The following is a 57,371-nucleotide window of genomic DNA, read 5'->3' as shown; positions in this document are numbered from 1 at the left end:
CGAGGCCGGCGAGATCCGCGCGATGTACGAGAACGAGCCGGACGTCAAGAAGGTCATCGACACCGCCAAGGGCGTCGAGGGCCTGGTCCGGCAGATGGGCGTGCACGCCGCCGGCGTGATCATGTCCAGCGAGCCCATCGTCGACCACGCCCCGATCTGGGTGCGGCACACCGACGGCGTCACCATCACGCAGTGGGACTACCCCCAGTGCGAGTCGCTCGGCCTGCTCAAGATGGACTTCCTGGGCCTGCGGAACCTGACCATCATGGACGACGCCGTCAAGATGGTGGAGGCCAACAAGGGCGTCAGACTGGAGCTCCTCGAGGTCCCGCTGGACGACCCCAAGACCTACGAGATGCTCTGCCGCGGCGACACCCTCGGTGTGTTCCAGTTCGACGGCGGGCCGATGCGCTCGCTGCTGCGCCAGATGCAGCCCGACAACTTCGAGGACATCTCCGCCGTCTCGGCCCTGTACCGGCCCGGCCCGATGGGCATGAACTCGCACATCAACTACGCCGAGCGCAAGAACGGGCGCCAGGAGATCACCCCGATCCACCCGGAGCTCGAGGAGCCCCTGAAGGAGACGCTGGGCCTGACCTACGGCCTCATCGTCTACCAGGAGCAGGTGCAGAAGGCCGCCCAGATCATCGCCGGGTACTCGCTCGGCGAGGCCGACATCCTGCGCCGCGTGATGGGCAAGAAGAAGCCCGAGGAGCTGGCGAAGAACTTCACGATCTTCCAGGCCGGCGCCAAGAAGAACGGCTTCTCCGACGAGGCGATCCAGGCCCTGTGGGACGTCCTGGTGCCCTTCGCCGGCTACGCGTTCAACAAGGCGCACTCCTCCGCGTACGGCCTCGTCACGTACTGGACCGCCTTCCTCAAGGCCAACTACCCGGCCGAGTACATGGCGGCCCTGCTGACCTCGGTCAAGGACGACAAGGACAAGTCGGCCGTCTACCTGAACGAGTGCCGGCGCATGGGCATCAAGGTCCTGCCGCCCAACGTGAACGAGTCCGAGCACAACTTCGCCGCCCAGGGCGACGACGTGATCCTCTTCGGGCTCTCCGCCGTCCGCAACGTCGGCACGAACGTGGTCGAGGCGATCATCCGCGGCCGCAAGGCCAAGGGGAAGTACACGTCCTTCCCCGACTACCTCGACAAGGTCGAGGCGGTCGCCTGCAACAAGCGCACCACCGAATCGCTGATCAAGGCGGGCGCGTTCGACACGATGGGGCACACCCGCAAGGGCCTCACCGCACAGTACGAGCCGATGATCGACAACGTGGTGCAGGTCAAGCGCAAGGAGGCCGAGGGCCAGTTCGACCTCTTCGGCGGCATGGGCGACGACGCCGCGGACGAGCCGGGCTTCGGGCTCGACGTCGAGTTCACGACCGACGAGTGGGACAAGACCTATCTCCTCGCGCAGGAGCGGGAGATGCTCGGGCTGTACGTCTCCGACCACCCGCTCTTCGGACTGGAGCACGTCCTGTCCGACAAGGCGGACGCGGGCATCTCCCAGCTCACCGGCGGTGAGCACGCGGACGGCGCGGTCGTCACCATCGGCGGCATCATCTCGGGCCTCCAGCGCAAGATGACCAAGCAGGGCAACGCCTGGGCCATCGCGACGGTGGAGGACCTCGCGGGCTCCATCGAGTGCATGTTCTTCCCGGCGACCTACCAGCTGGTGTCGACCCAACTCGTCGAGGACGCCGTGGTGTTCGTCAAGGGACGCCTCGACAAGCGCGAGGACGTGCCGCGGCTCGTCGCGATGGAGCTGATGGTCCCCGACCTGTCGAACGCGGGCACCAACGCGCCCGTGATCCTGACCATCCCGACCGTGAAGGTCACCCCGCCCATGGTCAGCCGACTCGGGGAGATCCTCAGCCACCACAAGGGCGACAGCGAGGTCCGCATCAGGCTCCAGGGCCCTCGCAAGACGACCGTGCTCCGGCTCGACCGACACCGGGTCAAGCCCGACCCCGCCCTCTTCGGCGACCTGAAGGTCCTGCTCGGACCGGCCTGCCTGGCGGGCTGACCACCGGGAGAGCGACGGAGCCGGGCCCGCGGCGGGCCGGCCGGACGGACGCAGCGAGGGGCGCACCCACCCGCGGGTGCGCCCCTCGCTGCGTGCTCAGGCCTCAACGGCCCTGTCGCCCGCCTCAGTTGTGGCCGAAGCGCTTCTGGTGCTTACGGGCGACATCGGAGGGGCTGCCCTGGACCTGAGCCAGCTGCGCTGCCTCGGTCGCGGTGGAACGCGTGTGCTCCGGGGCCTGGTCCGGCTGCGCGGAACGGTCCTGGGCGGCGCCCTGCTTGCGGTTCTTGTTCTTGGCCATGGTGATCTGCCTCCTGAAGGGGATCTAGGGGCCAGGGCCGGAACCAGATTCACACGGCCCGACAAGCCGCGCATGTCGGATAATTACCGTGCGTGACAAGCACCGTCGGGGAACGATCCGCCGCTGCGCCACGCCGAAGATCGAGTTCGGGCCGTTAACCTTCGCGCCGTCGGGCAGACTCGAACCAAGCCCGAAGCGAACCTCCCGGAAACCGGAAAGAGGGTGGACCCGTGGACCGCTGCATCGTCCTGGTGGACGCCGGGTATCTGCTCGGGGCCGCCGCCAGCCTGCTCGCCGGGGAACCCTCTCGCTCCCGGATCACCGTCGACCACGCCGCCCTCATCCAGGGGTTGCGCGAGCGCGCCGAGTCCGACACGGAACGGCCCCTGCTGCGCATCTACTGGTTCGACGGCGCCCCCGACCGCGTACCCCAGCCCGAGCACCGCAGGCTGCGCGTGATGCCGCGGGTGACGGTGCGCCTGGGCGCGCTGACCCGCAGCGACGGCCGGTGGGCGCAGAAGGGCGTCGACGCCGCCATGCACGCCGAGTTGACCGAGCTGGCGCGCAACCGCGCCTGCTCCGACGTGGTCCTGGTCACCGGCGACGGGGATCTGCTGCCCGGCATGATGGCGGCGAAGGAGCACGGCGTCGCCGTCCACCTCTGGGCCGTGCAGGCCGCCGACGGCGACTACAACCAGTCCGAGGACCTCGTCGCCGAGGCCGACGAGCGCCGCGTGCTCGACCGGATCTGGATCACCAGGGCCGTCCGCGCCAAGGAGACGGGCGCGGTCTGCGCGCCGTCGCCCGTGCCGCGGCCCGAGATCGCCGCCATCCTCTCCGCGCCGCTGCCCGAGTCGGCGCCCTCCGCCGCGGCCGACCGGACCGCGGAGCAGACCGAGCACGTCACGGCGGCCGAGCCCCGCGACGGTACGCAGGAGCGGGTCCCCGCACCCAAGGGCGTCCCCACCCCCAAAGACCTCGCCGCCCTGCGCGGGCCCGGCACCCAGCCCGCCCAGCACCCCACGACCGCGACACTGCGCTGGTCCTCCGACAAGGGCTGGGTCGAGCGCCCGGGCGGCGCCGGGGAATCCGCCGAGGCCGCCTCGCTGCCCACACTCGCCCAGCTCACCTCCGCCGAGCAGCGCTGGGCGGACCGCGAGGAGGACATCACCACCGTCGGCGGCGACCCCTACGAGGTCGGACAGGTGTTCGCGCGCCGCTGGATGGCCCGGCTCACGGACCAGAACCACCTGCAGAAGCTCTCCGCGATGTACCCGCGCGTCCCGCACCGGGTGGACGGGGAGCTGCTGCGGTACGCCGCCCGCTTCGGGCTCCTCGCGCACAAGGACGACCAGATCGACGAGCACGACCGGTACGCGATCCGGGCCGGCTTCTGGCGCGAGATCGACGTGCGCACGGCGGCGGAGCACGCGCCCGCGGGGGAGTGAGCGGCGGCCCCGGGCGCATAACGGGGCATCGGACCCCGTAGTCTCGTCCCTCGTGAGTACGCGCACGGCACAGGCAGTCCGCAGGGGACACGGTGGTGCTGTCGTGTGCGCCGTCCGGGGCCTGACGAAGACCTACCCGGCGGTGCGCGGACGGCGCGGTGCCCCCGCGACACCCGAGGTGCGGGCCAACGACGGGGTGCGCCTCGACATCCGGCGCGGCGAGATCTTCGGACTGCTCGGGCCCAACGGCGCCGGCAAGTCCACCCTCGTACGGCAGCTGACCGGGCTGATGCGGCCCGACGGCGGCAGTGTCGAGATCCTCGGCCACGACATCGTGCGCCACCCGGAGCGGGCGGCGCGCATCCTCGCGTACCTCGGGCAGGAGTCCACCGCCCTCGACGACCTGACCGTGTCGCTCGCCGCGGAGACGACCGGGCGGCTGCGCGGCCTCGAGCTGCGGCAGGCGCGCGCCGAACGGGACGCGGTCCTGGACGAGCTCGGCCTCACGCCGCTCGCCTCCCGCCCGCTGCGGCGGCTGTCCGGCGGACAGCGGCGGCTCGCCTGCTTCGCCGCCGCCCTGGTCGGCGAGCGCCCGCTGCTCGTCCTCGACGAGCCGACGACCGGCATGGACCCCGTCGCCCGCCGGGCCGTGTGGGCCGCGGTCGACCGGCGCCGGGCCGAGCACGGCGCGACCGTCCTGCTGGTCACCCACAACGTCATCGAGGCGGAGACGGTCCTCGACCGGGTCGCCGTCCTCGACCGGGGCCGGGTCATCGCCTGCGACACCCCGGCCGGGCTCAAGGAACGGGTCGCGGGCGAGGTACGGGTCGAACTCGTGTGGCGGCAGAGCGCCCCCCTGCACGTCCCCGAGGTCGCCGCGCTGCGCGCCCGCGCCGTCGAGTCCGGCCGCCGCTGGACGCTGCGGCTCGCGCCCGAGGAGGCCCGCGCGGCCGTCGCCACGGTCACCGGGGGCGCCGCCTTCGCCGCCCTGGACGACTTCACGCTGGCCACCCCGAGCCTGGAGGACGTGTACCTGGCGCTGGGCGGAAATGGCCAGGGGCTGGTGAAATCGTGAGCGCACAGGCCGCGGTGTCCGTACGGGACGCCGGAGGTGCCGCCGGGTGCCGCCCGCGCGGGGTCGCGGGCGCCGGGAACAGGACGGCTGCCGGAGCGAAGAGGAGCAGCTCGACGTGAGTGTCGTACCCGCTGGGGTTCTGCCGGGCGGCGCGCTGCCCGCGGCCGAGGATGCCGGCGACGCCGCGGAACTGGGGCCGCGGGCCCGGCTGTGGCCGTCGCTGGCCGCCGTGTACCGGGCGCAGCTCTCCCGGGCCCGGGTCGCGCGGATCCCGCTGCTGTTCGTGGCCACCTTCCAGTCCGTCGGGATCATGATCCTGATGCGCGGCGTGGTGGACGGCGGCGGCGAGGCGCGTTCCGTGGTGGCCGGGGCTTCGGTCCTGGTGGTGGCCTTCGTCGCCCTCAACCTCCTCGCCCAGTACTTCGGGCAGCTGCGGGCCGGCGGCGGACTCGACCACTACGCGACGCTGCCGGTGCCGCCCGCCGCCGTGGTGCTCGGCGCCGCCGGCGCGTACGCCTCGTTCACCGTGCCGGGGACCTTCGCCACCGCCGTCTTCGGCTCCGTGCTCTTCGGGCTGCCGATGACGCACCTGTGGGTGCTCGCCGCGGTGATCCCGCTCGCGGGCGCCGCGCTCGCCGGGCTCGGGGCCGCGCTCGGGCTGCTCGCGCCGCGGCCCGAACTCGCCACGCTCCTCGGTCAGCTGGGCATGTCGGCGGCGCTGCTGCTCGGGGTGCTCCCGCCGGAGCGGCTGCCGACGGTGGTCCGGTACGCGCGTGACCTGCTGCCGTCCACGTACGGCGTCGAGGCGTTCGCGCGGGCCTTCGACGCCCGTCCCGACTGGGCCCTCGTCGTCGGGGACCTCGCCGTGTGCGCCGGGGTGGGCGTCGCCTCCCTGGCGCTCGCGACCTGGGCGTACCGCCGGGCGGCCGTCCGGTGACGCGGCCCACAGGCGGGCCTGGCACGATGTCAGGGTGACCGCACCGCTGACTCCGCCTCCGCCGCCGCACCAGGGTTCCCCGCACCACGACTGGCAGGCGCCGCCCGCCGACGGCGCCACCGGGCCCTCCCTGTACGAACAGGACGTCCCCGGAATGAAGACCGAGGTGCGGGAGGCCGCCGTCGTCACCGTGGCGGTGGCGCTCGGCGGGGTGCTGCTCGGTCTGCTGTGGTGGTGGCTCGCTCCGCACGTGCCCCTCGTCGGCGGCATCGTCGACAAGAAGTGGGTCGTGTACTTCAAGGACACCGAGGGTGAGCAGGCCATCGGGGTCGACGGAACGTTTACCCTCCTCGCGGTCGCGTTCGGGGCGCTCAGTGCGCTCGGGGTGTTCCTGGTGCGGCGGCGCGGGGGTGTGCCGCTCGTGGTCGGGCTCGCGCTGGGAGGGCTGCTCGGGTCGCTGCTCGCCTGGCGGATCGGCGTGTGGCTCGGGCCCACGTCCAACGTGATCGCCCACGCCAGGGCCGTCGGCAAGGGGGTCACCTTCTCGGCGCCGCTGAAGCTGAACGCCAAGGGGGCGCTGCTCGCGTGGTCGCTGGCCGGGCTGGCCGTGCATCTCGGGCTCACCGCGATGTTCGGGCCCCGGGATCCCGAGCCGTATCCCGGCGGTCACGGGGCCGCGTCGGTGCCTTCCGCGGGGGCGTAGGTCCCCGGGGGCCCGGGGCGGGCGTGGGTGTTCTCGCCCCCTCCGCCCCTTCCCGTCCCGTCCCCGGGGGCTGCGCCCCCGGACCCCCTCGTCGCGCTGCGTGCTCGTCCTCAAGCGCCGGACGGGCTGAAATTTGCCGCCTTGTCGCGCTGCGTGCTCGTCCTCAAGCGCCGGACGGGCTGGATTGGCCGCCTTGGACGGGCTGGATTGGTCGGCCAGTGGTCAGGCGCGGGACACCGGGGCCGTCACCGCTCCGGTCAGGGCGGTCAGGGCGTCCGGGGACAGCTCCACCTCCAGGCCCCGGCGGCCGGCCGAGACGCAGATCGTGGCGTGGTGTGCGGCGGAGGCGTCGAGGACCGTGCGGAGCTTTTTGCGCTGGCCGAGGGGGGAGATGCCGCCGCGGACGTACCCCGTGGTGCGCTCGGCCGCCGCCGGGTCCGCCATCGCGGCGCGTTTGCCGCCGACCGCCGTGGCCAGGGCCTTCAGGTCCAGGGAGCCCGCGACGGGGACGACGGCGACCACGAGGGCGCCGTCGACGTCCGCCACGAGGGTCTTGAACACCCGGTCGGGGGAGACACCCATCGCCTCCGCGGCCTCCTCGCCGTACGAGGGGTGCGCGGGGTCGTGCTCGTAGGCGTGGACCGTGTACGGGACGCCCGCGGCCGTGAGGGCCACCGTGGCCGGGGTGCCGCCGGGCTGCTGCTTCTTCGGCTTCTTCGCCATCGCCTTCTCGGATCCGGGAGACGCGTCGGGAGGGACGTCAGTTCAGACTCGTCGGGCCGCGCGTCAGCTCCGACGCCGGCAACGACGGCAGATTGCGGATGATCGCCGTCTCGGCGCGCAGCAGGGTCAGCTCGTCGCGCAGGCGCGAGGCGGTGTCCGGCGCCTGGAGCAGCCGCTGCTTCACCGGGATGTCGTGCATCATGGCGGCCGCGACGAGATACGAGACGACGGACGGCTCGTCCGGCAGGTCCGCGCCGGTCGTGAGCGAGCGCTCCCGGGCCCCTGCCAGCCGCTTCTGGTACTGCCTGAAGGCTCGCAGCACGCCCTCGGCGAGCGGACCGGCCTCGTCGCCGGGCTCCTCCTCCAGCTCCTCGAGCTCGGCGGTGAGATACGGGCCCGAGGCCTCCACGGACAGCAGCCGCACCCGGGTGGTGCCGGTGGCCAGCACCTCGAAGCTGCCGTCGGCGCGCTCGCGGATGGTCGCCGCGTCCGCGACACAGCCCACCTCGTGGAAGGCCGCGGCGGGCTCGTCGCCGAAACCGGCGGCGGGTCCGCGGTTCAGTACGGCGGTCGGATCCGGCATGCCGGGTGCGGTGGGGGCGACCTCGTGGCCGTCGCGAATGGCGACGACGGCGAACCTGCGCGGTTCGTCCTCGGGGGTCTTCAGGAGTTCGCGCATCATCGCGCGATAGCGCTCCTCGAAAATGTTCAGGGGAAGCACGAGACCCGGGAACAGAACCGAGTTCAGCGGGAAGAGCGGGAGCCGGACGGTGGTCACGACGGCAAAGCCTAATGGTCGCCGGAGGCGGCACGTCCGCGCCGCCCACCCTGTGGATGGCCGGAGCGTCCCGGCGAGCCCAGCGGCAGCCCGGCGGCCACCTCCAGCCGGATCCCGTCCCGCAGCTCCAGGAACTGGCCCAGCGGGTCGTCCGAGACCCGGTCCCAGGGGAACGACGTGGCGTACGGGCCGATCCGCCGCACCTGCTCCAGGGCGTCCTCCCAGCGGCCGAGCGTGACCAGGACGCAGGTCAGAAGGTTGCGGACCTCCGCGGGCCAGGGGTCGGCGGGCGGATGGGCCGCGGACACCCCGATCGCCAGGTCGGCCGCCGCGTCGAGGCGGCGGCGCGGTACCGCGGGCCCGCCGCCCTCGGCCAGGTGGGCGAAGGCGGCCCGCAGCGGCAGCGCCCGCACCAGGGAACCGGGCAGCGCGTCCCGCGCGGCCCGCTCGGCGAAGTCGAAGCACTCGTGGTGGGAGCCGTACCAGGCGGCCGAGAGGTACTGCAGCGCCGCCACGTGGCAGCCGTAGTGGTGCGGGGAGCGGCGTACGGCCTCGCCCCACAGCTTCTCGAACTCGGTGTGCCCGGTGTTCGTGCCGCGGGCGTGGTCGAGCGCGATGCGCCAGGGCACCGGATCGCGCGGGTCGCCCTCGGCGGCGGCGTTGATCAGCGGGGCGGCCTGGCGCAGCAGTTCGGCGCGGGCCGGCGACTCCCAGCCCCGCCGGACCGTGAGTTCGGCCTTGACGAGCAGGGCGTCGGGGTCGTGGGGTGCCGCGGCCTGCCAGGCGCGGAGCCAGGTGTCGCGGGAGCGGGCGAAGACGGCCAGCCGGACGGCGTAGCGGTCGCGGTCCTCCCACTCCGCGGCGTCGCGGGTGGTGGCGAGGAGCTTGGCCGCGGGCCCGTACTCGTCGTGGCCCGCGGCGACGAGCGCCGGCCCGAGCCGCTCGTCGGGCGCGTCGAGGAGCACCTCGTCGTCGGTGGGGAGTCCGGCCGCGAGGCGCGACGTGTTCGTCGCCATCCGGGCGGTACGGAGCAGAGCGCGCAGCAGTGCCATCGTGAACCCATTGAAAACCGCAGGTGGGGACAGGGCCAGGGGGTATCCGGTGACACTTTCGTAACCGTGTCCCGGTTGCTCGGCCGATGGTCAAGGACGAGTAAAAGATGGGGGGGTGCCGCCCTCGGGCGTCCGCGGGCCCTCAGTTCCTGCGCAGCGTGCGGGTCGCTCCCGCCGCCACCGTCGTGGCGAGGACCCAGCCCAGCAGGATCACGACCGCGGCCAGCCACTGCCACCCGCCCCGCAGCTGCCAGTAGCCCACCTGGCCCAGGTCGATGACGGGCAGCAGCAGGTCGAGGGCGAACAGTGAGGGGTTCCACGGCGGATGTTCGCCGTCCGAGATCGGCGGATGGCTCGCGTGGGCGAAGGCGAACGAGCCGGCCGCCCAGAGCACCGCCATCCACACGGCGGCCCGGCCGGGCCGGTACCCGTAGGCGACCGTCCAGTCCTGGGCGTACCCCCACAGCTTGCCCGCGAGCGGCAGCGTCTCGCGGCGCCGGCGCTGCTTCTCCAGCAGCACCTCGCGCGCGTCCTCGTCCTCGCCGGAACCGCGCAGCACGGCCGCGAGGCGTTCGTACGGTTCCGGGTTGTACTCGGCGGTCGCCGCGGCCACCCATTCCAGGCGCCGGGTCAGCGGGAACGCGCCCTGCGGCACCAGGTTCTCGTAGCCGAAGCCGCCCATGTGGACGTTGCCGGGGCCGGGCCAGCTGGCCGCCCTGTCGACCAGGTTCACCACCCGCGCGCCCGACAGCACGACCTTGCCGCGCTCGGGCCGCTCCCCGAGGAAGCGCAGCTCTGGCGTCTGCACCCGGCGCAGGGAGATCTCCTGGTCGTCCTCCAGGACGAAGCGGGCCTGGTCGAAGTCGACGGCGTCCCCGAAGCGTCCGTCGTCGAGCCGGATGCCGCCCTGGCACACGAACCGCTGGAGCCGGGTGCCGCGCGCCGGGGTGCCCCCGCCGGTCAGCAGTGGATTCCCGACGCCCGCCGGGGTCAGGTACAGCGTGCGCTCGACCGTCAGCTGGGGCGCGTTCAGCGCGAGACGTCCGTAAGGGTTCGTCAGCCGGCTGCCGCGCAGGCTGAGCGAGACGCCGACCTGGGCCCCGCGCAGGCTCAGCTCGCCGTGCGACTCCAGCAGCTCGGCCTGCAGGTCCTGGCCGACACTCATGCCGTCGCCGGTGATCGAGCGCATCCGCCGGTCCCGGTAGACCACGGCCTGGTTGAGCAGCAGGTCGGTGCCGATCCGGGCGTCGGTGAGCCGCACGCCGTTGTGGAAGCGGCAGCGCGGCAGATGGAGGTCGCCCTCGGTGTGCACCCGGGCCGCCTCCAGCCGCGGCACCGAGCAGTCGACCAGGCGTACGGTCGTGAACCGGGCCTCCGGCAGCAGGATCTCCTTCTCGAACCGGCACCCCTTCAGCTCCAGGTACGGCTCGATCGTGCCGCCCGCGAGATCGAGCGTGTCCATGATCTGGACGCCGGTCAGCTTCAGGGAGGAGACGCGGCCGTCCAGCGCGGGCGGCCCGTCCAGCAGCAGCCAGGCCACGATCCGCGCCCGTACGCTGCGCTCGGGTCCCCAGGGGTGGCCGCCGTGCGGATCGTCCACGACGGTGTCGCCGCTGCGCAGGTCGTACACGCTGCCGTTGCGGAAGGCCTGCCACATGCCGGCCTCGGCGGCGGTCAGCTCGTCCGGCAGGTCCCCGTTCCTCGCGTCCGCACCCTCGGTCACGTCTCACCCTTCCTTCCCGGCTACTCGCCGGTTTCGCACAACCGTTCAATGCCCGTTCCGTGACGGGCGGAACGCGGGCGGTGACGAATGATCTCCCGGGGCGGCCACCGGCCACCGGTTCCGGCCACGGTCCGGCCCGCTGTCCAGGGCTCGTATCAGCCATTGATACGGGCGTCCGGCGCCCGACGGCGGTCTGAGAGAATTGGCCATGTGATCTCCCGAATCGATCTGCGCGGCGACGCCCTCCCCGAGGGCTCGGCCCTGCGCGACCTGCTGCCCCGAGCCGACTTCGACGTTGCGGCCGCCCTGGAGAAGGTGCGTCCGATCTGCGAGGCCGTGCACCATCGGGGCGACGCGGCGCTGATCGACTACGCGGAGAAGTTCGACGGCGTCCGCCTCGAGTCCGTCCGGGTCCCCGCCCGGGCCCTCGCCGACGCGCTGGAGCAGCTCGACCCGGCCGTGCGCGCCGCCCTGGAGGAGTCCGTCCGCCGTGCCCGGATGGTGCACCGCGCCCAGCGCCGCACCCCGCACACCACCCAGGTCGTGCCCGGCGGCTCGGTCACCGAGAAGTGGGTGCCGGTCGAGCGCGTCGGCCTGTACGCGCCCGGCGGCCGGTCGGTCTACCCGTCCTCCGTCATCATGAACGCGGTCCCGGCGCAGGAGGCCGGTGTCCCGTCCATGGCCCTCGCCTCGCCACCGCAGAAGGAGTTCGGCGGCCTGCCGCACCCCACGATCCTGGCCGCCTGCGCGCTGCTCGGCATCGACGAGGTGTACGCCGCGGGAGGCGCCCAGGCCGTCGCGATGTTCGCCCACGGCACCGAGTCCTGCGCCCCCGCCCGCATGGTCACGGGGCCCGGCAACATCTGGGTCGCCGCCGCCAAGCGGTACTTCACCGGAAAGATCGGCATCGACACCGAGGCCGGTCCCACCGAGATCGCGATCCTCGCCGACGACAGCGCCGACCCGGTGCACGTCGCCTCCGACCTGATCAGCCAGGCCGAGCACGACCCGCTCGCGGCGGCGGTCCTCGTCACCGACTCGGTGGCGCTGGCCGACGCGGTCGAGAAGGAGCTGGCCCCGCAGGTCGCCGCCACCCGGCACGTCGAGGACCGGATCGCCCCCGCGCTGGCGGGCAGGCAGTCCGCGATCGTGCTGGTCGACGGCGTGGAGGAGGGTCTGCGGGTCGTCGACGCGTACGGCGCCGAGCACCTGGAGATCCAGACCGCCGACGCGGCCGCCGTGGCCGGCCGGGTCACCAACGCGGGCGCGATCTTCGTCGGCCCCTGGGCGCCCGTGTCGCTCGGCGACTACTGCGCCGGCTCCAACCACGTGCTGCCCACCGGCGGCTGCGCCTGCCACTCCTCGGGCCTGAGTGTCCAGTCCTTCCTGCGCGGGATCCACATCGTCGACTACACGCGCGACGCCCTCGCCGAGGTCGCCCACCACGTCGTGACGCTCGCCGAGGCCGAGGACCTGCCCGCCCACGGCGCCGCGATCAAGGCCCGGTTCGGATGGAAGGTGCCCAACGAGTGACCGGCATCGACGACCTCCCCGTCCGCGACGAACTGCGCGGCAAGTCCCCGTACGGCGCACCCCAGCTCGACGTGCCCGTGCGGCTGAACACGAACGAGAACCCGTACCCGCTGCCCGAGGCGCTCGTCGAGCGGATCACCGAGCGGGTCCGCGAGGCCGCCCGCGGCCTCAACCGCTACCCCGACCGGGACGCGGTCCAGCTGCGCACCGAGCTGGCCCGGTACCTGACGGACACCGGCGGGTACGCGCTCGGCCCGCAGAACGTGTGGGCGGCCAACGGCTCCAACGAGGTCATCCAGCAGCTGCTGCAGACCTTCGGCGGCCCCGGCCGGACCGCGATCGGCTTCGAGCCCTCGTACTCGATGCACGCGCTCATCGCGCGCGGCACGGGCACGGGCTGGATCTCCGGCCCGCGCAACGAGGACTTCACCATCGACGTGGCCGCCGCCGAACAGGCCGTCGCCGAGCACCGTCCCGACGTCGTGTTCATCACCACCCCGAACAACCCCACCGGCAACTCGGTGCCGCCCGAGACCGTCCTTGCGCTCTACGAGGCGGCGCAGGCGGCGAAGCCGTCCATGGTGGTCGTCGACGAGGCGTACATCGAGTTCAGCCACGGAGCGTCACTGCTCCCGCTGCTCGAAGATCGGCCGAATCTCGTCGTCTCCCGCACGATGTCGAAGGCGTTCGGCGCCGCCGGGCTGCGACTCGGCTACCTCGCAGCGCACCCCGCGGTCGTGGACGCCGTCCAGCTGGTACGGCTGCCGTACCACCTGTCGGCCGTCACCCAGGCGACCGCGCTGGCCGCCCTGGAGCACACCGACACGCTGCTCGGTTACGTCGAGCAGCTGAAGACCGAGCGGGACCGGCTGGTCGACGAACTGCGCGCGAGCGGCTACGAGGTCACCGCGTCCGACGCGAACTTCGTCCAGTTCGGGCGGTTCGAGGACGCGCACGACGTCTGGCAGAAGATCCTCGACCGGGGCGTCCTGGTCCGGGACAACGGCGTGCCGGGCTGGCTGCGGGTCTCCGCCGGCACCCCAACCGAGAACGACGCGTTCCTGGACGCGGTCCGTGAACTACAGAGCCCTGTGGGGGACACCCCCACACCCCCGAAGGAGCAGAGCGCATGAGCCGCGTAGGCCGCGTGGAACGGACGACCAAGGAGACGTCGGTCCTCGTCGAGATCGATCTCGACGGCACCGGCAGGGTCGAGGTGGCGACGGGCGTCGGTTTCTACGACCACATGCTCGACCAGCTCGGCCGCCACGGTCTGTTCGACCTGACCGTGAAGACCGAGGGCGACCTCCACATCGACTCGCACCACACCATCGAGGACACCGCCCTCGCCCTCGGCGCCGCCTTCCGGCAGGCGCTCGGCGACAAGGTGGGCATCTACCGCTTCGGAAACTGCACGGTCCCGCTGGACGAGTCGCTCGCCCAGGTCACCGTCGACCTCTCCGGCCGCCCCTACCTGGTGCACACCGAGCCCGAGAACATGGCGCCGATGATCGGCGAGTACGACACGACGATGACCCGGCACATCCTGGAGTCCTTCGTCGCCCAGGCCCAGATCGCCCTGCACGTGCACGTGCCCTACGGCCGCAACGCGCACCACATCGTGGAGTGCCAGTTCAAGGCGCTGGCCCGCGCCCTGCGGTACGCGAGCGAGCGCGACCCGCGCGCCGCGGGCATCCTCCCCTCCACGAAGGGCGCGCTGTGACCGGCCTGTCGACCCTCCTGATCGTCGTCGGGCTGTTCCTGCTCGGCGGCATCTACTCCTTCGTCAAGCAGCAGATGCCCAAGGGCCTGATCGTGCTGCTCTCCATCGGCGCGGCGATGTGCCTCGTCGCGGGCGTCATGCGGCTGGAGGTGTGGAATTGAGCACCCGCAAGAAGGTCGTCGTCTTCGACTACGGCTTCGGCAACGTCCGGTCCGCCGAGCGGGCCCTCGCCCGCACCGGGGCCGACGTCGAGATCACGCGTGACTTCGACACCGCCATGAACGCCGACGGGCTGCTGGTACCGGGCGTCGGCGCCTTCGCCGCCTGCATGCAGGGTCTGAGGGAGGCGCGCGGCGACTGGATCGTCGGCCGCCGGCTGGCCGGCGGCCGCCCGGTCATGGGCATCTGCGTCGGCATGCAGATCCTCTTCGCCCGCGGCATCGAGCACGGCGTGCAGACCGAGGGCCTGGACGAATGGCCCGGCGCGGTCGAGCCGCTCCAGGCCGACATCGTGCCCCACATGGGCTGGAACACCGTCGACGCCCCGGCCGGCACGCAGCTCTTCGCGGGACTCGACACCGACGCGCGCTTCTACTTCGTCCACTCCTACGCCGTCCACGACTGGTCCCTGGAGACCGCGAACCCGGCGCTGCGGGCCCCGCTGGTCACCTGGTCGACCCACGGCAAGCCCTTCGTGGCGGCCGTCGAGAACGGCGCCCTGTGGGCCACGCAGTTCCACCCCGAGAAGTCCGGTGACGCCGGAGCGCAGCTGCTGAACAACTGGATCGGAACCCTCTGATGCCTTCGAAGCTCGAACTCCTCCCCGCCGTCGACGTCCGCGACGGCCAGGCCGTCCGCCTCGTGCACGGCGAGTCCGGGACGGAGACGTCGTACGGCTCCCCGCTGGAGGCCGCCCTCGCCTGGCAGCGCTCGGGCGCGGAATGGCTGCACCTGGTCGACCTGGACGCCGCGTTCGGCACCGGCGACAACCGCACGCTGATCGCCGAGGTCGCGAAGGCGATGGACATCAAGGTGGAGCTGTCCGGCGGCATCCGCGACGACGACACCCTCGCCGCCGCCCTGGCCACCGGCTGCACCCGGGTGAACCTCGGCACGGCCGCCCTGGAGACCCCCGAGTGGGTCGCCAAGGTCATCGCCGAGCACGGCGACAAGATCGCGGTCGGTCTCGACGTACGCGGCACGACGCTGCGCGGCCGCGGCTGGACCCGCGACGGCGGCGACCTCTACGAGACGCTGGCGCGCCTCGACTCCGAGGGCTGCGCGCGCTATGTCGTCACCGACATCGCCAAGGACGGCACGCTCCAGGGCCCGAACCTGGAGCTGCTGCGGAACGTGTGCGCCGTGACGGACCGCCCCGTCGTGGCCTCCGGCGGCGTGTCCTCCCTGGACGACCTGCGGGCCATCGCCGAACTCGTGCCGCTCGGTGTCGAGGGCTCGATCGTCGGGAAGGCGCTGTACGCGAAGGCGTTCACCCTGGAAGAGGCCCTGGAGGCGGTTGCCCTGTGAGCGACGTACGACGTGTGAGGACGGGCGCGCCCTGGGAGGAGACCTTCGGGTACTCCCGCGCGGTGCAGCTGCCCAACGGCCTGGTGCTGGTCTCCGGGTGCACCTCCATAGTGGACGGCGAGATCGCCGGAGGCGGTCCGTACGAGCAGACCGTCAACGCCTTCAACGTGGCGTTCGCCGCCCTGAAGGAGCTCGGTCTCGGGCGCGAGGACGTCGTCCGTACGCGGATGTACCTGACGCACGCCCGGGACGTGGAGGACGTCGGGCGCGCGCACAAGGAACTGTTCGACACCGTGCGGCCCGCCGCGACCATGCTGATCGTCTCCGGCTTCGTGGACCCCAGTCTGGTCGTCGAGGTCGAGGTGGAGGCCTACCGAGGAGTGTCCGCGGCATGACCCTCGCCGTACGAGTCATTCCCTGCCTGGACGTGGACAACGGCCGGGTCGTGAAGGGCGTCAACTTCCAGAACCTGCGCGATGCGGGTGACCCCGTCGAGATGGCAAAGGTGTACGACGCCGAGGGCGCCGACGAGCTGACGTTCCTCGACATCACCGCGTCCTCCGGCAACCGCGAGACCACGTACGACGTGGTGCGCCGCACCGCCGAGCAGGTGTTCATCCCGCTGACGGTGGGCGGCGGCGTGCGCACCGCCGAGGACGTGGACAGGCTGCTGCGGGCGGGCGCGGACAAGGTGGGCGTGAACACGGCCGCCATCGCCCGCCCCGACCTCATCCGGGAGATCGCCGAGCGGTTCGGCCGGCAGGTGCTGGTGCTGTCGGTGGACGCGCGCCGCACCCGGACGGGCTCCTTCGAGGTCACCACCCACGGCGGCCGTCAGGGCACCGGCATCGACGCCGTCGAGTGGGCACACCGGGCCGCGGAGCTGGGCGCGGGCGAGATCCTGCTCAACTCGATGGACGCGGACGGCACGAAGGACGGCTACGACATCGAGATGATCGAGGCCGTCCGCAAGCACGTCACCGTGCCGCTCATCGCCAGCGGGGGAGCGGGCCGGCTGGGGGACTTCCCGCCCGCCGTCGCCGCGGGGGCCGACGCGGTGCTCGCCGCGTCCGTCTTCCACTTCGGTGATCTGCGGATCGGGCAGGTGAAGGACACCCTCCGGGAGGCCGGGCACCCCGTCCGCTGACGGCTGGGCGCCGGTGCCCGTCGGACGGGAGCCGCCGCCCGGGCCGCCGCCCGGGCCCGCACCTGCCTCGCTCCTTCCTCGCCCCGGACTACGGCCCGTGTCGGGCAGCCTCACGGCTGCCCGACACGGGCCGTTCGGCTGCCGGGGGTTGTGAGCGGGGCCCGTGCGGACCGGTGTTCCGCCGTGGTGGCCGGGCCCGGTCCTGAGTGAGACCGGTGATTCTGCCGATGTGCGGGGGCGGGCGGGCCGGGACAGTTGCCGCTGCAACCAACCGAGACGGATCCCGCCGTGCCGGAGGCGTTCCTTCCGGCGCCCCACGCCCTGCGGTACGCCGACCCGCGGCCGGGTCCGTCGCCCCTTCCGAGAGGATGCACACCGTCGTGCAGCAGCCGAGCAGCGAACTCCCCACCGCCGCCCCCGCCCCGGCCGGATCCCGGCCGAGCCGCGTCAAGTCCCGCCTCGTCCGGTCCGGCCTCGCGGCCTTCCTGGCCGTCGGCGCGCTCGTCGCCGGCCAGGCCACCGGAGCGCAGGCCGCCGGGACGGAGGCGGCCGCGAACCCCTACGAGCGCGGTCCCGCGCCGACCGAGTCGAGCATCGAAGCGTCCCGCGGCCCGTACGCCGTCTCCGAGACCTCCGTCTCCTCCCTCTCCGTCACCGGCTTCGGCGGCGGCACCATCTACTACCCGACCTCGACCAGCGACGGCACGTTCGGCGCCATCGCCATCTCGCCCGGCTACACCGCCTACCAGTCGTCCATCGCCTGGCTCGGACCGCGGCTCGCCTCCCAGGGCTTCGTGGTGTTCACCATCGACACCAACACGACCCTCGACCAGCCCGCCAGCCGCGGCGACCAGCTGCTGGCCGCACTCGACTACCTGACCTCGCGCAGCACGGTCCGTACGCGCATCGACAGCAGCCGGCTCGGCGTCATGGGCCACTCCATGGGCGGCGGAGGCACGCTGGAGGCCGCCAAGGACCGTCCCTCGCTCCAGGCGGCGATCCCGCTCACCGGCTGGAACCTCGACAAGACCTGGTCGGAGATCAAGACGCCGACCCTGATCTTCGGCGCCGACGGCGACACGATCGCGCCGGTGGCCTCGCACTCCGAGCCCTTCTACACGAGCCTGCCCAGCTCGCTCGACAAGGCCTACCTGGAGCTGAACGGCGCCACGCACTTCACGCCCAACAGCTCGAACACGACGATCGCGAAGTACAGCATTTCCTGGCTGAAGCGGTTCATCGACAACGACACCCGCTACGAGCAGTTCCTCTGCCCGCTGCCGCGGCCGTCCCTCTCCATCGAGGAGTACCGCGGCAACTGCCCGCACACCTCCTGAGCCCGGCGGGCGCCCCCTTCCGTGGCGGGGGCGCCCGACCGGTACAGCAATGACGGCCGTGTGACACGCGGCCGTCATCGGCGTGTCCGGGCGTCGATCGCCCGTCCGGTTCGGGGGCGCTGCCGGCCGTGCGAGCCCGCCCGGCACTGTGCGGCCGCACAAGCTTGCCGTGCCGCGGCTGGGACCTTGCCCATCGCGCATCGTCCCGGCAGACACCTTCCGGCTGGTCACGCGGGGTGCCCGGGCGGGCGGAACAAGTGAAGGCAGGACTTCCGCGTTCGGTTACGCGGAAGTAACGTGACGGTCGTGACCGGAATGACGACTGCGCGAAGTCCACTCCGGATTTACGGCCGGAGTGCAGAACCCCCGCCCGCGCGGGGGGCGTCGGAGGAGCCGGGGCATGCCCTCGGCCCCGTGCCGCCGCCCGGCGCCGGGCCCGCCCCAGGGCCTGCCCCGGCGCGGTCCCGCGCCCTCACGGCCGGACCGCCCGACCTCCCGGCACCGGGCACCGAGCAGCTCCCGCCGCGTGGAGGGGACGCGGCGGGAGCCCCCGCCCCCGCCCCCGGGGACCACCGGGACACCGGGACGGCCGGGCCCGCCGTATACGGCGCCGGGGGCGAGCGGGGTGAGGCTGTGCGGGACGACCCGGCCGGTGACTCACGGGGCGGGTTCTCCGGGAAGCCCGGGTCCAGCGGTTGCGTGAGCGGAGACGCCCGGCGCGATGCGGCCGAGGGTGTGCCCGCGGGGGCGGCCGGTGACGTGCCGGACGCCGCCCGCGGCCGGTCGGCCGGTGGTGCGGCCGAGGGTGTGCCGGGCGGTGTACGGCCGGGGGCCGCCGATGCCGCGGGCGCCGCTGGGCAACCCGGCGTGTCCGACGGTCTTGGGGCGGGCCTCGGTGGTGTGGAGTCGGGTTCCGGGGGGCCGGTGGATGACCCGGGTGCTTCCGGAACGGACGGGCCGTCCGCCGTCGTGGCGGACGGTGTCGGGGCGGGCCTCGGCGGTGCGGCGTCCGGTTCCGAGCCGGCCGGTGATCCGGGTGCTCCCGGAACGGACGGGCCGTCCGCCGCCGTGGCGCAGTTGCTGCTGCTGGCCGCGGCCGAGCAGGAGCGGGACCCGGGGGCGGCCGGGGTGGACGCCGGGGTCGTACTGCGGGCGGCCGGGGCGGCCGGGCTCGACGCCGGTGTCGTCGAGGCCGCGGAGGCCGCGGGCGTCGTCCGGCCGGCCGGGGGCCGCCTGTGCCTCGTGGACCCGCGGTGGGCCCGCACCGTCTACGCCGCCGCGCCGCGCGCCCGCCGCCGCGCCGCCCACCGCCTCCTCGCCGACGCCTTCGAGGCGGAGCTGTGTGCGGCCCCCGGGGCGTCCCGCGCGGGCCGCCCCGACCAGGCGGACGAGCCGGACGGCGCCCGCGAAGGTGACCGGTACGCGCTGCCGCTGCTGTACCACCGGGCCTCCGCCGCCGAGGGTCCCGCCCCGGGGCTCGGTGACGAACTGGCCGCCGCCGCGGGCGCCGCCGCCGGTCCCCGCCGGCGGCCGACGCACCCCGAGCGGGCAGCCGCGTACGCGCGTTCCGCGGAACTCGCCGTGGCCGAGGGCCCCCGGGCCGTCCGGCTGACCGCCGCGGCGGACCACGCCCGGCTCGGCGGACTCCCGGACCGGGCCGGGGAACTGCTCGACGCGGCCGGCCGCGAGGACCTGACCGACGCCGTGCGCGGAGCCGCCGAACTCGTCCGCGGCCGGCTCGCCCTCGGCGACGGGCCCGTCGCCGACGCCCGCGAGACCCTGCTCCTGGCCGCCGAACTGCTCGCCCCGCACGACCCTCCCCGCTCCCTCGCGGCACGCCTCGCCGCCATGGAGGCGGCCTGGGCGATGGGCGACGCGGCGGCCTACCTGGAGGCGCTGGACCACCCCTCGGCCCGCACCGACCCCGACCAGCGCCTCGCCGAGTACCGCGCCGGGATGTCCGCGGTCATGCACGGACGCCTGCACGCCGGACGGCAACGGCTGCGGGGATACCTCGCGAACGGGCGCACCGAGGCCACCGACGACCCGGACCGCCTGCTGCACGCCGGGGTCGCCGCCCTCGTCGTCGGCGACCTCGTGGCCGCCTGCCGGATCAACTCCCGCGCCCTGGCCCTCGCCCGGGCCCGCGGGCCGTACATCCTCGTGCCGCAGGCCCTGGAACACCTCGCCTACGGCGAACTGCGCGCCGGCCGCCACGCGCGGGCCCGCGCCCACGCCGAGGACGGACTGCGCACCGCCCTCGACACCGGGCAGCGCAACACGGCGGCCCACCACCACGCCATCCTCGCCCTGGCCGCCTCCGTCGAGGGCGACCCCGACGCCGTGGCCGAACACGCCACCGCCGCCGAACGCGTGGCCGCGCCGCACGGACTGGTCCAGGCGGCCACCCTGGCCCAGTGGGCCAGGGCCCGGGCCGACCTCGGCCGGGGCCGGGTCCCCGAGGCCGCCGCCCGCCTCGGCCCGCTGGTGGGCCCCGGCCCACGGAGCGGCCACTTCGCCGTCCGCATGCTGGCCATCCCCTGCTTCGTGGAGGCGTCGGCGCGGGCGGGCCAGCCCGGTGCCGCCCGGGCCGCGGTCGCCGAGTTCGCCGGCTGGGCCGCGCAGGGCGCCGATCCCCAGGCACCGGCCCAGCTGGCCCGCTGCCAGGCACTGCTCGCCGGTCCCGAGGAGTGCGAACCGTTCTTCGCCACCGCGCTGGCCTGCCACGACCGGGCGGACGGTGACTTCGAGCGCGGTCGCACCCTGCTCCTCTACGGAGCCTGGCTGCGGCGGCGGCGCAGGCCGGGCGAGGCCCGCGGCAGGCTCCGCGACGCGCTCGTCTCCTTCGAGCGCGGCGGGGCCCTGGGCTGGGCCACCCAGGCACGGGCGGAACTGCGCGCGACCGGCGAGGCCGGCGCCCAGGAACCGCCGGGGCCGCTGGCGCTGCTGACCCCGCAGCAGCTGCGGATCGCCCGCTGCGTCGCGGAGGGGGCCACCAACCGTGAGGTGGCGCTGCGGCTGTCCGTGAGTCCGCGCACAGTGGACCACCACCTGCGGAACGTCTTCGCAGCTCTGGGGGTCCGTTCCCGCGTCGAGCTGTCCCGATTGGTGGACCGGGCGGAGAAGACAGCCGCACACCCCTAGGTACCGACCGGGCGGTATGCCATCCTGCGGGCTCAGGAAAGGTCCGGCGGGACCGGTGTGCCGTGCGGCGTCACACCGTGCCGAGCCGGTCCGAGCCGATTCCGGTGGAGGACAGCGCATGCAGCACCTCGTACAGGACCACGTCCGTACCGTGTCCGGTCCGCGGCCACTCGTACCCGCCGCCCGCTCGGCCGTCGACGCGGAGGCGCTCTCCGTGCTGCACCGGGCCGCCCGGGTCCTGCTGGCGGGGCTGCCCGAGCTCACCGAGGCGCTGATGGCCGTCCTGCGGGAGCGCGAACCCGCGTACCGGGCGGCCATCCACGCGGACGTCGACAGCGTCCGCGAGGAGGTGCAGCGCTCGCTCCGGCTCAACGTGGGCTCCCTCCTGCGGCCCGGCGAACTGCGCGAGGCGGCGCGCCGCTGCTCCTGGGGCATCGGCAGGACCCGCGCCGAACGCGGCCTCCCGCTGGACGCACTGCTGCGCGCCTTCCGCCTCGGCGGCGGCATGGTCTGGCAGGGGCTGGTCGACGAGACGAGCCGCCGCCATCCCACGGACGTCCGCCTCCTCGTGCACGTGGCCGCCGACGTGTGGAACTTCGTCGACGAGCACTGCGCGATCGTCGCCGACGCCTACCGCCAGACGGAGCGCGAACTGTCCTGGCGCCGGGAGAACCGGCTGCGGCTGATGACCGCCGCGCTGCTGGACGGCACCGCCCGCATCGCCGACCTCCCGGCGACGGCCGCCGGGCTCGGCCTGCCCGAGCAGGGACGGTACGCCGTCGTCCTGGCGCAGAGTGCCGCAGGACCGGCGCTGGTGAACGGCCGCGCCCCGGTGGATCTCCCGGGCCTGCGGGTGCAGTGGCACCGGGAGGCGGGCGGCGACTACGGCATCGTCCTGCTGGGCGGGCGCCCGCACGGCGACACCGGGCCGCTCCGCGGTGACGGGTGCGGGCAGGACACCCGCCCGCACGGCGACACGCGCCTTCCGCGCGGCCAGCTGCCGGGCGACGGAGAGCACCTGCCCGGCGACGACGGCGGTCCCCGCGGCGACGGCCAGCACGACCGCGCGCACGACCGCGCCGACGACGGCCACGAGGGGCACGTGCACGACGGCACCGGGGAGGGAGGCGGGGCGCCGGAGCGTCCGCGCGCCCACGGGCTCGCCGAGGACGCCGGTGACATCGCCCGCCGGCTGAGCGCCCCGCCCGGCACCCGGATCGGGGTGAGCCCGGTCGTCGACGGCCTCGCCGCGGTCGGGGACGCCCGGCGGCTCGCCGACACGGCGCTGCGCGCCTGTCCGCGGGCCGGGGGGACCGTCGTACTGGAGGAGAACCTGCCCGCCGCCCTCGTCGTCTCCGCGCCCGCCCTCGGTGCGGCGCTCGCCGAGCGGGTCCTCGGTCCCCTGCTGCGCCTGGACCCCTCCGACCGGGACATCCTGCTGGACACCCTCACCGCCTGGCTGGCCTGCGACGGTTCGGCCCAGCGGTCCGCCGCCCGGCTCTACTGCCACCGCAACACCGTCCTGAACCGGCTGCGCCGCTGCGAACAGCTGACGGGCCGCTCCCTGACCCGCCCCACGGACGTGGTGGAGCTCTCGCTCGCGCTGGCCGCCCGCACCCTGCTGGATCCCGGCCGGACCGGCCGCTCCGAAGGCGGGCCGGAGGGGCCCCGGCCCAGGGCGGCGACTCCCCGGTCCTGAGCCGGCGGACGGCCGATAGGCTGTCCGCGCCGACCGGCGAGCCGCTCGCCGTGCTCGCGACGTCCGAGGAACGGTGCCGTGCCGCCGAGGCGGCGGTGCCGTGCAGCCCGGGCGTCCGGCGACACCGAGGGGCGCGGGAGCGTGGCGCCGCACGTGTCCGGCCGCCCGTTCCGTGCCCGAGAGGACGCCGCCCGTGACCGCCGGCACCGCGTACGCCGTCGAGCCCGCCGTCGCCGCCGAACGGCCCGCGCACCGGGACGGCAACGTCCTGCGCTGGCTCGCCGCGTACACCGCGTCGATGCTTGGCGACAACATCTACTACCTCGCCCTGTCCTGGGCGGCCGTCCAGGCCGGAACGCCCGCGCAGGCCGGACTCGTGACGGCCGCGAGCGCCGTGCCCCGGGCCCTGCTCATGCTGGGCGGGGGAGTGGTCGCGGACCGCTTCGGACCCCGCAAGGTCGTCATCGGCAGCGACGCCGTGCGCTGCGCGGCCGTCCTCGCGGTCGCCGCGCTGCTGTTCGCGGCCGAGCCCGGTCTGTGGCCGCTGGCCCTGCTCGCCCTGGTCTTCGGCACCGTCGACGCCGTCTTCATGCCGGCCGTCGGCGCGCTTCCCGCCCGCATCACCGGACGGGGGCAGCTCGCCCGCGTCCAGGGCATGCGCGGTCTCGCGATCCGCTTCGCCAACGTGGTGGGCGCCCCGCTCGGCGGCCTCGGGGTGGCCGCGGGCGGCGCGGCGGCCGCCTTCGGCCTGGCGGGTCTGCTGATCGCCGTGTCCGTGCCGCTGCTGGTCTCCGTACGGATGACGGACCCGCCCCCGCACCCGGCCGACGGCCCTGCCACAGCCGCCGGAACCGGGCCGGTCGACGGAGACGGACCGGCTGACGCCCCTGCCGTGTCCGCCGGACCTGGACCGGCCGCCGCCGCCGGGGTAGCCGTACCCGCGGAGCAGGGGTCGACTGCCGAAGCCGCGCCGGTCGGCAGGGCTGCTGCCGCACCCGCCGGACACGGACCGGCCGCCGGGGCAGCGGCACCTGCGGGGCCTGAGCCGAGAGCCGGAGCCGAGCCCGTGGACGGGGCCGGACGGGTCGACGCGTCTGCCGCGAAGGCCGGAACCGGGGGGACCGACTCGGCTGTCGTGTCCGCCGGGGCCGGACCACTCGCCGGGGCCGAGCCGCCCACCGCGTCTGCCGTACCGGCCGGGGCCGAGTCACCCGTCGGGGTTGCCGGGGCCGCCGGGGACCGGGTGGTCGACGGCGCTCGGCCGTCGTCTCCGAACGCGTGGCGGGAGCTCCGTGACGGTCTGCGCTACATCCGGCGGCACCCGGTGCTCGCCCCGCTGATTCTTGCCGTAGCCCTCGGCGACCTCGGCTTCGTCGGTCCGCTCAACGTGGGGCTGGCCCTGCTCGCGGACCAGCGCGGCTGGGGAGCCGCCGGCATGGGCTGGGTGCTCGCCGGTTTCGGCACCGGGGCGGGGCTCGTCTCCCTGCTGCTGACCGCGCGGGGACGGCTGCCGTACGCCGGGCGCGTCATGGCCGTCGCGCTCCTCCTCGGGTGCGTGGCGATGGGTTCCCTCGCCCACCTCCCCGGCGTGGCCGCCGCGACGGGAGCCGCCCTGCTCGTCGGACTGCTCGCCGGGCTCAGCGGCGTCCTGTGCGGGGCGCTGCTGCAGACCGAGACCGACCCCGCCTATCTCGGCCGGGTCAGCGCGGTGGCGGGGATCGTCAGCCTCGGCTTCGCCCCGCTCAGCATGCCGCTCTCCGCCACCGCCATCGGCGTGTGGGGCACCGGCCCCGTCTTCGTCGTCAGTGCCGCGGTCTGCGGTCTCGGCGGCGTCGTCGCCCTCTGCTCGGGCCCCCTGCGCCGCGCCGAGCTGCCGAAGTAGCGCGGACGGACCCCGGAGGGGGATCCGGGGCCTTCATCCGGCGGACGCCCGGTGAAGGGGACCGTGCGCGGCGTCCGGCTCCGGGCGCCGTCCCGGCACCCCGCGGCCCGCGCGGCAGTCACGGCGCGCGGTCCGGGAGGTCCGGTAGGTCCGGGAGGTCAGATGCCCAGCGGCTTCGCCTCCCGCAGCTTCGCGATCGCCTCCGTGTCGCCCTCCAGCTCCACGGCGGCCACACTCTGGCGTCCGTAGGCGAAGAGCAGCAGCTCCGAGGGCTCGCCGGTCACCGTCACCACCGGGGTGCCCCTGCGGGCGACCACCGTCTGGCCGTTCGGGCGGCGCAGCACCAGGCCGGTCGGCGTGCCGCGGCCCACCAGCCGGGCCGTGCGCTCCAGCCGCGACCAGAGGGTCTCCTGGAAGACGGAGTCCAGCGGCCGGGGCGTCCAGGCGGGCCTGGCCCGGCGCACGTCCTCGGTGTGGACGTAGAACTCGATCGTGTTCGAGGCCTCGTCGACCTGCTTCAGGGAGAAGGGCGAGAATCGCGGCGGCCCCGTACGGATGAGCTGGATCAGCTCCTCGTACGGCTTCTCGGCGAACTCCGCCTGCACCCGTTCCAGCCGGGGCGCGAGCTGTTTGATCAGGATTCCGCCCGCGGCGTCCGCGCGGCGCTCGCGCACCACGACGTGCGCGGCGAGGTCACGAGTGGTCCAGCCGTCGCACAGGGTGGGGGCGTCCGGCCCCTCGGCCTCCAACAGATCGGCGAGGAGAAGTCGTTCACGCTTCGCATGGGTCGACATGACGCCAGCCTACGACCGCCGCGCCACTCCGCCCAGTGGACATCCGGCGGGAAGGCCACCCGGTCCGCCCAGTGGACGCCCGCCGGTCGCGTCCGGCGGGCGCGGCACAATGGTCGCCATGACCAGTACGCCCCCGCCCAGCAGCCTCGACCCCGGCATCGCCGCGCGTCTCAAGCGCGGCGCCGACGGGCTCGTCCCCGCGATCGCCCAGCAGTACGACACCGGGGAGGTGCTGATGCTGGGCTGGATGGATGACGAGGCCCTGCACCGCACCCTCACCACGGGCCGCTGCACCTACTGGTCCCGCAGCCGCCAGGAGTACTGGGTCAAGGGCGACACCTCGGGGCACGTCCAGCACGTGAAGTCCGTGGCGCTCGACTGCGACGCCGACACCGTCCTCGTCAAGGTCGACCAGACCGGCGCCGCCTGCCACACCGGCGCCCGGACCTGCTTCGAGGCCGACGTCCTGCTCACGGACGCCGGGTCGGACACACCGCTCGCCGGTCAGTAGGGTCAGCCGTCATGGACCTCGAGACGTTCCGCAAGCTGGCCACCGACCGCAGGGTGATCCCCGTCGGCCGCAAGCTCCTCGCGGACGGCGACACCCCCGTCGCCCTGTACCGCAAGCTGGCCGCCGAGCGCCCCGGCACCTTCCTGCTGGAATCGGCCGAGAACGGCCGGTCCTGGTCTCGCTATTCCTTCGTCGGCGTCCGCAGCCACGCGACGCTGACCGAACGCGACGGCCGGGCCCACTGGCTCGGCACGCCCCCCGTCGGCGTGCCCGTCGACGGCGACCCGCTGGCCGCACTGCGCGCCACGATCGAGGCGCTGCACACACCGCGCGCGGACGGCCTGCCCCCCTTCACCGGCGGCATGGTCGGCTACCTCGGCTACGACGTCGTGCGCCGCCTGGAGAAGATCGGCCCCGGCGAGCGGGACGACCTGAAGCTCCCCGAGCTGACCATGCTGCTCACCAGCGACCTCGCCGTCCTCGACCACTGGGACGGCACGGTCCAGCTGATCGCCAACGCCATCAACCACAACGACCTCGACACGGGTGTCGACGAGGCGTACGCGGACGCCGTCGCCCGCCTCGACGCGATGGAGGCGGACCTGTCGCGCGCGGTCTCGCAGCCCCCGGCCGCGCTCCCGCCGTCCGAGCTTCCCGAGTACACGGCGCTGTGGGGCGGCCCGCAGTACCAGGACGCCGTCGAGGACATCAAGGAGCGCATCCGCGCCGGCGAGGCCTTCCAGGTCGTGCCCTCCCAGCGCTTCGAGACCCCCTGCGCGGCCAGTGCCCTGGACGTCTACCGGGTCCTGCGGGCGACCAACCCCTCGCCGTACATGTACCTCTTCCGCTTCGAGGGCTTCGACGTCGTGGGCTCGTCCCCCGAGGCCCTGGTCAAGGTCGAGGACGGGCAGGCGATGGTCCACCCCATCGCGGGCACCCGGCCGCGCGGCGCCACCGTCCAGCAGGACCAGGCACTCGCCGACGAGCTGCTCGCCGACCCCAAGGAACGCGCCGAGCACCTCATGCTCGTCGACCTCGGGCGCAACGACCTGGGGCGGGTCTGCGAGCCCGGTTCGGTCGAGGTCGTCGACTTCATGTCCATCGAGCGGTACTCCCACGTCATGCACATCGTCTCGACGGTGACCGGCCGGGTCGCCCGGGGCCGTACGGCCTTCGACGTGCTGACCGCCTGCTTCCCGGCGGGCACCCTGTCCGGAGCGCCCAAGCCCCGCGCCATGCAGATCATCGACGAACTGGAGCCCTCCCGGCGCGGCCTGTACGGCGGCTGCGTCGGCTACCTCGACTTCGCCGGCGACTCGGACACCGCCATCGCCATCCGTACGGCGCTGCTGCGGGACGGCACGGCCTACGTGCAGGCCGGTGCCGGCGTGGTGGCCGACTCCGACCCGGTGGCGGAGGACACCGAGTGCCGCAACAAGGCCGCGGCGGTGCTCCGCGCCGTGCACACGGCGAACCGGCTCGGCAAGTAGGACGCTTCTCACGTGAACCCGGGTGACGGTTCGCCCGGGGTTCAGGCGATAGTGGAGTACGTGACTGCTGTGCCTCACCCCCGATCCGAAGCCGCCGCGGGACCCGACGGGTCCGGCCGCCGCAGCCTGGCCGTGGCGCTGTTCTGCGGCGCGCTCGGCGCCGCCGTGACGCTGCTCGCCACCCGGCAGGGCTGGTCGGAGGGCACCACGTCGGTGGCCGGCGGCGAGTTCCCGCTGTCCGCGAAGGGCAGCGACGTCACGGGCGTGCCCGCCGCGCTCGCCGTGGTCAGCCTCGCCGCGCTCGTCGCCGTCTTCGCCGTACGCCGCTCCGGCCGGCTCCTCGTCTCCGCGCTGCTCGCCCTCTCGGGCGCCGGCGTCGCCGCGGCGGCCCTGCTCGGCGCCGAGGACGGCTCCGCGCTCGACGACAAGGCCGCCCAGGCGTCCGGCGACACCTCCGCGACCGTGCACGCGCTCAGCCACACCGCCTGGCCGTACGTGGCCGCGGCCGGCGGCGTGCTCATCCTGCTGGCCGGGCTGCTCGCACTGCGCTACGGGCGGCGGTGGCCCGCCATGTCCGGCCGCTACGAGCGCGACGGCACCCCCCGGCCGCGCAGGACCAAACCCGTGGACCCCGACCGGCCGGAGGACCTGTGGAAGGCCCTGGACCGCGGCGAGGACCCGACCGGGACCTGAGACGCCCCTCCCCGGGGCTTCCGACCCGGGACACCAGTCTCCCGGCGCTGCCGGGACCTGTGACCCCCCGCCCTCCGGGGCCGCCGGGACCTCCGGCCCGGGACGTCCGTCCCGATCCGGCCCGGCCGCCGCGGAAGGGGCCACCCCGCGCTCAAGGCGGACCCGCGGGTACGGGACAATGGACGCCGAGCGTCCGACTCACACACGCACACAGCAACGAGGAGCAAGTCATGGCGGGCAGCAGCCACGGCCACACCCCGGCCGCCTGGACCGGTGTCATCATCGCCTTCATCGGTTTCTGCGTCTCCGGCGCGTTCATGGTGCTGGCCAACCCGCTGGGCTTCTGGGCCGGCATGGTCATCGTCGTCCTCGGTGGTGTCGTCGGCGGCATCATGCGCGCGATGGGGATGGGCCAGCCGAAGGAGGCTCACGTCCAGAAGCCGCACTCGGCGCCCCAGGTCGCGGGCGCGGAGGGCTGAGGCCTCCCGCCCGACCTCGCCGTCACCGAGCGGCCTCCGGAATCCGCCGGGGGCCGCTTCGCCGTGTGTGAAGGCCCCGCGCGCGACGGGCGTCCGGGCGCCGCGCGGGGCAGAATGCTGCGGGTGAACGCCGAAACCCACAGAGTGACCCCGCCGGACGCGGGCACCGGTCCGCCGACCGGAGCGGCGCGGCGGCTGGCGGTCCCCGCCGGTGTGCTCGCCGCCGTCGTCGGCGCCTTCGCCTACGTCGCGGCCGTCGACCCGAACGAGCCGGGGCACTACCCCCTCTGTCCGCTGCTGCGCCTCACCGGGCTCTACTGCCCCGGCTGCGGTGGCCTGCGCAGCGCCCACGCCTTCGTGCACGGGGACTTCGCGGCGGCGCTCACGGACAACGCGCTCGCCGTCGCGGGGTACCTGGTGTTCGCGGCGGTGTGGTCCGTCTGGGTGGTCCGCGCGGCGCGCGGCCGGCCGGTGCGGATCGACCTCGGGCCCGTCCACCTGTGGTGCGTCGGCGTGTTGCTGCTGGCCTTCACCCTTGTCCGGAACCTGCCGTTCGGTGACCGGCTCCACCCGTGATCAATGGGTGAACGTCCAGGTGGTGGGACCGGCGTCAACCGGATGCGAGGCCTGCGCCTTCCTCCGGATACCATCGCAGTGACCCGTCTCAACCGTCAGGGACGGCGGACCCGGGTCGACCGCCCGACCGCTCAAACCGTCCACCGCAGGAAGGGGGCCGCTCGCGTGAGTGTGCTCGACGAGATCATCGACGGAGTCCGTGCCGACCTCGCGGAGCGACAGGCGCGCGTCAGCCTCGACGAGCTCAAGGAGCGCGCCGCGAAGGCTCCGGCGGCCAAGGACGGCGTGGCCGCCCTGCGCGGTGACGGCGTCAAGGTCATCTGCGAGGTCAAGCGCTCCAGCCCCTCCAAGGGCGCGCTCGCCGCGATCGCCGACCCGGCCGCCCTCGCCGCGGACTACGAGGCGGGCGGTGCGGCCGTCATCTCCGTGCTGACCGAGCAGCGCCGCTTCGGCGGCTCGCTGGCCGACCTGGAGGCCGTCCGCGCCAAGGTCGACATCCCCGTGCTGCGCAAGGACTTCATCGTCACGTCGTACCAGCTGTGGGAGGCCAGGGCCTACGGCGCCGACCTCGCCCTGCTGATCGTGGCCGCCCTCGACCAGGCCGCCCTGGAGTCCCTCATCGAGCGCGCCGAGTCCATCGGGCTCACCCCGCTCGTCGAGGTGCACGACGAGGACGAGGCCGAGCGGGCGGTGGACGCCGGCGCGAAGGTGATCGGTGTCAACGCGCGCGACCTGAAGACGCTGAAGGTCGACCGCACCACCTTCGAGCGCGTCGCCCCCGAGATCCCGGACCACCTCGTCAAGATCGCCGAGTCCGGTGTCCGCGGCCCCCACGACCTCATCGCGTACGCCAACGCCGGCGCCGACGCGGTCCTGGTCGGCGAGTCCCTCGTCACCGGCCGCGACCCGAGGGCCGCGGTCTCCGACCTCGTCGCGGCCGGGGCCCACCCCGCGCTGCGCCACGGACGGGGCTGACGCTTCCGTGGCCGGCCCGACCGCACCCCGGCACCGGGTGAGCCTGCGCTCGCCCGGCGCCGCCGGGTGCCTGCGGTCGGCCGCCCCGCTCCCCGCCGCCCGGACGGCGCGGGACCCCTACGCCCGCCTCGCCCGAGGCTGCCGCCCGCGCGGCTGCCGGGCCCCGGCCCGCCGCGTCCACGGCCGCCGGGTCCGCTACGTCATCGGGGACGAACCGGGGCAGGTCAACGGCATGCGATGGCGCGTGCGCGTGCGCGCGCTCACGCCGGCCCCGGCCCGGTCCGCCCTCCGGGTGGTCTGACCGGTCCCTCCCACCGCCGCCCCGCCCGTCGGCGGCGACGGGGACGGGCCGCCGGGTACCCGCGGCGTGGTGCGCACGTGCGTCGACGACGTGACTCCTGTCCGATCCGTGACCGGGGCAGACGCCCCTGTGAGGTATCCGCATGCCCAGCGAGTTCTTCATTCCCGACCCCGAGGGTCTGATCCCCAGCGCCGAGGGGTACTTCGGCGCGTTCGGCGGCAAGTTCATCCCGGAGGCGCTCGTCGCCGCCGTGGACGAGGTCGCCGTCGAGTACGACAAGGCCAAGGCCGACCCCGAGTTCGCCCGCGAACTGGACGACCTGCTCGTCCACTACACCGGGCGCCCGAGCTCCCTCACCGAGGTGCCGCGCTTCGCCGAACACGCGGGCGGCGCCCGGGTGTTCCTCAAGCGCGAGGACCTGAACCACACCGGCTCCCACAAGATCAACAACGTGCTCGGCCAGGCGCTGCTCACCCGGCGCATGGGCAAGACACGGGTCATCGCCGAGACCGGGGCCGGACAGCACGGCGTGGCCACCGCCACCGCCTGCGCGCTGTTCGGACTCGACTGCACCATCTACATGGGTGAGATCGACACCGAGCGACAGGCCCTGAACGTGGCCCGGATGCGCATGCTCGGCGCCGAGGTCATCGCCGTGAAGTCCGGCAGCCGCACCCTCAAGGACGCCATCAACGAGGCGTTCCGCGACTGGGTCGCCAACGTCGACCGCACCCACTACCTCTTCGGCACGGTGGCGGGCCCGCACCCCTTCCCGGCCATGGTGCGGGACTTCCACCGGGTGATCGGCGTCGAGGCGCGCCGGCAGATCCTGGAGCGCGCGGGACGGCTCCCCGACGCCGCCGTCGCCTGCGTCGGCGGCGGCTCCAACGCCATCGGCCTGTTCCACGCCTTCATCCCCGACACCGGCGTCCGCCTCATCGGCTGCGAGCCCGCCGGGCACGGCATCGAGACCGGCGAGCACGCGGCGACGCTGACCGCCGGCGAGCCGGGCATCCTGCACGGCTCGCGGTCCTACGTCCTCCAGGACGAGGAGGGGCAGATCACCGAGCCGTACTCGATCTCGGCCGGCCTCGACTACCCCGGCATCGGCCCCGAGCACTCCTACCTGAAGGACAGCGGACGCGGCGAGTACCGCGCCGTCACCGACGACGCCGCCATGCAGGCACTGCGCCTGCTCTCCCGCACCGAGGGCATCATCCCGGCCATCGAGAGCGCGCACGCGCTGGCCGGCGCCCTGGAGGTCGGCAGGGAACTGGGCAAGGACGGGCTGATCGTCGTCAACCTGTCGGGGCGCGGCGACAAGGACATGGACACCGCCGCCCGCTACTTCGGGCTGTACGACACCGACGCCGTCGTCGAGGCGGACGAGGCCGGCGACGGCGCCGAGATCGAGGGGGACGCCAAGTGAGCGGCAACATCAGGCTGTTGGGCGACACGCTCGCCGGCGCCAGGGCCGAGGGCAGGGCCGCCCTGATCGCGTACCTCCCGGCCGGCTTCCCGACCGTGGACGGCGGGATCGCGGCGATCAAGGCAGCCTTCGACGGCGGTGCCGACGTCGTCGAGGTGGGGCTGCCGCACAGCGACCCCGTCCTCGACGGTCCCGTCATCCAGACCGCCGACGACATCGCCCTGCGCGGCGGCGTCCGGATCGCGGACGTGATGCGCACGGTCCGCGAGGCGCACACGGCCACCGGGAAGCCGGTGCTCGTGATGACGTACTGGAACCCCATCGACCGCTACGGCGTCGAGCGCTTCACCGCCGAACTCGCCGCGGCGGGCGGGGCCGGGTGCATCCTGCCCGACCTGCCGGTGCAGGAGTCGGCGCTGTGGCGGGAGCACGCCGACAAGCACGGTCTCGCGACCGTCTTCGTCGTCGCCCCCAGCAGCAAGGACGCCCGGCTCGCCGAGATCACCGCGGCGGGCTCCGGCTTCGTCTACGCCGCCTCGCTGATGGGCGTCACCGGCACCCGTGAGTCGGTGGGCGCCCAGGCGCAGGACCTGGTGCGCCGCACCAAGGCCACCACGGACCTGCCCGTCTGCGTCGGGCTCGGCGTCTCCAACGCCACGCAGGCCGCCGAGGTGGCCGGCTTCGCCGACGGCGTGATCGTCGGCTCGGCCTTCGTGAAGCGGATGCTGGACGCGCCGGACGAGGCGGCCGGGCTGGACGCCGTACGTGCCCTCGCGAGCGACCTGGCGAAGGGCGTGCGCGGCACGGCGTGACGCACACCGGCGATCCGCTCACTCGAACGGGTGGACCTGGGGCCGGGGAGGCGCGCTGCGCCTCCCCGGTTCGTTCTGCCGGATGTGAGCGAGAAGAACCGTGACGGAAAGCGCACCGCCCGCGAGCGGCTGGCGGTCGAGCGAGAGAAGCAGAAGGCCGGGGAGAAGCGCCGGCGGGCGCTGATCGTGGGGGCGTCGGTGGTCTGCGTCCTCGGTCTCGCCGCGGTGGTGGGCGTCGTCGCCGCCAACGCGGGCAAGGACGACAAGAGCGACGCCGCGGGCCCCGTCGTGTCGCCCTCGGGGGCGCGGGGCAAGGACGGTCTCGCGATCCCCGTGGGCAAGGAAGCCGCCGGATCCACCCTCACGGTCTACGAGGACTTCCGCTGCCCGGCCTGCAAGTCCTTCGAGACGGCGTACCGCCCGACCATCCACGAGCTGGTGGAGGCCGGGCAGCTGAAGGTCGACTACCACCTCGCCACGCTCATCGACGGGAACATGGGCGGCAGCGGCTCCCGCCGGGCGGCCAACGCCGCGGCCTGCGCCCAGGACGCCGGGAAGTTCACCGCGTACCACGACGTCCTGTACGACAACCAGCCCCAGGAGACCGACGACGCCTTCGCGAAGCCGGACAAGCTCCTGGAGCTGGCGGGCAAGGTGGAGGGGCTGGACACCCCGGCGTTCCGCAAGTGCGTCGACGACGGCACGCACGACACCTGGGTCCTGAAGTCGAACCAGGCCTTCCAGGCGGGCCACTTCGGCGGCACGCCGACCGTGCTGTTCGGCGGCAGGAACATCTACGCGGACCGGGCGATGACCCCGGCGAAGCTGAAGCAGCTGGTGCAGGCGGAGAACAGGGGCTGAGCCCCTCCGCCGCAGCCCCGGCGGGGGGTGCCCGGCCCGGGTCTCCCGCGGGCCGGGGGCGCGCCCCGTTATGGACCCGTAGCCGGGCTGCCCGCCGTCGGCCCGGCCCGGCACGGTAGCGTCGACCCTGCCATGGAACTTGCCTACATTCCCAGCCCGTCGCGCGGGGTGCTGCCCCTCGGCCCCATTCCGCTGCGCGCCTACGCGTTCTGCATCATCATCGGCGTCTTCGTGGCCGTCTGGCTCGGCAACAAGCGCTGGGTCGCCCGCGGCGGGCGTCCCGGCACGGTGGCCGACATCGCGGTCTGGGCCGTCCCGTTCGGCCTGGTCGGCGGACGGCTCTACCACGTGATCACGGACTACGAGCTGTACTTCAGCGAGGGCCGTGACTGGGTGGACGCCTTCAAGATCTGGCAGGGCGGCCTCGGCATCTGGGGCGCCATCGCGCTCGGTGCGGTGGGTGCGTGGATCGGCTGCCGCCGCCGCGGCATCCCGCTGCCGGCGTGGGCCGACGCCCTCGCGCCCGGCATCGTCTTCGCCCAGGCCATCGGGCGCTGGGGCAACTGGTTCAACCAGGAGCTGTACGGCCGGGAGACGTCGGTTCCCTGGGCGCTGCACATCACGTCCTCGACGGCCGGGCGGGTGCCGGGCTACTACCACCCGACGTTCCTGTACGAGTCGCTGTGGTGCGTCGGCGTCGGCTTCCTCGTCATCTGGGCCGACCGCCGCTTCAGGCTCGGGCACGGACGGGCGTTCGCGCTGTACGTCGCTGCGTACTGCGTGGGCCGCGGCTGGATCGAGTACATGCGCGTCGACGACGCCCACCACTTCCTCGGCCTGCGCCTGAACGACTGGACCGCGATGGCGGTCTTCGTCCTCGCCGTGGTCTACCTGGTCCTGTCCGCGCGGATGCGGCCCGGACGCGAGGAGGTCGTCGAGCCGGACACGGGCGCGGACCCCTCGGCGGAGGACGCCGGGGACACCGACGGCAAGAAGGCAGCGACCGCCGTCGAGCCGGACGCCGGGACCGACGTCGAGCCGGACGCCGTGACGGGCGCCGCGACCGACGGCAAGACGGGCGCCGGGACGGGCGCCGGGACCGACGGGAAGACGGTCGCCACGACGGCCACGTCCGACGGTGACGCCGTCGAGCCGGGCAGGAAGCCCGGGGCCGAAAGCCCCGCGGACACCGCCGGGGCCAATGGGTCCGCCGCGTCCGAGAGGGACGGGGCCGGGTCGGCCAAGAAGAACTGACCGTACCCGCCACGACGGGTCGAAGGGCGCCGGATCACGGATCCGGCGCCCTTCGCGTGTGCGGGCCGCGGACCCGCACGCCGTCAGCCGCGGCGGGCCAGCGCCAGGGTGCGGTGGGCGCCCGCCACCACCGCCGCGTCGACGAACCGGCCGTCGGGCAGCGCCAGGGCGCCCGGGTGGACGGCGGCGGCCTCGACCACCGCCTCGGCGGACTCGATCTCCTCCGGGGTCGGGAGGTACGCCCGCTCGATGACGGGGAGCTGCCGGGGATGGATGGCGGCCCGCCCGAGGAAGCCGAGCGCACGGCCGTGCGCACAGGACACGGCCAGCCCGTCCAGATCCCGGATGTCCGGGTAGACCGACTGGCTGGGCGGCGGCAGACCCGCCGCCCGGGCGGCGACGACCACCCGGGCCCGCGCCCAGTCCAGGCCCGCGCCCTCCCGTACGCCGAGATCGGCCCGCAGGTCGGCCTCGCCGAGCGCGATCCCGCGCAGGGCGTGGTGCGCGGACGCGACGGCGAACGCCTGCTCCACGCCGAGGGCCGTCTCCAGCAGGGCGTACAGCCCGAGGGCGCCGCCCTCGGCGCGGACGGCGCCCTCCGCCACCCGCACGACGTCCCACGGCGAGGTCACCTTCGGCAGCCGGAGACCGGACAGGCCGGGCAGTGGGGCGAGCGTCTTCAGGTCGGCCTCGGCCAGGGGGCCGTCCAGGGCGTTCACACGGACGTGGACCCGGACCGGGGCCGCGTCGGAGAGCAGCTCCGCGGTGGCCGCGCGGGCGTACTCCTTGCGGGCGGGGGCGACCGCGTCCTCCAGGTCGACGATCACGGCGTCCGCGCCGCACGCGAGCGCCTTGACCACCACGTCGGGCCGGTCGCCGGGGACGTACAGCCAGGTCAGGACCGGTTCCGCGGTCACAGGGCGCCCTCCGACCGCAGACGGTCGAACTCGTGCTCCGTCAGTCCGAGTTCGGTCAGCACCGCTGCGGTGTCCGCGCCGTGCGGCCGGCCCGCCCAGCGGATCGCGCCGGGCGTGGCGGAGAGCCGGAAGAGGACGTTCTGCATGCGCAGGGGGCCCAGTTCGGGGTCGTCGACGGTGGTGATGCTGTCCAGGGCCGCGTACTGCGGGTCCGCCATGACGTCCCGTACGTCCTGGACCGGCGCCACCGCCGCCTCCGCCTTCTCGAAGGCGCTCAGCACCTCCTCGCGGGTGTGGCGGGCGATCCAGGTGCCGACGGCCTCGTCCAGCACGTCCGCGTTGCGGGCCCGCTCCGCGCCCGACGCGAACCACGGCTCGTCGATCAGCTCCGGGCGCCCGACCAGCCGCATCAGCCGTTCCGCGACCGACTGCGCCGACGTGGACACCGCGACCCACATGCCGTCGGCCGTGCGGTAGGTGTTGCGGGGCGCGTTGTTGGCGGAGCGGTTGCCGGTACGGGGCTGGACGTGGCCGAGCTGGTCGTACCAGAGGGGCTGCGGGCCGACGACGGTGAGGATCGGTTCGATGATCGCCATGTCGACCACCTGGCCCTCGCCCGTGCGGTCCCGGGCCGTCAGCGCCGTCATCACCGCGTACGCCGTCGTCAGGCCGGCGATCGAGTCGGCCAGGCCGAAGGGCGGCAGGGTCGGCGGGGCGCCCGGTTCGCCGGTGATCGCCGCGAACCCGCTCATCGCCTCGGCCAGCGTGCCGAACCCGGGGCGGTGCGCGTACGGGCCGGACTGGCCGAAGCCGGTGACCCTGGCGAGCACCAGCCGCGGGTTGGCGGCCGACAGCTGCTCCCAGCCGAGGCCCCACTTCTCCAGGGTGCCGGGGCGGAAGTTCTCGACGACGACGTCGGCCGTCGCGGCGAGGCGGAGCAGGGTGTCGCGGCCGCCGGGGCTCGACAGGTCGAGCGTGATGGTGCGCTTGTTGCGGCCGAGGAGTTTCCACCACAGGCCGACACCGTCCTTGGACGGGCCGTGGCCCCGGGAGGGGTCGGGCTTGGCCGGGTGCTCGACCTTGATCACCTCGGCGCCGAAGTCCCCGAGCATGGTGGCGGCCAGCGGTCCCGCGAAGAGGGTCGCGAGGTCGAGCACGCGCAGACCGGTCAGCGGGCCGTGTTCCTGGCGGGCGCTCATGACGCCGGCCGCGACGCCTGGGCGTCGATCTCGGAGCGGTAGGGCATCGAGGAGGAGGCGCCGGCCCGCTGCACGGACAGCGCGGCGGCGGCCGAGGCCCAGGCGAGGGCGGACCGCATCGGCCTGCCCTCGCCGAGCGCGACGGCGAGGGCGCCGACGAAGGTGTCGCCCGCGCCGGTGGTGTCCACGGCGGTCACCCGCGGCACGGGGACACTGATCGGGTCGTGGTCCCGGGCGACGTACAGGCAGCCCGCCGCGCCGAGCGTCACGATCACGGCCGGGACCCGTGCGAGCAGGGTCTTGGCCGCCTCCCGGGGTTCGACGACGCCGCCGAGCGCGGCGGCCTCGTGCTGGTTGGCGACCAGCAGGTCCACGGAGTCGAGGAGTTCGGGTGGCAGCGGCTGGACGGGGGAGGGGGTCAGGACCGTGCGGACGCCGTGCCCGCGTGCTGCCTGGGCGCCGGCGACGACGGCGGCCAGCGGGATCTCCAGCTGGAGCAGGAGCGCGTCGGCGGCGGCGATGAGGGCCTCGTCGCCCGGGGCCAGGTGGTCGACGGTGCCGTTCGCGCCCGGGATGACGACGATGGCGTTGCCGCCCTCGTCGTCCACGACGATGTGGGCGGTGCCGGACGGGCCCTCGGCGGTGCGCAGGTGGTCGGTGTCCACGCCGGAGTGTTCGAGGGTGGACCGCAGTCCGGTGCCGAAGGCGTCCTGGCCCACCGCGCCGATCATCGAGACGTCGGCGCCCGCGCGGGCCGCGGCGATCGCCTGGTTGGCGCCCTTGCCGCCGGGGACCGTGCGGAACTCGCGGCCCGTCACGGTCTCGCCGCGCTGCGGGGCCTTGGCGACGTACGTGACGAGGTCCATGTTCGTGCTGCCGAGTACGGCGATGAGAGTCATGGGCGGCAGGCCTCCTGGTGGCTCTGGCGGTGGGTGAGCTGGGCGAGGGTGTCGAAGCCGACGCCGTCGAAGTCGGCGATCGAGGTGGCCAGCCGGTTCTTGAGCGGAGCGGTCCACCGCTCGGGGAGGGCGGCGGGGTCCCCGGCCAGCAGGCCCGCGACGCTGCCCGCCGTGGCGCCGTTGGAGTCCGTGTCCCAGCCGCCCGACACGGCACGGCAGACGGAGCCCGCGAAGTCCCCGTCCGCGTGGGTGAGGGCGGCGGCGATCAGGGCGGTGTTGGGGACGGCGTGGACCCAGTGGTAGGCGCGGTGCGTGGCGTGCAGTTCGTCGACGACGGCGTCGAAGTCCCCGGTCGTACGGGCGAGCCGGACGGCGTGACGGACGGCTTCGGCCAGCCGGGAGCCGGCCGGGACGACGGCGAGTCCCGCCAGCAGGCACGCGTGGACGTCGCTGCTGCCGCCCGCCGCCGCGGCGAGGGTCGCCGCCGCGAACATCGCCGCGTACACCCCGTTCGCCGTGTGGGTGAGGGTGGCGTCCCGGTGGGCCTGTTCCGCGGCGGCCGCCGGGTCGCCGGGGTTCGTCCAGCCGTGCACGTCCGCGCGGATCAGGGCGCCGATCCACTCGCGGAAGGGGTTGCGGTGGCGGGCCGTGCGCGGGGGTTCCACGCCGGCCAGGAGGTTGCGGTACGCGACGCGCTCCGCGGTGAACGTGCGGCCCGCCGGGAGTTCGTCCAGCCACAGCCGCGCCACGTCGGCGGTGGTGAACCCGCGGCCGTACCGCTGGAGCAACAGCACGTTCAGCAGGGGGTAGTTGAGGTCGTCGTCCTCCGGCATGCCGTCGATGTTCTCGGCGAGCGAGGTGGGCGCGGAGCGCTTGTTCCAGGGGTGGGCCGTCGCGAGTTCCGCGGGGACTCCGCGGGCCGTGAAATAGGTGCCCAGCGGCCAGTTGCCGGTGGCGCGGGCCAGTTCGCGGATTCCCCGCAGGGGGAGTTTCTCCACCGGTTTGCCCAGCAGGCAGCCCGCGGCCCGGCCGAGCCAGGCGGCCTCCAGCCGGCGGGGGCCGGCCGCGGCGGGCGCGGGACCGGCCGGATTCCGTGCGGGCCAGTTTGGGCAGCGGTCCCTGATCCGTCCGAGGCCGGTCGGTTCCCGGTCCGCCAGGGCGCCCGGCAGGTCGGCCAGTTCGTCGAGCAGGTCCTCCGCGAGGACGCGCAGGTACGGGGAGGCCGGTGTCGGCGAGGCGCCCGCCCGGGCGGGCGCCTCGGGTCCGCCCGCCGCCCGCCAGCGGGCCGTGACGGCCGCGGTCTCGCGGCCGTCCTGGGCGGCCTGGCGCAGCTCGTGGCCGAGGAGGTCCTCGGGCTGGACCCAGGTCAGCCGGAGCACGGTGCCCCCGTGAGCGTGGCGAACGCCGCCTCGTGGGCCCTTCGGCGCCGGACGTCCCGGTCGAAGATCTCGCGGGTGACCTCGGCGAGGGCCGTCGCGGGTGCGTGCAGGTCGAGGCGGCTCGACTCCGCGACCGTCTTGGACCAGTCGCGGGGGACCTCGGAGCCCAGGGCGCCGGCGAGGGCGCCGGCCATGGTGGCGATGGAGTCGCAGTCCCGGCCGTAGTTGACGCTGCCCAGCACGGCGTGCCGGTAGTCGCCGCCGGCGACCAGCAACATGCCCAGCGCGACGGGGAGTTCCTCGATGGCGTGCAGGCGGGAGGGACGGCGCGCGCCGAGCGAGGGGGCGCGGTAGTCGGGGCCGACGGTGTCGAAGGGGGCCACGGCCTCCCGCAGCGGGCGGAGCGCCGACTCGAAGTCCGTGTGCCGGACGGCGACTTCGCAGACCGCCTCGACGGCGGCCCGCGTGCCGTCCTTGGCCAGGGCGAGGCAGGCGTCGACGACCGAGGCCGGGCTGGCCCCCGGCGCGCACGCCGCGGCGACCGCCGCCGCGAAGACGCCCGCCGCCTCACGGCCGTACGACGACTGGTGGGCACCGGCGACGTCGAGCGCCTCGGCGTACGCGGCGGCGGGGTCGGCGGCGTTGACCAGGCCGACCGGGGCCATGTACATCGCCGCACCGCAGTTGACGATGTTCCCGGTGCCGGCCTCGCGCGGGTCGACGTGCCCGTAGTGGATCCGGGCCACCAGCCACTTCTCGGCGAGGAAGATCCGCTGGAGGGGGAGGGCCTCGGCCTCCAGTTCGGGGATCCAGCGGGGCGTGCCCATGAGGTCGGGGACCAGGTGCCCGGCGACCGCGTAGGCGTCGAGGTGGTCGCGGACCGTGGTGTACACCCGGACCAGGGCGTGGGTCATCAGGGTGTCGTCGGTGACGTGTCCGTCACCCTTGTGGTACGGCGCGATCGGGCGGGCGGTGCGCCAGGTGTCGCCGTTCCAGGGGCCGACGACGCCGTGCACGCGGCCGCCGTGGCGTTCGAGGATCTGCTCGGGGCTGTACCCCTCGACCGGTCCGCCGAGGGCGTCGCCGACGGCGGCGCCGACGAGGGCCCCGGTGATCCGTTCTTCGAGGGTTTCCGTGGTTGTGGGCGTCATGCCCGAATCATCCTCCTGGTGTGCTCAGTTCCGTGGCTGCCAGGAGTCCGGCGAGTTCCACCAGGTCGGTGCCGGTGAGGCGGGGCAGGGCGCAGCCGGAGAGGGTGCGGCAGGCGTCGCGCCAGGCGGCGGGGATCGTGTCGCCGCCGCCGAGCGCGCCGGTCAGGGCGCCGGCCAGGGCCGGGGCGGAGTCGGCGACCCGGGACAGGCACGCGGCGGCCGGCACCGCCTCGGCGATGCGGCCCCGCGCGGCGGTCGCGAGGGCGAGGGCGACGGGGACGGTCTCGGCCGCCGCGATGCCGTAGCTGTAGACATGGTCGACGATCTGATGCTCCAGCAGGGGTACGAGACCGAAGGTGCTGTCGGCGCCCCGCGCGAGGGTGATCGCGTGCCGCGCGTTGCGGCCGATCTCCGTCGCCGCCGGCAGCTCGGCGAGCGCGGCGGTCACACAGGCGTCGACGTGCGCGCCGGTCAGGGCGAGCGCGACGGCCGCGGCCATGGCGCGGGCGCCGTGCACGCCGTCACCGTCCTGGGTGTAGCGGGCGTCGAACTCGGCCAGTTCCGCGGCGAGTCGGGGATCTCCCGGGTGGGCCACGGCGAGCACGCAGGCGCGTACGCAGGCGGCGTCGTCGAAGTAGTGGGGGTTGTCGTGGCCGGTGGCGGGCGGGCGCAGTCCGGCGGCGAGGTTGCCGAGGCCGGCCCGGACCGAGATCCGGGCGCGCAGCGGCAGCACGGCCGACTCGACCTCCGGGGCGCGTTCGGCCGCGGCGGCCACCTCGCCGGCGACGGCGTTCCACGCCAGGTCGATCGCCGCGCGCATCCGGCGCTCCCGGCTCAGGTCGCCGAGGGCGCTGCCGTCCCCGGCCCGCAGGACCGCCTCGGCCGCGAAGGCGGCCCATTCGGCGTCGTCCGAGGGTCCGAGCCGCAGGGGTTCGGGCGGCTGGTTGAGGGCGATGGGCACGGGCAGGGTGGTGGTCGCGTTCTGCTCCGCGAACGTGTCCAGCTCGCGGGTGAGCCGCCGCGTCCACTCGGGCATGCGGGCGGCCCGGTGCCGGGCGGCCGGCCATCCCGCGGCGTCCCCCGCGGCCAGCCCGAGCAGCAGCCCCTCGATCCGCCGCACCGCGACACCGGCCCCGCCCGGGGTGCCCTCCGTGAGGAGGCTCGCGGGCGGGCTGCCGGGGGCCGGTGGGGGAGGCGTCGCCGTGGGGTGCGGCGCTAGGAGGTCGGGGGGTTCGGTGCGCAGGCTCGCCCCTCGTACGTCGGGGCTCGCGTGCTGGAGGTCGGGGGGCGCGGGCTGGTCCCCGTGGCCTGGGGGCCGGACACCGGGGGGCGCCGGTGACACCGTGTGGGCGGGCGCGGTGGCCGTCTCCTGGGATGCCGGCGACGGCGTGACGGCGGCACCCACGTCCCCGTGGGTCGGGGACCAGGCACCGAGGGGCGCCGGTGACACCGTGTGGGCGGGCGCGGTGGCCGTCTCCTGGGATGCCGGCGACGGCGTGACGGCGGCACCCACGTCCCCGTGGCCCGGGGGCCGGACACCGAGGGGCGCCGGTGACAGCGTGTGCGCGGGCGCGGTGGCCGTCTCCTGGGATGCCGGCGACGGCGTGACGGCGGCACCCACGGCGGGCGCGCCACCGCCCTGCGAGGGCTCCGCGTGCGTCCGCGTGCCGGAGCACAGTGCCGTCCGCGTCTCCTCGCCGGGCGCCGAGGCGGCGTCCTCGCGGGGCTCGTCCCCCACCAGGCGGGGGGTCACGGCCGTACCTCGCCGGTGATCACGTACGTGTGCGGGTCGGGGCGCAGGTGTGTGCCGCCGGGGTCGAGGAGTTCCCGGGGGGCGGGGCCGGGCCCCGCGGTCCACTTCTCGTCGTCCTCCGGGGTCAGCAGCTCCGCCACGTCCAGCACGTGGTGGCCCGCCATCGAGGGAAGGCAGCTGCCGAGCGCCGGGCCGATGGCCGCGGCCCACTCGGCCGGAATGGAGACGGCGCCCCGAGTCGCCCCGGCCAGCGCGCCGGCCACCGCCGCCGTGGTGTCGGCGTCGCGGCCCATGTTGACCGCGGTGAGCACGGATCCCGTGAAGTCACCGTCGGCCGCCGCGTACGCGCCGAAGGCCAGGGCGACGGCCTCCGGTGCGAGGTCCGTCCACGGGTAGCCGCCGACGACGACCGCCGAGCGGACCGCGCGTTCGCCCCGGTGGGCGACCGCGACCGCGCGCCGCAGCGACCGGGCCGTCCAGGAGTCGTCCGGGACCACGGCGAGGGCGCAGGCCACCACGGCGATGGTGGAAGCGCCGGTCATCGCCGCCGCGACCCCGGCCGCCACCGCCTGCCCGCCGTAGATGCCCTCCCCCTCGTGACTGACCGAGCCGTCGATCGCCACCAGGCGGGCCGCCTCGGCCGGGCGTCCCGCCGCGAAGACGCCGAAGGGTGCCGCGCGCATCGCGAGACCGTCGCTCCACGCGTGCCGGTGCTGGGCGGAGATGGGCGCCGCCAGCCCCCGGCGCAGGTTCTCCAGGGTGCCCCGCTCACTGAACCCGGCGCCGCGGAACGGCCCCTCGTCCCGGTCCGCGATCCAGTGGTGCCAGGCCGTCTCCACATGGGCCGCGGTGAGCGCCGAGCCGTGCCGGGCCAGCAGGAGCCCGGAGAAGATCGCGTACTCGGTGTCGTCGGTCCCGGCCGGGTGCTCGGCGACGTACCCGGTGATACGGCCCCACCGCGCCCGGATCTCGGACGGCTTCATGTTCTCGGCGGGTGCCCCGAGCGCGTCCCCGACGGCGAGCCCGAGCAGCGCACCGCGCGCCCGGTCCCGCAGGCGGGCGGCGTCCTGGGGCGGCGGGACCGAGGGGACGCAGGCGATGGGAGCCATCCGGTGCCTCTTCTCTCCCGGCTCCGGTCACAGCGCGGAGCCACAGCGCGGAACCGTGTGCGGCACCACGGGGCGGAACCGTGCGCGGAACCCTTTGCGGATCTGTCCCACCGGAACGGCCCGGCACGGCCTCACGGCCCGCAGCGTCACCCGGTCGACATCTGCGCGCGACCCGCCACGGATGAGCGTCGACGGGCAAAGGCGCAGGTTAGCGCAGCCTTTCCTTGCTGGCGGGCGGGAAATTCGAGGCGTACCTTGCTGTTGTCGAAAAGTAGAACCCGTCCAAAAAGAGCCTGCTGGGGGACCGAGATGGCCATCATCGACACCGAAGCCGCACTGCACGAGGCGCACCGCGACAACCACACCCACCGCGACGTCAACGGCGGCTGGCTGCGCCCCGCCGTGTTCGGCGCGATGGACGGACTCGTCTCCAACCTCGCCCTGATGACGGGCGTCGCCGGCGGATCCGTCGCGCACCAGACGATCGTCATCACCGGTCTCGCGGGACTCGCGGCCGGCGCCTTCTCGATGGCCGCGGGCGAATACACCTCCGTCGCCTCCCAGCGCGAGCTGGTCGAGGCGGAACTGGCCGTCGAGCGCCGGGAGCTGCGCAAGCACCCGCAGGACGAGGAGCGCGAGCTCGCCGAGCTGTACGAGGCCCGTGGTGTCGAGCCCGCCCTGGCGAGGGAGGTGGCCAGGCAGCTCTCGCGCGATCCCGAGCAGGCGCTGGAGATCCACGCGCGCGAGGAGCTGGGCATAGACCCGGGCGACCTGCCCTCGCCGTCCGTCGCCGCCGTCTCCAGCTTCGGCTCCTTCGCCCTGGGCGCCCTGCTCCCCGTCCTGCCCTTCCTGCTGGGTGCGACCGCACTGTGGCCCGCGCTGCTGCTCGCGTTCGCCGGACTCTTCGCGTGCGGCGCGCTCGTGGCCAGGGTGACCGCGCGTTCCTGGTGGTACAGCGGGCTGCGGCAGCTGGCCCTCGGTGGCGCCGCGGCGGGTGTGACGTACGTCCTGGGCAGCTGGTTCGGTACGGCCGTAGGATGAGGTGCAGCGCACTTATGCGAAGGGCTGCATAACTAGTCGTTACCCGGCGGTTTCGAACGCTTAACCACCGGGCATGACCCGTAAGCGCGTGGGCAAAGAGGCCCGCGCCGCACCCTGCGCGACCGGCGACGCCACCCGCCCCGCCCGGGCCCGAGGACATCGATCTGTCCGGATGGGTCCCCATACTCCACCGCCGTACGCGGTACCCCCACCGCGACCGCGGTGTCCGCATGCTGAAACGGAGTATCCGGTTCCCGAGAACCGCTCCATCATGTAACCTGCACGAAATTTTGCACTCCACAGCAGAGGGCCAACGTCGTCCCTCGGCAACCGCTCCCCCAGAGCCTCAAGAGCCTGGGAGGTGCCCCCAGCCACGACGACGACGGGAGAGCCGATGCGTACGCCGCGCCAGCCGTCCCAGCACTCCGCGAATGGCCAGAACTGGCCCTTCATGGATGCTCGCCCTGCCGCGCAGGGTATGTACGACCCCCGCAACGAGCACGACGCCTGCGGCGTCGGCTTCGTGGCCACCCTCACCGGCGAGGCGAGCCACGCGCTGGTCGAGCAGGCGCTCACGGTTCTGCGCAACCTGGAGCATCGCGGTGCCACCGGCTCCGAGCCCGACTCGGGCGACGGCGCCGGCATCCTGTCCCAGGTCCCGGACGCCTTCTTCCGCGAGGTCGCCGGGTTCGAGCTGCCCGAGGCCGGTTCGTACGCGGTAGGCATCGCCTTCCTGCCGGAGGACAGCGCCCACGCCGTCTCACAGATCGAGACGTTCGCCGCGGAGGAGGGCCTCACCGTCCTCGGCTGGCGCGACGTCCCCGTCGCCCCCCAGCTGCTCGGCGCCACCGCGCGCTCGACGATGCCCGCCTTCCGCCAGCTCTTCGTGGCCGGACAGGACGCCACGGGCATCGACCTGGACCGCAAGGCGTTCGTGCTGCGCAAGCGCGCCGAGCGCGAGGCCGGTGTCTACTTCCCGTCCCTGTCGGCCCGCACCATCGTCTACAAGGGCATGCTGACCACCGGCCAGCTGGAGCCCTTCTTCCCGGACCTGTCCGACCGCCGCTTCGCCTCCGCGATCGCGCTCGTGCACTCCCGGTTCTCCACGAACACCTTCCCCAGCTGGCCGCTCGCCCACCCGTACCGCTTCGTCGCGCACAACGGCGAGATCAACACGGTCAAGGGCAACCGCAACTGGATGAAGGCCCGCGAGTCGCAGCTCGTCTCCAGCCTGTTCGGCAGCGAGAAGCTCGACCGCATCTTCCCCGTCTGTACGCCGGACGCCTCCGACTCGGCGTCCTTCGACGAGGTCCTGGAGCTGCTCCACCTCGGCGGCCGCTCCCTGCCGCACTCCGTGCTGATGATGATCCCGGAGGCCTGGGAGAACCACGCCTCCATGGACCCGGCCCGCCGCGCGTTCTACCAGTACCACGCCACGCAGATGGAGCCCTGGGACGGCCCCGCCTGCGTCACCTTCACCGACGGCACCCAGGTCGGCGCGGTCCTCGACCGCAACGGCCTGCGCCCCGGCCGCTACTGGGTCACCGACGACGGCCTCGTCGTCCTCGGCTCCGAGGTCGGCGTCCTCGACATCGACCCCGCGAAGGTCGTCCGCAAGGGCCGCCTGCAGCCCGGCCGCATGTTCCTCGTGGACACCGCCGAGCACCGCATCATCGAGGACGACGAGATCAAGGCCGCCCTCGCCGCCGAGAACCCGTACGCGGAGTGGCTGGAAGCCGGCGAGATCGAGCTGTCCGACCTGCCCGAGCGCGAGCACATCGTGCACACGCACGCCTCGGTCACCCGCCGCCAGCAGACCTTCGGCTACACCGAGGAAGAGCTGCGCGTCATCGTCGCGCCGATGGCCAGGGCCGGCGCCGAGCCGATCGGCTCGATGGGCACCGACACGCCGATCGCCGCGCTCTCGCAGCGCCCGCGGCTGCTCTTCGACTACTTCACGCAGCTGTTCGCGCAGGTCACCAACCCGCCGCTGGACGCCATCCGCGAGGAGCTCGTCACCTCCCTGCGCTCGTCGCTGGGCCCGCAGGGCAACCTGCTCGAGCCGACCGCCGCGTCCTGCCGCAGCGTCACCCTGCCGTTCCCGGTGATCGACAACGACGAGCTGGCCAAGCTCATCCACATCAACGCCGACGGCGACATGCCGGGCATGAAGGCCGCGACGCTGTCCGGCCTGTACCGGGTCTCCGGCGGCGGCGAATCGCTGGCCGCCCGGCTCGAGGAGATCTGCACGGAGGCCGACGCCGCCATCGGCAACGGCGCCCGGCTGATCGTCCTGTCCGACCGGCACTCGGACGCCGAGCACGCGCCGATCCCGTCGCTGCTGCTCACCGCGGCCGTCCACCACCACCTCATCCGCACCAAGCAGCGCACCCAGGTGGGCCTGCTGGTCGAGGCCGGCGACGTCCGCGAGGTCCACCACGTGGCCCTCCTCATCGGCTACGGCGCCGCCGCCGTCAACCCCTACCTGGCGATGGAGTCCGTCGAGGACCTGGTCCGCGCGGGCACGTTCCTGGAGGGCATCGAGCCCGAGCAGGCCATCCGCAACCTGATCTACGCCCTCGGCAAGGGCGTCCTGAAAGTCATGTCCAAGATGGGCATCTCGACCGTCGCCTCCTACCGCGGCGCCCAGGTCTTCGAGGCCGTCGGCCTGGACCAGGCCTTCGTCGAGAAGTACTTCAACGGCACCGCGACGAAGATCGGCGGCGCCGGTCTCGACGTCATCGCCAAGGAGGTCGCCGCCCGCCACGCCAAGGCGTACCCGGCCTCCGGCATCGCGCCCGCGCACCGCGCCCTGGAGATAGGGGGCGAGTACCAGTGGCGCCGCGAGGGCGAGCCGCACCTGTTCGACCCGGAGACGGTCTTCCGCCTCCAGCACTCCACGCGCACCCGCCGCTACGACATCTTCAAGAAGTACACGGACCGCGTGAACGAGCAGTCCGAGCGCCTCATGACGCTGCGCGGCCTGTTCGGCTTCACCTCCGGCCGCGAGCCGATCTCCATCGACGAGGTCGAGCCGGTCAGCGAGATCGTCAAGCGCTTCTCCACCGGCGCCATGTCGTACGGCTCCATCTCCAAGGAGGCGCACGAGACCCTCGCCATCGCCATGAACCAGCTGGGCGGCAAGTCCAACACCGGTGAGGGCGGCGAGGACGCGGACCGGCTGTACGACCCGGCCCGCCGCTCGTCGATCAAGCAGGTCGCCTCCGGCCGCTTCGGCGTCACGTCCGAGTACCTGGTCAACGCCGACGACATCCAGATCAAGATGGCGCAGGGCGCCAAGCCCGGCGAGGGCGGCCAGCTGCCCGGCCACAAGGTCTACCCCTGGGTCGCCAAGACCCGGCACAGCACCCCCGGCGTCGGCCTGATCTCCCCGCCGCCGCACCACGACATCTACTCCATCGAGGACCTGGCCCAGCTGATCCACGACCTGAAGAACGCGAACCCGCAGGCGCGGATTCACGTCAAGCTGGTCTCCGAGGTCGGCGTCGGCACGGTCGCCGCGGGTGTCTCCAAGGCGCACGCGGACGTGGTGCTCATCTCCGGCCACGACGGCGGCACCGGTGCCTCCCCGCTGACCTCCCTCAAGCACGCCGGCGGACCCTGGGAGCTCGGCCTCGCCGAGACCCAGCAGACGCTGCTGCTCAACGGGCTGCGCGACCGCATCGTCGTGCAGACCGACGGCCAGCTGAAGACCGGCCGCGACGTCGTCATCGCCGCGCTGCTCGGCGCCGAGGAGTTCGGTTTCGCGACCGCGCCGCTCGTCGTCTCCGGCTGCGTCATGATGCGCGTCTGCCACCTGGACACCTGCCCGGTCGGCATCGCCACGCAGAACCCGACCCTCCGGGACCGGTTCGCCGGCAAGGCCGAGTACATCGTGAACTTCTTCCAGTTCATCGCCGAAGAGGTCCGCGAGATCCTCGCCGAGCTGGGCTTCCGCTCCATCGAGGAGGCCGTCGGCCACGCGGAGGCGCTCGACGTCACCCGCGCCGTCGACCACTGGAAGGCGCAGGGCCTGGACCTGTCCCCGCTGTTCTACGTGCCCGAGCTGCCCGAGGGCGCGGCGCTGCACCAGGTCATCCAGCAGGACCACGGCCTGGAGAAGGCGCTCGACAACGAGCTGATCAAGCTCGCCGGCGACGCGCTGGCAGCGAACTCCGCCACCGACGCCCAGCCGGTCCGCGCCCAGGTCGCGATCCGCAACATCAACCGCACGGTCGGCACCATGCTCGGCCACGAGGTGACGAAGAAGTTCGGTGGCGCGGGCCTGCCCGACGACACCGTCGACATCACCTTCACCGGCTCCGCGGGCCAGTCCTTCGGCGCCTTCCTGCCGCGCGGTGTCACGCTGCGCCTGGAGGGCGACGCCAACGACTACGTCGGCAAGGGCCTCTCCGGCGGCCGGGTGATCGTCCGTCCCGACCGGGGCGCCGACCACCTCGCCGAGTACTCGACGATCGCGGGCAACACGATCGCGTACGGCGCGACGAGCGGCGAGCTCTTCCTGCGCGGCCGCACCGGCGAGCGCTTCTGCGTCCGCAACTCCGGTGCCACGGTGGTGTCCGAGGGCGTGGGCGACCACGGCTGCGAGTACATGACCGGCGGTCACGCCGTCGTGCTCGGCGAGACGGGCCGCAACTTCGCGGCCGGCATGTCCGGCGGCGTCGCCTACGTCATCGACCTGCACCGCGACAACGTGAACGTGGGCAACGTGAACGCCGTCGAGGCCCTCGACGACACCGACAAGCAGTGGCTGCACGACGTGGTGCGCCGCCACCGGGAGGAGACGGGCTCGACCGTCGCCGAGAAGCTCCTGGCCGACTGGGACACCGCGGTGGGCCGCTTCAGCAAGATCATCCCCAGTACGTACAAGGCAGTGCTCGCCGCCAAGGACGCCGCCGAGCGAGCCGGTCTCTCCGAGACCGAGATCACCGAGAAGATGATGGAGGCGGCGACCAATGGCTGATCCCAAGGGCTTTCTCAACCACGGGCGCGAGGTCGCCAGGTCCCGCCCCGTCGAGGAGCGCGTCAGGGACTGGAACGAGGTCTACGTCCCGGGCTCGCTGCTGCCGATCATCCCCACGCAGGCCTCGCGCTGCATGGACTGCGGCATCCCGTTCTGCCACAACGGCTGTCCGCTCGGGAACCTGATCCCCGAGTGGAACGACTACGCCTACCGCGAGGACTGGCAGGCGGCCTCGGAGCGCCTGCACGCGACCAACAACTTCCCGGAGTTCACCGGCCGCCTGTGCCCGGCACCCTGCGAGTCGGCCTGCGTCCTCGGCATCAACCAGCCCGCCGTCACCATCAAGAACGTCGAGGTCTCGATCATCGACAAGGCGTGGGACACCGGGGACGTCAACCCCCAGATCCCCGAGCGCCTCAGCGGCAAGACGGTCGCCGTCGTCGGCTCGGGACCGGCGGGTCTCGCCGCCGCCCAGCAGCTCACCCGGGCCGGTCACACGGTCGCGGTGTACGAGCGCGCGGACCGCGTCGGCGGCCTCCTGCGGTACGGCATCCCCGAGTTCAAGATGGAGAAGCGGCACATCAACCGGCGTATCGAGCAGATGCGCGCGGAGGGCACCCGCTTCCGTACCGGCATCGAGATCGGCCGCGACCTCAAGGCGACGGACCTGCGCAAGCGGTACGACGCCGTGGTCGTCGCCGCCGGCGCCACCACCGCCCGTGACCTGCCCGTCCCGGGCCGCGAACTGAGCGGCATCCACCAGGCGATGGAGTACCTGCCCCTCGCCAACAAGGTGCAGGAGGGCGACTTCGTGACGCCCCCGATCACCGCCGAGGGCAAGCACGTCGTCGTGATCGGCGGCGGTGACACGGGCGCTGACTGCGTGGGCACCGCCCACCGTCAGGGCGCCGCCTCCGTCACGCAGCTGGAGATCATGCCGAGGCCCGGCGAGGACCGCGCCCCGCACCAGCCGTGGCCGACCTTCCCGATGCTCTACAAGGTCACCTCCGCGCACGAGGAGGGCGGTGAGCGGGTCTACTCCGTCAACACCACCCACTTCGAGGGCGACGAGGACGGCAACGTCCAGTGGCTGCACCTCGTCGAGGTCGAGTTCGTCGACGGCAAGCTGACCCAGAAGCCGGGCACGGAACGGAAGATCCCCGCCCAGCTGGTGACGCTGGCGATGGGCTTCACCGGCACCGACGTCCAGAACGGCTTGGTCTCGCAGTTCGCCCTCGACCTCGACGAGCGCGGCAACATCGCCCGCGACGGCGACTACCAGACCAACGTGCCCGGCGTCTTCGTCGCCGGTGACGCGGGCCGCGGCCAGTCGCTCATCGTGTGGGCCATCGCGGAGGGCCGCTCGGCCGCCCGCGGGGTCGACCGCTTCCTGACCGGTGCCAGCGACCTGCCGGCGCCGATCCGTCCCACGGACCGTTCCCTGATGGTCTGAGAGCCGGACGCTCCACCCCCACAGACGTCCCGTACAAAGGCGTACGGAACTGAACGCGGCGCCTGCCCCGTCCCCGACCGGACCTGGGCGGGCGCCGTGGTGCGTCCGCGCCCGGCCCGGCTACTCCACCCGGTACGGCTCCCCGTACACCTTCCACTCCAGCGGGGTGTCGAGGTCCAGGTTGCCGTCGTAGAGGAAGCGGCGCTGGGCGGTGTCGATACGGGTCGTGTCGCGGTGGTCGGGAGAGGCCTTCATGGCACGACGGCGGACGTCGAGGAAGATGTCGAGGTACTCCTTCTCGGGGCCGCCCTCGGCCGGGGTGTCCGCCTCCGCGACGGCCCGCTCGCGCAGGCCGTCGAAGCCGTCGGGGCCGCGGCCCGCGCCGTGCATGACCATCGCGTCGTAGTAGACGAACTGCCCGAGCGTGCCGAGGCCGTCGCGCTCGGCGCGCCGGACCGCCGGACGGAAGTACACGCGGTCCCGTTCGGCGTCCTGGACCCGGCGGAACGCCGCGACGCGGGCCTCCGCCCGCCAGGCGGCCGTGAACCCCGGGCCGAGGCCGCGGTGGGAGTCCGTGCCGTCGACGTCGCGCAGCGCGGGGAGGTAGCGGGCGAGGCGGTTGCCGGGGTGGCCCTTCGTGTAGCGCTCCACCACGGTCAGCAGGTCGTGGGTGCCGGAGCAGAAGCCGACGATGCCCGCGGTGTAGCCCCGCCCGTCGCCGATGTCCTCGATGTAGCCGTACTGCCCGCGCCAGTCGAGCGTGGAGTTCTCGGCACTCGACACCAGCTGCTGCGCCAGCTCCTTCTTGTCCGGCGCGGCGAGCCCGGCCCGCCGGCCGGCCGCCGGTTCCGCCGTCGTGCTCCCGGGCCCCGCGTGCCGTGACGCGGTGGCCCGGCCCTTGTCGTGCTCCGTGCCGGAGTGACCGGCCGGCGCGCACGAGAGAACCGTCGCGGCCACGAGAGGGACGGTGACCCACAGCGGGCCGACGGCACGTTTCATGCCGCACAGGGTACGGCGGGACCGGGCGCGGAGGCGGACCGGGCCGGGCACCGGGAGAGGTGGGTGGGCCCCGGATGACGTGGGCACGGTGCCGTAATCTCGGCATCCGCGTCACCCGACGACGCCCCGGGAAGGGAGCCCGCATGACCGGAATCGGCCTCACCGAGGTGGCGGAGACGGCGCCCGCCCTGGTCAGCCTGTACAAGACCGCCGGGGTCTCCCTCACCAAGAACGGGCTGGACGGACAGCGGGCCGCCGTCTACCTCGTCGTCGACTACTCGGGCTCGATGAAGCCGTACTACAAGGACGGCAGTGTGCAGGCGCTCGCCGACCGCGTGCTCGGTCTCGCGGCGCACTTCGACGACGACGGGACGGTCCCGGTCGTCTTCTTCTCGACCGGCATAGACGCCGTCACCGACATCGCGCTCGCCGGGCACCGGGGCCGGATCGAGCAGATCACGGCCGGGCTCGGGCACATGGGCAAAACCAGCTACCACCTGGCGATGGACGCGGTCATCGACCACTACCTCGACAGCGGCTCCACCGATCCGGCCCTCGTCGTCTTCCAGACCGACGGCGGACCGATCAACAAGCTCGCCGCCGAACGGTACCTGTGCAAGACGGCGAAACTGCCGCTGTTCTGGCAGTTCATCGGCTTCGGCGACCCGGGCAGCAGGCAGTTCGACTTCCTGCGCAAGCTCGACGAACTCGCCGTACCGCAGAAGCGGGTCGTCGACAACGCCGGTTTCTTCCACGCGGGTCGGGAGCCGCGCGAGGTCTCCGACGCCGAGCTGTACGACCGCCTGGTCGGCGAGTTCCCGCAGTGGCTGGCGGCGGCACGGGCGCGCGGGATCGTCCGGTGATCCGGCCGCTGCCCGCCGCGGGGCGGGTTGCCGTGCCCTGGAAGAACGGCGGCGGCGTCGCGCGCGAGATCGCGGCCTGGCCGCCGGGCACGGACATGACGGACTTCGCATGCCGGGTGAGCCTCGCCGAGGTCGGCGCGGACGGACCGTTCTCCGCGTTCCCCGGCGTCGACCGCACCCTGACCCTCGTCGAGGGCGCCGGGATGGACCTGACGGTGGGCGGCGAGCGCCGGCTCGTCGACACGCGCCACGCCCCGCGGCACTTCCGCGGTGACGAGCCGACCCACTGCCGGCTCATCGCCGGGCCGGTGGTGAACCTCAACGTCATGTGGAGAAGGGACGGCGGCCGTCCCGCCCCGACCGTCGCGGTGGTACGCGGCACACTGTCCCTGCCCGCCGCGCCCGCGCTGGTCGTCACGCTCGACGGGAGCGCCGAGGTGGCGGGGGCGGCCCTCGGCCCCTACGACGCGGTGCTGCTGGCCGGCGCGCACACCGTCCTGCGCGCGACGGGCCGCACGGCCGTCATCGGCAACGTGCCGCGGGACTGACGGCCCCGGGGCCGGCCTCGGCAACGTGCCGCGGGACTCACCGCCGGGGCCGTCCTCGGTGACGTGCCGTGGGATTCACCGCCCCGGGGCCGTCCTCGGCGACGTGCCGCAGCACCGACGGCCCCGGGAGATCCGCCCGGTCGTCGACTCCCGCGCCGTCGGGGGCGCGGGTCGCCCCCTCCCGCCGGCTGCGCGCCCGGCCCACCCGCGCCCCGTACGGGCCGGGGAGGCTGCGCGCCCGGCCCGCCCGCGCCCCCGTACCGGCCGGGGACGCGGACCCCGGCGCCGACGGGGGAGCAGCACCGGGACTCACCGGCCGCGATCACCCCCACCGAGGACAGCGGCCCGGCACTCGGACGGCGTCCCCCAGGCCGTCCGCAGGGCGCGTGCCCTGGTCAGCCACAGCGAGAGGTCGTACTCCGCGGTGTAGCCGATCGCGCCGTGCAGCTGGAGGGCCGCCCGTGCCGTCGCGTACGCGCTCTCGCAGGCCATGACCTTGGCGGCGGCCACGTCGGCGGGGTCCATGGTGACGGCGGCGCCGAACAGCAGCGGCCGGGCGAACTCCAGGGCCGTCTTGGCGTCCGCCAGCCGGTGCTTGACGGCCTGGAACGAGCCGACCGGAACACCGAACTGGGTGCGCCGCCCCACGTACGCGACGGTCCGCTCCAGCAGCGCCAGCCCGGTGCCCAGGGCCTGGGCGGCGGTGGCGAGCCGGGCCCAGGCGAGGGCGCGGGCGCTCGCGCGGATGACGCCGGGACCTGCCGCGAGGAGCTCACCGCCCGGCAGCGGGCGGGTCAGCGGGCGGGCCCTGTCCAGCGAGCCGTGCACCGGACCGTGCCCGGGGGCGGCCCGCAGCTCGTCCCCGGTCACCACCAGGATCACCTCGGCCGCCTCACCGTCCAGCACGCATGCGTCCCCGAGGGCCAGCGTGGCGAGGGCCCCGCCCGACACCAACGCCGGCAGCAGCCGCCCGGCCGGCCCCGGGGCCCCGAGCTCCGCCAGCAGGACGCCGGCCGCCGCCGTCTCCACCAGCGGCCCGGGAACCCCGTGCCGCCCCAACTCGACGAACGCCACCGAGAGTTCCACGGGGAGCGGGCCGACCCCCTCGTACGTCACGGACACCGGCAGCGCGAAGACGCCCGCGTCGGCGAGCCGGGACCACAGGGCGCGACCCGGCGCGCGGTCGCCCGCACCCCACGCCCGGACGACGGCGGGTGTGTCCGCGGCCGTCAGCATCGCGTCGAGCGAGCGGGCGAAGGCACGCTGCTCGGCGTCGAGGAGGAAACGCATCAGCGGCGGCCCTTCGGCAGGCCGAGCAGCCGCTCGGCGACGATGTCGCGCTGGATCTCGTTGGTGCCCGCGTACAACGGGCCGGCCAGCGCGAAGACGTACCCCTGCGCCCAGCCGGTGCCCGCCGACTCCCCGTCCGCGCCCAGCAGATCGAGCGCCGTCTCGTGCAGCGCGATGTCGTACTCGGACCAGAACAGCTTGTTCAGACTGGACTCCGCTGCGAGCGCCTCGCCCGCGGCGAGACGGGACGCCTGGGCACAGGCGAACAGCTGGTAGGCGCGGGCGCCGATCACCGCGTCCGCCACCCGGTCCCGCAGGGCCGTGTCCGCCGGATCGGCGCGGGAGCGCCACAGTGCGGTCAGCCGGCCGGCGGCGGCGAGGAAACGGCCCGGGGAGCGGAGCGCCGGACCGCGTTCGTCGCCCGCCGTCGACATGGCGACCCGCCAGCCGTCGCCCGGCTCGCCGATCACGTCCTCGTCCGGCACGAAGACCTCGTCCAGGAAGATCTCGGCGAAGGCGGGTTTCCCGTCGAGGCGGCCGATGGGCCGGACCGTGACGCCGGGCGCCCGCAGGCCGAACATCAGATACGTCAGCCCCAGGTGCCGCCTCGGCGCGGCGGTATCGCTGCGGAACAGGCCGAACGCCCGGTCCGCGAACGCCGCCCGTGACGACCACGTCTTCTGCCCGCTCAGCAGCCAGCCCCCGTCGGCGCGCACCGCGCGGGAGGTGAGCGAGGCCAGGTCGGACCCCGCTTCCGGCTCGGACCACGCCTGCGCCCAGACGGTCTCGCCGCGGGCCATGGGGGGAAGCACGCGGGCCCGCTGCTCCTCGGTGCCGTGGGCGAAGAGCGTCGGGGCGAGCAGGCTGACGCCGTTCTGGCCGACCCTGCCCGGGGCGCCGGCCGCGTAGTACTCCTCCTCGAAGACCAGCCACCGGAAGAGGTCCGCGTCCCGGCCGCCGTACCGCGCCGGCCAGGACACCACCGACCAGCGGTCCGCGGCCAGTTCGGCCTCCCACGCGCGGTGCGCGGCGAAGCCCTCCGCGGTCTCCAGGGAGGGCAGCGGCACCGGCGGGACGTGGCGCGCGAGCCAGGCCCGGGCCTCGGCGCGGAACGCCTCGTCGTCGGGGGAGTGCGTGAGGTCCATGGACGGCACCCTTCGGTGGCGGGCTCGGGGCGGCGGGACGGGTATCGGAGCTTTGGCCGGTGTCGGGGGCGTTGGTCGGTGTCAAGGGCGTTGGCCGGTGTCGAGGCGCTGGACGGTGTCGGGGCGTTGGCAGCCGAGGGACGGCGGCGGTCACGGGACGACGGAAGCCGCGGGGCGGTCGCGACGCGGCTTCCCTAACAAGTGTTTGGTAGGTTAGCTTGAAGGCATGAGCGACGTCGAGAGTCCGGCGTACGTGCCCGGGCACGGGCTGCTGAGGGACCGCACCGCCGTCATCACCGCCGCGGCGGGCGCCGGCATCGGCGGGGCCACCGCACGCCGCTTCCTGGAGGAGGGCGCGCGCGTGCTGCTCAGCGACGCGCACCCCCGCCGCCTCCAGGAGACCGCCGCCGCCCTCGCCGAGGAGTTCGGCGCCGCGCACGTGGCCGCGCTGCCCTGCGACGTCACCGACGAGACCCAGGTCCAGGCCCTCTTCGACACCGCCACCGGACTCCACGGCCACCTGGACGTCGTCGTCAACAACGCGGGCCTGGGCGGGACTTCACCGCTCGTCGACATGACCGACGAGCAGTGGTCGAAGGTGCTCGACGTGACACTGACCGGCACGTTCCGGTGCACCCGGGCCGCACTGCGGCGGTTCGCGGCCCACGGCCGGGGCGGAGCGGTCGTCAACAACGCCTCCGTCATCGGCTGGCGCGCCCAGGCCGGGCAGGCGCACTACGCGGCGGCCAAGGCCGGGGTGATGGCGCTCACCCGGTGCGCGGCCGTGGAGGCCGCCGCCCACGGGGTCCGGGTCAACGCCGTCGCCCCGAGCCTCGCGATGCATCCGCACCTGGTGAAGGTGACCACCCCCGAACTCCTGGCGGAACTCACCGCCCAGGAGGCCTTCGGACGGTACGCCGAGCCCTGGGAGGTGGCCAACGTGATCGTCTTCCTGGCGTCCGGCTACTCCTCGTACATGACCGGCGAGGTCGTCTCCGTCAGCAGCCGGCATGCGTAGGACGAAGGGCCGAGGGACCACAATGGACCCGTGCCTACCAAGAAGAAGTCCCAGGTGACCGCGTCACCGGAGCGACGCCGTGAACTCCTCGGCACGGCCGCCGAGGTCTTCGCCGAACAGGGCTACAACGCCACCACCGTCCGCAAGATCGCCGACCACGCCGGAATGCTCGCGGGCAGTCTCTACTACCACTTCGACTCCAAGGAGTCGATGCTGGAGGAGATCCTGCGGACCTTCCTCGACGAGCTCTGGGACGGCTACGACACCGTCCTCGCCGCCGAACTCGGCCCCAGGCAGACCCTGGAGGCCCTGGTCACCGAGTCCTTCCGGGAGATCGACCGGCACCGCGCCGCCGTCGCGATCTACCAGAAGGAGTCGAAACACCTCGCCGCGCAGGAGCGGTTCGCCTTCCTCGCCGCGTCGCAGCGCAACTTCGAGAAGGCGTGGCTCAGCACCCTGGAGCGCGGTGTCGCCGCCGAGGTCTTCCGCGCCGACCTGGACATCCGGCTCGCCTACCGGTTCGTGCGCGACACGGTGTGGGTCGCCGCGTCCTGGTACCGGCCCGGCGGACAGCACAGCCCCGAGGAGATCGCCCGGCAGTACCTGTCGATGGTGCTGGACGGGATCTCCCTGCGCGACACGTGAACCCCGGAGGGACACCGTCATGGCCGAGGCCTACATCGT

General features: G+C 73.9%; 52 protein-coding genes (2 of these 52 running past the window's edge). 36 read left to right on the top strand and 16 right to left on the bottom strand.

All coding sequences use genetic code 11. The features are described from left to right. Positions 1-2,035, top strand: partial view of a DNA polymerase III subunit alpha gene (dnaE, locus tag ACFYP4_RS31080; RefSeq protein WP_358852236.1) — the 3' portion only. 1,505 nt of this gene lie to the left of the window's left edge; the window shows 2,035 of its 3,540 coding nt (coding positions 1,506-3,540); its start codon lies off the left edge, out of view; the stop codon is at positions 2,033-2,035. A 124-nt stretch (positions 2,036-2,159) separates the two neighbouring features. Here the strand turns inward: dnaE and ACFYP4_RS31075 are convergent, their stop codons facing one another. Beyond that, the gene (locus ACFYP4_RS31075) at positions 2,160-2,333 is read right to left on the bottom strand and encodes a hypothetical protein (protein WP_358852235.1); all 174 of its coding nucleotides are present in this window, start codon (positions 2,331-2,333) and stop codon (positions 2,160-2,162) included. A gap of 230 nt (positions 2,334-2,563) precedes the next feature. On the opposite strand from ACFYP4_RS31075, the gene ACFYP4_RS31070 reads away from it, so the two are divergent. The 4 genes from ACFYP4_RS31070 (at position 2,564) to ACFYP4_RS31055 (ending at position 6,496) form a co-directional block, all read left to right on the top strand. Beyond that, entirely contained in the window at positions 2,564-3,781 is a 1,218-nt protein-coding gene (locus ACFYP4_RS31070) for an NYN domain-containing protein (RefSeq protein ID WP_358852234.1), read from the top strand. A gap of 103 nt (positions 3,782-3,884) precedes the next feature. Further along, positions 3,885-4,856 (top strand): ABC transporter ATP-binding protein, encoded by a 972-nt coding sequence (locus ACFYP4_RS31065; RefSeq protein ID WP_358852261.1) that lies wholly within the window; start codon positions 3,885-3,887, stop codon positions 4,854-4,856. A gap of 115 nt (positions 4,857-4,971) precedes the next feature. Beyond that, positions 4,972-5,793, top strand: coding sequence for an ABC transporter permease (locus tag ACFYP4_RS31060; protein WP_388789966.1), 822 nt, complete (start codon positions 4,972-4,974; stop codon positions 5,791-5,793). A 34-nt stretch (positions 5,794-5,827) separates the two neighbouring features. Next, complete coding sequence (locus ACFYP4_RS31055; RefSeq protein WP_388789963.1) at positions 5,828-6,496, top strand: AAA family ATPase; 669 nt, start codon at positions 5,828-5,830, stop codon at positions 6,494-6,496. A gap of 222 nt (positions 6,497-6,718) precedes the next feature. Here the strand turns inward: ACFYP4_RS31055 and ybaK are convergent, their stop codons facing one another. The 4 genes from ybaK to ACFYP4_RS31035 all read right to left on the bottom strand — a co-directional run bounded on the left by ybaK (position 6,719) and on the right by ACFYP4_RS31035 (position 10,772). Then, positions 6,719-7,219, bottom strand: coding sequence for a Cys-tRNA(Pro) deacylase (gene ybaK / locus ACFYP4_RS31050; protein ID WP_358852231.1), 501 nt, complete (start codon positions 7,217-7,219; stop codon positions 6,719-6,721). 37 nt (positions 7,220-7,256) lie between these two features. Beyond that, positions 7,257-7,997 (bottom strand): LON peptidase substrate-binding domain-containing protein, encoded by a 741-nt coding sequence (locus tag ACFYP4_RS31045; RefSeq protein WP_358852230.1) that lies wholly within the window; start codon positions 7,995-7,997, stop codon positions 7,257-7,259. 11 nt (positions 7,998-8,008) lie between these two features. Further along, entirely contained in the window at positions 8,009-9,049 is a 1,041-nt protein-coding gene (locus ACFYP4_RS31040; RefSeq protein ID WP_358852229.1) for a hypothetical protein, read from the bottom strand. A gap of 142 nt (positions 9,050-9,191) precedes the next feature. Then, the gene (locus ACFYP4_RS31035; RefSeq protein WP_358852228.1) at positions 9,192-10,772 is read right to left on the bottom strand and encodes an oxidoreductase; all 1,581 of its coding nucleotides are present in this window, start codon (positions 10,770-10,772) and stop codon (positions 9,192-9,194) included. Between the two features lie 210 nt (positions 10,773-10,982). Between ACFYP4_RS31035 and hisD the strand changes: the two genes are divergently transcribed. The 12 genes from hisD (at position 10,983) to ACFYP4_RS30975 (ending at position 24,764) form a co-directional block, all read left to right on the top strand. Beyond that, entirely contained in the window at positions 10,983-12,305 is a 1,323-nt protein-coding gene (hisD, locus tag ACFYP4_RS31030) for a histidinol dehydrogenase (RefSeq protein ID WP_388789958.1), read from the top strand. After that, a complete protein-coding gene (locus ACFYP4_RS31025; RefSeq protein WP_388789955.1) occupies positions 12,302-13,438 on the top strand; it encodes a histidinol-phosphate transaminase in 1,137 nt (378 codons plus the stop codon). Before hisD ends, ACFYP4_RS31025 begins: the two co-directional genes overlap by 4 nt. Further along, on the top strand, positions 13,435-14,028 hold the full coding sequence (gene hisB, locus ACFYP4_RS31020) for an imidazoleglycerol-phosphate dehydratase HisB (RefSeq protein WP_358852225.1): 594 nt from the start codon (positions 13,435-13,437) through the stop codon (positions 14,026-14,028). Before ACFYP4_RS31025 ends, hisB begins: the two co-directional genes overlap by 4 nt. Beyond that, entirely contained in the window at positions 14,025-14,189 is a 165-nt protein-coding gene (locus tag ACFYP4_RS31015; protein WP_358852224.1) for a hypothetical protein, read from the top strand. Before hisB ends, ACFYP4_RS31015 begins: the two co-directional genes overlap by 4 nt. Beyond that, entirely contained in the window at positions 14,180-14,827 is a 648-nt protein-coding gene (gene hisH, locus ACFYP4_RS31010; protein ID WP_358852223.1) for an imidazole glycerol phosphate synthase subunit HisH, read from the top strand. Before ACFYP4_RS31015 ends, hisH begins: the two co-directional genes overlap by 10 nt. Then, a complete protein-coding gene (gene priA, locus ACFYP4_RS31005; protein ID WP_358852222.1) occupies positions 14,827-15,555 on the top strand; it encodes a bifunctional 1-(5-phosphoribosyl)-5-((5-phosphoribosylamino)methylideneamino)imidazole-4-carboxamide isomerase/phosphoribosylanthranilate isomerase PriA in 729 nt (242 codons plus the stop codon). Before hisH ends, priA begins: the two co-directional genes overlap by 1 nt. Beyond that, positions 15,552-15,950 carry a RidA family protein gene (locus ACFYP4_RS31000; RefSeq protein WP_358852221.1) on the top strand — a complete coding sequence of 133 codons (399 nt, stop codon included), beginning with the start codon at positions 15,552-15,554 and terminating at the stop codon, positions 15,948-15,950. Before priA ends, ACFYP4_RS31000 begins: the two co-directional genes overlap by 4 nt. Further along, positions 15,947-16,702 (top strand): imidazole glycerol phosphate synthase subunit HisF, encoded by a 756-nt coding sequence (hisF, locus tag ACFYP4_RS30995; RefSeq protein WP_358852220.1) that lies wholly within the window; start codon positions 15,947-15,949, stop codon positions 16,700-16,702. The genes ACFYP4_RS31000 and hisF overlap by 4 nt, the downstream gene beginning before the upstream one ends. A gap of 368 nt (positions 16,703-17,070) precedes the next feature. Beyond that, positions 17,071-18,039 (top strand): alpha/beta hydrolase family protein, encoded by a 969-nt coding sequence (locus ACFYP4_RS30990; RefSeq protein ID WP_388789949.1) that lies wholly within the window; start codon positions 17,071-17,073, stop codon positions 18,037-18,039. A gap of 969 nt (positions 18,040-19,008) precedes the next feature. Next, entirely contained in the window at positions 19,009-21,183 is a 2,175-nt protein-coding gene (locus tag ACFYP4_RS30985; RefSeq protein WP_388789946.1) for a LuxR C-terminal-related transcriptional regulator, read from the top strand. 118 nt (positions 21,184-21,301) lie between these two features. Beyond that, the gene (locus ACFYP4_RS30980; protein WP_388789943.1) at positions 21,302-22,882 is read left to right on the top strand and encodes a PucR family transcriptional regulator; all 1,581 of its coding nucleotides are present in this window, start codon (positions 21,302-21,304) and stop codon (positions 22,880-22,882) included. Positions 22,883-23,180: 298 nt separating this feature from the next. Next, on the top strand, positions 23,181-24,764 hold the full coding sequence (locus ACFYP4_RS30975) for an MFS transporter (RefSeq protein ID WP_388789975.1): 1,584 nt from the start codon (positions 23,181-23,183) through the stop codon (positions 24,762-24,764). Positions 24,765-24,922: 158 nt separating this feature from the next. Here the strand turns inward: ACFYP4_RS30975 and ACFYP4_RS30970 are convergent, their stop codons facing one another. Beyond that, positions 24,923-25,558 carry a TIGR03085 family metal-binding protein gene (locus tag ACFYP4_RS30970; RefSeq protein ID WP_358852216.1) on the bottom strand — a complete coding sequence of 212 codons (636 nt, stop codon included), beginning with the start codon at positions 25,556-25,558 and terminating at the stop codon, positions 24,923-24,925. 118 nt (positions 25,559-25,676) lie between these two features. Here ACFYP4_RS30970 and hisI point away from each other — a divergent pair, with 118 nt between their 5' ends. The 11 genes from hisI (at position 25,677) to lgt (ending at position 34,939) form a co-directional block, all read left to right on the top strand. Then, entirely contained in the window at positions 25,677-26,069 is a 393-nt protein-coding gene (hisI, locus tag ACFYP4_RS30965; protein ID WP_358852215.1) for a phosphoribosyl-AMP cyclohydrolase, read from the top strand. Between the two features lie 11 nt (positions 26,070-26,080). Then, entirely contained in the window at positions 26,081-27,559 is a 1,479-nt protein-coding gene (locus ACFYP4_RS30960; RefSeq protein ID WP_358852214.1) for an anthranilate synthase component I, read from the top strand. 51 nt (positions 27,560-27,610) lie between these two features. Continuing rightward, positions 27,611-28,252 (top strand): TIGR02234 family membrane protein, encoded by a 642-nt coding sequence (locus tag ACFYP4_RS30955; protein ID WP_358852260.1) that lies wholly within the window; start codon positions 27,611-27,613, stop codon positions 28,250-28,252. 230 nt (positions 28,253-28,482) lie between these two features. Then, positions 28,483-28,731, top strand: coding sequence for an HGxxPAAW family protein (locus ACFYP4_RS30950; protein ID WP_358852213.1), 249 nt, complete (start codon positions 28,483-28,485; stop codon positions 28,729-28,731). Between the two features lie 114 nt (positions 28,732-28,845). Then, entirely contained in the window at positions 28,846-29,307 is a 462-nt protein-coding gene (locus tag ACFYP4_RS30945) for a DUF2752 domain-containing protein (RefSeq protein WP_358852212.1), read from the top strand. Positions 29,308-29,472: 165 nt separating this feature from the next. After that, positions 29,473-30,282, top strand: a complete 810-nt coding sequence (gene trpC / locus ACFYP4_RS30940; protein WP_358852211.1) for an indole-3-glycerol phosphate synthase TrpC — start codon at positions 29,473-29,475, stop codon at positions 30,280-30,282. 7 nt (positions 30,283-30,289) lie between these two features. Further along, positions 30,290-30,583 (top strand): tryptophan biosynthesis modulator TrpM, encoded by a 294-nt coding sequence (gene trpM / locus ACFYP4_RS30935; protein WP_388789938.1) that lies wholly within the window; start codon positions 30,290-30,292, stop codon positions 30,581-30,583. 142 nt (positions 30,584-30,725) lie between these two features. Beyond that, entirely contained in the window at positions 30,726-32,012 is a 1,287-nt protein-coding gene (gene trpB / locus ACFYP4_RS30930; protein ID WP_388789935.1) for a tryptophan synthase subunit beta, read from the top strand. Next, a complete protein-coding gene (gene trpA / locus ACFYP4_RS30925; RefSeq protein WP_358852208.1) occupies positions 32,009-32,824 on the top strand; it encodes a tryptophan synthase subunit alpha in 816 nt (271 codons plus the stop codon). The genes trpB and trpA overlap by 4 nt, the downstream gene beginning before the upstream one ends. An 84-nt stretch (positions 32,825-32,908) precedes the next feature. Continuing rightward, positions 32,909-33,685: a thioredoxin domain-containing protein gene (locus tag ACFYP4_RS30920; RefSeq protein ID WP_358852207.1), complete on the top strand. Its 777-nt coding sequence runs from the start codon at positions 32,909-32,911 to the stop codon at positions 33,683-33,685. 132 nt (positions 33,686-33,817) lie between these two features. Next, the gene (gene lgt, locus ACFYP4_RS30915; protein WP_388789932.1) at positions 33,818-34,939 is read left to right on the top strand and encodes a prolipoprotein diacylglyceryl transferase; all 1,122 of its coding nucleotides are present in this window, start codon (positions 33,818-33,820) and stop codon (positions 34,937-34,939) included. 83 nt (positions 34,940-35,022) lie between these two features. Here the strand turns inward: lgt and ACFYP4_RS30910 are convergent, their stop codons facing one another. The 7 genes from ACFYP4_RS30910 to ACFYP4_RS30880 form a co-directional block, all read right to left on the bottom strand. Beyond that, the gene (locus ACFYP4_RS30910; RefSeq protein ID WP_388789929.1) at positions 35,023-35,856 is read right to left on the bottom strand and encodes an HpcH/HpaI aldolase/citrate lyase family protein; all 834 of its coding nucleotides are present in this window, start codon (positions 35,854-35,856) and stop codon (positions 35,023-35,025) included. Further along, positions 35,853-37,055, bottom strand: a complete 1,203-nt coding sequence (locus tag ACFYP4_RS30905; protein ID WP_358852204.1) for a CoA transferase — start codon at positions 37,053-37,055, stop codon at positions 35,853-35,855. Before ACFYP4_RS30905 ends, ACFYP4_RS30910 begins: the two co-directional genes overlap by 4 nt. Then, complete coding sequence (gene rbsK, locus ACFYP4_RS30900; protein WP_358852203.1) at positions 37,052-37,954, bottom strand: ribokinase; 903 nt, start codon at positions 37,952-37,954, stop codon at positions 37,052-37,054. The genes ACFYP4_RS30905 and rbsK overlap by 4 nt, the downstream gene beginning before the upstream one ends. Beyond that, positions 37,951-39,333, bottom strand: coding sequence for an ADP-ribosylglycohydrolase family protein (locus tag ACFYP4_RS30895; RefSeq protein WP_388789925.1), 1,383 nt, complete (start codon positions 39,331-39,333; stop codon positions 37,951-37,953). Before ACFYP4_RS30895 ends, rbsK begins: the two co-directional genes overlap by 4 nt. Then, on the bottom strand, positions 39,321-40,484 hold the full coding sequence (locus ACFYP4_RS30890; RefSeq protein WP_358852201.1) for an ADP-ribosylglycohydrolase family protein: 1,164 nt from the start codon (positions 40,482-40,484) through the stop codon (positions 39,321-39,323). Before ACFYP4_RS30890 ends, ACFYP4_RS30895 begins: the two co-directional genes overlap by 13 nt. 7 nt (positions 40,485-40,491) lie before the next feature. After that, entirely contained in the window at positions 40,492-41,826 is a 1,335-nt protein-coding gene (locus ACFYP4_RS30885; RefSeq protein WP_388789971.1) for an ADP-ribosylglycohydrolase family protein, read from the bottom strand. Positions 41,827-42,233: 407 nt separating this feature from the next. Then, the gene (locus tag ACFYP4_RS30880; protein ID WP_358852200.1) at positions 42,234-43,346 is read right to left on the bottom strand and encodes an ADP-ribosylglycohydrolase family protein; all 1,113 of its coding nucleotides are present in this window, start codon (positions 43,344-43,346) and stop codon (positions 42,234-42,236) included. 309 nt (positions 43,347-43,655) lie between these two features. On the opposite strand from ACFYP4_RS30880, the gene ACFYP4_RS30875 reads away from it, so the two are divergent. The 3 genes from ACFYP4_RS30875 to ACFYP4_RS30865 all read left to right on the top strand — a co-directional run bounded on the left by ACFYP4_RS30875 (position 43,656) and on the right by ACFYP4_RS30865 (position 50,824). Further along, entirely contained in the window at positions 43,656-44,387 is a 732-nt protein-coding gene (locus ACFYP4_RS30875; RefSeq protein WP_388789919.1) for a VIT1/CCC1 transporter family protein, read from the top strand. Between the two features lie 394 nt (positions 44,388-44,781). Next, positions 44,782-49,371: a glutamate synthase large subunit gene (gene gltB, locus ACFYP4_RS30870; RefSeq protein WP_388789916.1), complete on the top strand. Its 4,590-nt coding sequence runs from the start codon at positions 44,782-44,784 to the stop codon at positions 49,369-49,371. Next, complete coding sequence (locus ACFYP4_RS30865) at positions 49,364-50,824, top strand: glutamate synthase subunit beta (RefSeq protein WP_358852197.1); 1,461 nt, start codon at positions 49,364-49,366, stop codon at positions 50,822-50,824. The genes gltB and ACFYP4_RS30865 overlap by 8 nt, the downstream gene beginning before the upstream one ends. A 120-nt stretch (positions 50,825-50,944) precedes the next feature. Here the strand turns inward: ACFYP4_RS30865 and ACFYP4_RS30860 are convergent, their stop codons facing one another. Next, positions 50,945-51,823 (bottom strand): chitosanase, encoded by an 879-nt coding sequence (locus ACFYP4_RS30860; RefSeq protein WP_388789913.1) that lies wholly within the window; start codon positions 51,821-51,823, stop codon positions 50,945-50,947. A 143-nt stretch (positions 51,824-51,966) separates the two neighbouring features. Here ACFYP4_RS30860 and ACFYP4_RS30855 point away from each other — a divergent pair, with 143 nt between their 5' ends. Both ACFYP4_RS30855 and ACFYP4_RS30850 read left to right on the top strand, forming a co-directional pair. After that, positions 51,967-52,686 (top strand): vWA domain-containing protein, encoded by a 720-nt coding sequence (locus ACFYP4_RS30855; RefSeq protein ID WP_388789910.1) that lies wholly within the window; start codon positions 51,967-51,969, stop codon positions 52,684-52,686. After that, positions 52,683-53,234: a HutD family protein gene (locus tag ACFYP4_RS30850; RefSeq protein ID WP_388789907.1), complete on the top strand. Its 552-nt coding sequence runs from the start codon at positions 52,683-52,685 to the stop codon at positions 53,232-53,234. Before ACFYP4_RS30855 ends, ACFYP4_RS30850 begins: the two co-directional genes overlap by 4 nt. A gap of 309 nt (positions 53,235-53,543) precedes the next feature. Here ACFYP4_RS30850 and ACFYP4_RS30845 read toward each other — a convergent pair whose 3' ends face one another. After that, a complete protein-coding gene (locus ACFYP4_RS30845) occupies positions 53,544-54,524 on the bottom strand; it encodes an acyl-CoA dehydrogenase family protein (RefSeq protein WP_358852033.1) in 981 nt (326 codons plus the stop codon). After that, entirely contained in the window at positions 54,524-55,669 is a 1,146-nt protein-coding gene (locus tag ACFYP4_RS30840; protein WP_358852032.1) for an acyl-CoA dehydrogenase family protein, read from the bottom strand. The genes ACFYP4_RS30845 and ACFYP4_RS30840 overlap by 1 nt, the downstream gene beginning before the upstream one ends. Before the next feature lie 226 nt (positions 55,670-55,895). On the opposite strand from ACFYP4_RS30840, the gene ACFYP4_RS30835 reads away from it, so the two are divergent. The 3 genes in view from ACFYP4_RS30835 to ACFYP4_RS30825 are tightly spaced (at most 30 nt apart) and all read left to right on the top strand, a layout consistent with a single transcriptional unit that may run on beyond the window. Further along, positions 55,896-56,687: an SDR family oxidoreductase gene (locus ACFYP4_RS30835; protein ID WP_358852031.1), complete on the top strand. Its 792-nt coding sequence runs from the start codon at positions 55,896-55,898 to the stop codon at positions 56,685-56,687. A 30-nt stretch (positions 56,688-56,717) separates the two neighbouring features. Beyond that, on the top strand, positions 56,718-57,332 hold the full coding sequence (locus ACFYP4_RS30830; protein WP_388789903.1) for a TetR/AcrR family transcriptional regulator: 615 nt from the start codon (positions 56,718-56,720) through the stop codon (positions 57,330-57,332). Between the two features lie 19 nt (positions 57,333-57,351). Next, positions 57,352-57,371: the 5' portion of an acetyl-CoA C-acetyltransferase gene (locus ACFYP4_RS30825; RefSeq protein WP_388789900.1), read on the top strand. The gene runs 1,138 nt beyond the window's last position; the window shows 20 of its 1,158 coding nt (coding positions 1-20); it begins with the start codon at positions 57,352-57,354; the stop codon falls past the right edge of the window.

It is taken from the genome of Streptomyces sp. NPDC005551 (genome assembly GCF_042871785.1).
Taxonomy (GTDB): domain Bacteria; phylum Actinomycetota; class Actinomycetes; order Streptomycetales; family Streptomycetaceae; genus Streptomyces.
The sequence above is the reverse complement of the archived record's forward strand: the minus strand, read 5'-3'. Positions and strand labels throughout refer to the sequence as shown.

Coding starts and splice junctions, on each gene's coding strand:
- ACFYP4_RS30855 (WP_388789910.1), top strand. CDS start 51,967: ATGACCGGAATCGGCCTCACCGAGGTGGCGGAGACGGCGCCCGCCCTG.
- ACFYP4_RS30840 (WP_358852032.1), bottom strand. CDS start 55,669: ATGGACCTCACGCACTCCCCCGACGACGAGGCGTTCCGCGCCGAGGCC.
- trpB (WP_388789935.1), top strand. CDS start 30,726: ATGCCCAGCGAGTTCTTCATTCCCGACCCCGAGGGTCTGATCCCCAGC.
- ACFYP4_RS30865 (WP_358852197.1), top strand. CDS start 49,364: ATGGCTGATCCCAAGGGCTTTCTCAACCACGGGCGCGAGGTCGCCAGG.
- lgt (WP_388789932.1), top strand. CDS start 33,818: ATGGAACTTGCCTACATTCCCAGCCCGTCGCGCGGGGTGCTGCCCCTC.
- ACFYP4_RS30835 (WP_358852031.1), top strand. CDS start 55,896: ATGAGCGACGTCGAGAGTCCGGCGTACGTGCCCGGGCACGGGCTGCTG.
- hisF (WP_358852220.1), top strand. CDS start 15,947: ATGACCCTCGCCGTACGAGTCATTCCCTGCCTGGACGTGGACAACGGC.
- ACFYP4_RS30880 (WP_358852200.1), bottom strand. CDS start 43,346: ATGGCTCCCATCGCCTGCGTCCCCTCGGTCCCGCCGCCCCAGGACGCC.
- ACFYP4_RS30950 (WP_358852213.1), top strand. CDS start 28,483: ATGGCGGGCAGCAGCCACGGCCACACCCCGGCCGCCTGGACCGGTGTC.
- hisB (WP_358852225.1), top strand. CDS start 13,435: ATGAGCCGCGTAGGCCGCGTGGAACGGACGACCAAGGAGACGTCGGTC.
- ACFYP4_RS30945 (WP_358852212.1), top strand. CDS start 28,846: ATGCTGCGGGTGAACGCCGAAACCCACAGAGTGACCCCGCCGGACGCG.
- ybaK (WP_358852231.1), bottom strand. CDS start 7,219: ATGGCGAAGAAGCCGAAGAAGCAGCAGCCCGGCGGCACCCCGGCCACG.
- ACFYP4_RS30975 (WP_388789975.1), top strand. CDS start 23,181: ATGCTTGGCGACAACATCTACTACCTCGCCCTGTCCTGGGCGGCCGTC.
- rbsK (WP_358852203.1), bottom strand. CDS start 37,954: ATGACTCTCATCGCCGTACTCGGCAGCACGAACATGGACCTCGTCACG.
- ACFYP4_RS30960 (WP_358852214.1), top strand. CDS start 26,081: ATGGACCTCGAGACGTTCCGCAAGCTGGCCACCGACCGCAGGGTGATC.
- ACFYP4_RS30905 (WP_358852204.1), bottom strand. CDS start 37,055: ATGAGCGCCCGCCAGGAACACGGCCCGCTGACCGGTCTGCGCGTGCTC.
- priA (WP_358852222.1), top strand. CDS start 14,827: ATGCCTTCGAAGCTCGAACTCCTCCCCGCCGTCGACGTCCGCGACGGC.
- ACFYP4_RS30990 (WP_388789949.1), top strand. CDS start 17,071: ATGCACACCGTCGTGCAGCAGCCGAGCAGCGAACTCCCCACCGCCGCC.
- ACFYP4_RS30875 (WP_388789919.1), top strand. CDS start 43,656: ATGGCCATCATCGACACCGAAGCCGCACTGCACGAGGCGCACCGCGAC.
- ACFYP4_RS30860 (WP_388789913.1), bottom strand. CDS start 51,823: ATGAAACGTGCCGTCGGCCCGCTGTGGGTCACCGTCCCTCTCGTGGCC.
- hisI (WP_358852215.1), top strand. CDS start 25,677: ATGACCAGTACGCCCCCGCCCAGCAGCCTCGACCCCGGCATCGCCGCG.
- ACFYP4_RS30970 (WP_358852216.1), bottom strand. CDS start 25,558: ATGTCGACCCATGCGAAGCGTGAACGACTTCTCCTCGCCGATCTGTTG.
- ACFYP4_RS30845 (WP_358852033.1), bottom strand. CDS start 54,524: ATGCGTTTCCTCCTCGACGCCGAGCAGCGTGCCTTCGCCCGCTCGCTC.
- ACFYP4_RS30980 (WP_388789943.1), top strand. CDS start 21,302: ATGCAGCACCTCGTACAGGACCACGTCCGTACCGTGTCCGGTCCGCGG.
- ACFYP4_RS30890 (WP_358852201.1), bottom strand. CDS start 40,484: ATGACGCCCACAACCACGGAAACCCTCGAAGAACGGATCACCGGGGCC.
- ACFYP4_RS31075 (WP_358852235.1), bottom strand. CDS start 2,333: ATGGCCAAGAACAAGAACCGCAAGCAGGGCGCCGCCCAGGACCGTTCC.
- ACFYP4_RS31040 (WP_358852229.1), bottom strand. CDS start 9,049: ATGGCACTGCTGCGCGCTCTGCTCCGTACCGCCCGGATGGCGACGAAC.
- gltB (WP_388789916.1), top strand. CDS start 44,782: ATGCGTACGCCGCGCCAGCCGTCCCAGCACTCCGCGAATGGCCAGAAC.